Source organism: Microbacterium meiriae, assembly GCF_040702565.1.
Taxonomy (GTDB): domain Bacteria; phylum Actinomycetota; class Actinomycetes; order Actinomycetales; family Microbacteriaceae; genus Microbacterium; species Microbacterium meiriae.
Window position 1 is genome coordinate 332,388 of record NZ_JBFBLJ010000003.1, and the last position, 53,628, is coordinate 386,015.

Annotated in this window: 64 protein-coding genes, 3 tRNA genes and 1 pseudogene (2 of these 68 running past the window's edge); 35 read left to right on the forward strand and 33 right to left on the reverse strand. The window is 70.0% G+C overall.

Annotated elements, in window-relative coordinates; all coding sequences use genetic code 11:
* On the reverse strand, window positions 1–680 hold the 5' portion of the coding sequence (locus tag AB0310_RS15305; RefSeq protein WP_366237568.1) for a hypothetical protein. Its footprint begins 226 nt before the window's first position; only the first 680 of its 906 coding nucleotides appear in the window; the start codon lies at window positions 678–680; the stop codon falls past the left edge of the window.
* A gap of 332 nt (window positions 681–1,012) precedes the next feature.
* Between AB0310_RS15305 and AB0310_RS15310 the strand changes: the two genes are divergently transcribed.
* Both AB0310_RS15310 and AB0310_RS15315 read left to right on the forward strand, forming a co-directional pair.
* Window positions 1,013–1,408: a hypothetical protein gene (locus tag AB0310_RS15310; RefSeq protein WP_366237569.1), complete on the forward strand. Its 396-nt coding sequence runs from the start codon at window positions 1,013–1,015 to the stop codon at window positions 1,406–1,408.
* Window positions 1,409–1,595: 187 nt separating this feature from the next.
* Window positions 1,596–2,192, forward strand: a complete 597-nt coding sequence (locus tag AB0310_RS15315) for a hypothetical protein (protein ID WP_366237570.1) — start codon at window positions 1,596–1,598, stop codon at window positions 2,190–2,192.
* A gap of 49 nt (window positions 2,193–2,241) precedes the next feature.
* On the opposite strand, the gene relB is transcribed toward AB0310_RS15315, so the two are convergent.
* Entirely contained in the window at window positions 2,242–2,457 is a 216-nt protein-coding gene (gene relB, locus AB0310_RS15320; RefSeq protein WP_366237571.1) for a type II toxin-antitoxin system RelB family anti-toxin, read from the reverse strand.
* Window positions 2,458–2,535: 78 nt separating this feature from the next.
* On the opposite strand from relB, the gene AB0310_RS15325 reads away from it, so the two are divergent.
* Window positions 2,536–2,700: a hypothetical protein gene (locus AB0310_RS15325; protein WP_366237572.1), complete on the forward strand. Its 165-nt coding sequence runs from the start codon at window positions 2,536–2,538 to the stop codon at window positions 2,698–2,700.
* Window positions 2,701–2,706: 6 nt separating this feature from the next.
* Here AB0310_RS15325 and AB0310_RS15330 read toward each other — a convergent pair whose 3' ends face one another.
* From AB0310_RS15330 to AB0310_RS15390, 13 genes are all read right to left on the reverse strand, one after another.
* The gene (locus AB0310_RS15330; protein ID WP_366237573.1) at window positions 2,707–2,934 is read right to left on the reverse strand and encodes a hypothetical protein; all 228 of its coding nucleotides are present in this window, start codon (window positions 2,932–2,934) and stop codon (window positions 2,707–2,709) included.
* A gap of 39 nt (window positions 2,935–2,973) precedes the next feature.
* Complete coding sequence (locus AB0310_RS15335) at window positions 2,974–3,225, reverse strand: hypothetical protein (protein WP_366237574.1); 252 nt, start codon at window positions 3,223–3,225, stop codon at window positions 2,974–2,976.
* Between the two features lie 25 nt (window positions 3,226–3,250).
* Window positions 3,251–3,454, reverse strand: a complete 204-nt coding sequence (locus AB0310_RS15340; RefSeq protein WP_366237575.1) for an HGGxSTG domain-containing protein — start codon at window positions 3,452–3,454, stop codon at window positions 3,251–3,253.
* Window positions 3,451–3,927 carry a hypothetical protein gene (locus AB0310_RS15345; protein ID WP_366237576.1) on the reverse strand — a complete coding sequence of 159 codons (477 nt, stop codon included), beginning with the start codon at window positions 3,925–3,927 and terminating at the stop codon, window positions 3,451–3,453. Before AB0310_RS15345 ends, AB0310_RS15340 begins: the two co-directional genes overlap by 4 nt.
* Before the next feature lie 26 nt (window positions 3,928–3,953).
* A complete protein-coding gene (locus tag AB0310_RS15350) occupies window positions 3,954–4,916 on the reverse strand; it encodes a hypothetical protein (protein WP_366237577.1) in 963 nt (320 codons plus the stop codon).
* A gap of 15 nt (window positions 4,917–4,931) precedes the next feature.
* Window positions 4,932–5,249 carry a hypothetical protein gene (locus AB0310_RS15355; protein WP_366237578.1) on the reverse strand — a complete coding sequence of 106 codons (318 nt, stop codon included), beginning with the start codon at window positions 5,247–5,249 and terminating at the stop codon, window positions 4,932–4,934.
* Window positions 5,246–5,551: a zinc finger domain-containing protein gene (locus AB0310_RS15360; RefSeq protein WP_366237579.1), complete on the reverse strand. Its 306-nt coding sequence runs from the start codon at window positions 5,549–5,551 to the stop codon at window positions 5,246–5,248. Before AB0310_RS15360 ends, AB0310_RS15355 begins: the two co-directional genes overlap by 4 nt.
* Window positions 5,548–5,823, reverse strand: coding sequence for a hypothetical protein (locus tag AB0310_RS15365; RefSeq protein ID WP_366237580.1), 276 nt, complete (start codon window positions 5,821–5,823; stop codon window positions 5,548–5,550). Before AB0310_RS15365 ends, AB0310_RS15360 begins: the two co-directional genes overlap by 4 nt.
* A complete protein-coding gene (locus AB0310_RS15370; RefSeq protein WP_366237581.1) occupies window positions 5,820–8,225 on the reverse strand; it encodes a phage/plasmid primase, P4 family in 2,406 nt (801 codons plus the stop codon). Before AB0310_RS15370 ends, AB0310_RS15365 begins: the two co-directional genes overlap by 4 nt.
* Window positions 8,222–8,452 (reverse strand): hypothetical protein, encoded by a 231-nt coding sequence (locus tag AB0310_RS15375; RefSeq protein ID WP_366237582.1) that lies wholly within the window; start codon window positions 8,450–8,452, stop codon window positions 8,222–8,224. The genes AB0310_RS15370 and AB0310_RS15375 overlap by 4 nt, the downstream gene beginning before the upstream one ends.
* Before the next feature lie 143 nt (window positions 8,453–8,595).
* A complete protein-coding gene (locus tag AB0310_RS15380; protein WP_366237583.1) occupies window positions 8,596–8,733 on the reverse strand; it encodes a hypothetical protein in 138 nt (45 codons plus the stop codon).
* Window positions 8,730–8,945, reverse strand: coding sequence for a hypothetical protein (locus AB0310_RS15385; protein WP_366237584.1), 216 nt, complete (start codon window positions 8,943–8,945; stop codon window positions 8,730–8,732). Before AB0310_RS15385 ends, AB0310_RS15380 begins: the two co-directional genes overlap by 4 nt.
* Window positions 8,946–9,308: 363 nt before the next feature.
* Window positions 9,309–9,833 (reverse strand): hypothetical protein, encoded by a 525-nt coding sequence (locus tag AB0310_RS15390; protein ID WP_366237585.1) that lies wholly within the window; start codon window positions 9,831–9,833, stop codon window positions 9,309–9,311.
* 38 nt (window positions 9,834–9,871) lie between these two features.
* Between AB0310_RS15390 and AB0310_RS15395 the strand changes: the two are divergent.
* The 10 genes and pseudogenes from AB0310_RS15395 to AB0310_RS15440 form a co-directional block, all read left to right on the forward strand.
* Window positions 9,872–9,982 (forward strand): annotated as a pseudogene (locus tag AB0310_RS15395) (DUF4244 domain-containing protein); the annotation flags it as partial.
* Between the two features lie 62 nt (window positions 9,983–10,044).
* Window positions 10,045–10,338, forward strand: a complete 294-nt coding sequence (locus AB0310_RS15400) for a TadE family type IV pilus minor pilin (protein WP_268776727.1) — start codon at window positions 10,045–10,047, stop codon at window positions 10,336–10,338.
* A complete protein-coding gene (locus AB0310_RS15405) occupies window positions 10,338–10,667 on the forward strand; it encodes a helicase (RefSeq protein ID WP_187662110.1) in 330 nt (109 codons plus the stop codon). The genes AB0310_RS15400 and AB0310_RS15405 overlap by 1 nt, the downstream gene beginning before the upstream one ends.
* A gap of 78 nt (window positions 10,668–10,745) precedes the next feature.
* Window positions 10,746–13,610 (forward strand): type I DNA topoisomerase, encoded by a 2,865-nt coding sequence (gene topA / locus AB0310_RS15410; protein ID WP_366237586.1) that lies wholly within the window; start codon window positions 10,746–10,748, stop codon window positions 13,608–13,610.
* Window positions 13,607–14,236 (forward strand): dTMP kinase, encoded by a 630-nt coding sequence (gene tmk, locus AB0310_RS15415; RefSeq protein ID WP_292794916.1) that lies wholly within the window; start codon window positions 13,607–13,609, stop codon window positions 14,234–14,236. The genes topA and tmk overlap by 4 nt, the downstream gene beginning before the upstream one ends.
* Before the next feature lie 86 nt (window positions 14,237–14,322).
* Complete coding sequence (locus AB0310_RS15420) at window positions 14,323–15,480, forward strand: DNA polymerase III subunit delta' (protein ID WP_187662107.1); 1,158 nt, start codon at window positions 14,323–14,325, stop codon at window positions 15,478–15,480.
* Window positions 15,477–17,030 carry an alpha/beta hydrolase gene (locus AB0310_RS15425; protein ID WP_366237587.1) on the forward strand — a complete coding sequence of 518 codons (1,554 nt, stop codon included), beginning with the start codon at window positions 15,477–15,479 and terminating at the stop codon, window positions 17,028–17,030. Before AB0310_RS15420 ends, AB0310_RS15425 begins: the two co-directional genes overlap by 4 nt.
* Window positions 17,031–17,099: 69 nt before the next feature.
* A tRNA-Thr gene (locus tag AB0310_RS15430) sits at window positions 17,100–17,172 on the forward strand.
* 78 nt (window positions 17,173–17,250) lie between these two features.
* A complete protein-coding gene (locus tag AB0310_RS15435) occupies window positions 17,251–17,832 on the forward strand; it encodes an isochorismatase family protein (protein ID WP_187662105.1) in 582 nt (193 codons plus the stop codon).
* Window positions 17,829–18,362: a DUF1697 domain-containing protein gene (locus AB0310_RS15440; RefSeq protein WP_259951396.1), complete on the forward strand. Its 534-nt coding sequence runs from the start codon at window positions 17,829–17,831 to the stop codon at window positions 18,360–18,362. The genes AB0310_RS15435 and AB0310_RS15440 overlap by 4 nt, the downstream gene beginning before the upstream one ends.
* Here the strand turns inward: AB0310_RS15440 and AB0310_RS15445 are convergent.
* Entirely contained in the window at window positions 18,343–18,561 is a 219-nt protein-coding gene (locus AB0310_RS15445) for a hypothetical protein (protein WP_268776733.1), read from the reverse strand. The two genes, AB0310_RS15440 and AB0310_RS15445, sit on opposite strands and share 20 nt — an antisense overlap.
* 25 nt (window positions 18,562–18,586) lie before the next feature.
* Here AB0310_RS15445 and AB0310_RS15450 point away from each other — a divergent pair, with 25 nt between their 5' ends.
* The gene (locus AB0310_RS15450; RefSeq protein ID WP_292794911.1) at window positions 18,587–19,105 is read left to right on the forward strand and encodes a CGNR zinc finger domain-containing protein; all 519 of its coding nucleotides are present in this window, start codon (window positions 18,587–18,589) and stop codon (window positions 19,103–19,105) included.
* 3 nt (window positions 19,106–19,108) lie between these two features.
* Here AB0310_RS15450 and AB0310_RS15455 read toward each other — a convergent pair whose 3' ends face one another.
* Complete coding sequence (locus tag AB0310_RS15455; protein WP_025104283.1) at window positions 19,109–19,654, reverse strand: type 1 glutamine amidotransferase domain-containing protein; 546 nt, start codon at window positions 19,652–19,654, stop codon at window positions 19,109–19,111.
* Window positions 19,655–19,811: 157 nt separating this feature from the next.
* On the opposite strand from AB0310_RS15455, the gene AB0310_RS15460 reads away from it, so the two are divergent.
* Window positions 19,812–20,276 (forward strand): hypothetical protein, encoded by a 465-nt coding sequence (locus AB0310_RS15460; RefSeq protein ID WP_268776736.1) that lies wholly within the window; start codon window positions 19,812–19,814, stop codon window positions 20,274–20,276.
* An 8-nt stretch (window positions 20,277–20,284) separates the two neighbouring features.
* On the opposite strand, the gene AB0310_RS15465 is transcribed toward AB0310_RS15460, so the two are convergent.
* Both AB0310_RS15465 and AB0310_RS15470 read right to left on the reverse strand, forming a co-directional pair.
* Window positions 20,285–20,357: transfer RNA gene (locus AB0310_RS15465), tRNA-Lys, on the reverse strand.
* A gap of 135 nt (window positions 20,358–20,492) precedes the next feature.
* Window positions 20,493–21,152, reverse strand: a complete 660-nt coding sequence (locus AB0310_RS15470) for a fasciclin domain-containing protein (RefSeq protein WP_187662100.1) — start codon at window positions 21,150–21,152, stop codon at window positions 20,493–20,495.
* 167 nt (window positions 21,153–21,319) lie between these two features.
* On the opposite strand from AB0310_RS15470, the gene AB0310_RS15475 reads away from it, so the two are divergent.
* The 5 genes from AB0310_RS15475 to AB0310_RS15495 all read left to right on the forward strand — a co-directional run bounded on the left by AB0310_RS15475 (window position 21,320) and on the right by AB0310_RS15495 (window position 26,151).
* Window positions 21,320–23,032: a cytochrome c biogenesis protein DipZ gene (locus AB0310_RS15475; RefSeq protein WP_292794909.1), complete on the forward strand. Its 1,713-nt coding sequence runs from the start codon at window positions 21,320–21,322 to the stop codon at window positions 23,030–23,032.
* Window positions 23,033–23,063: 31 nt separating this feature from the next.
* Window positions 23,064–23,666 (forward strand): ECF RNA polymerase sigma factor SigK, encoded by a 603-nt coding sequence (gene sigK, locus AB0310_RS15480; RefSeq protein ID WP_187662098.1) that lies wholly within the window; start codon window positions 23,064–23,066, stop codon window positions 23,664–23,666.
* Entirely contained in the window at window positions 23,663–24,436 is a 774-nt protein-coding gene (locus AB0310_RS15485) for an anti-sigma factor (protein WP_187662097.1), read from the forward strand. The genes sigK and AB0310_RS15485 overlap by 4 nt, the downstream gene beginning before the upstream one ends.
* 29 nt (window positions 24,437–24,465) lie before the next feature.
* The gene (locus tag AB0310_RS15490) at window positions 24,466–25,095 is read left to right on the forward strand and encodes a hypothetical protein (RefSeq protein ID WP_060923078.1); all 630 of its coding nucleotides are present in this window, start codon (window positions 24,466–24,468) and stop codon (window positions 25,093–25,095) included.
* Between the two features lie 171 nt (window positions 25,096–25,266).
* The gene (locus tag AB0310_RS15495) at window positions 25,267–26,151 is read left to right on the forward strand and encodes an aminodeoxychorismate lyase (RefSeq protein ID WP_366237588.1); all 885 of its coding nucleotides are present in this window, start codon (window positions 25,267–25,269) and stop codon (window positions 26,149–26,151) included.
* Between the two features lie 132 nt (window positions 26,152–26,283).
* Here the strand turns inward: AB0310_RS15495 and AB0310_RS15500 are convergent, their stop codons facing one another.
* From AB0310_RS15500 to AB0310_RS15535, 8 genes are all read right to left on the reverse strand, one after another.
* The gene (locus AB0310_RS15500) at window positions 26,284–27,096 is read right to left on the reverse strand and encodes a hypothetical protein (protein WP_366237589.1); all 813 of its coding nucleotides are present in this window, start codon (window positions 27,094–27,096) and stop codon (window positions 26,284–26,286) included.
* A 276-nt stretch (window positions 27,097–27,372) separates the two neighbouring features.
* Window positions 27,373–28,152: a phosphate ABC transporter ATP-binding protein PstB gene (gene pstB / locus AB0310_RS15505; RefSeq protein ID WP_025104291.1), complete on the reverse strand. Its 780-nt coding sequence runs from the start codon at window positions 28,150–28,152 to the stop codon at window positions 27,373–27,375.
* 29 nt (window positions 28,153–28,181) lie between these two features.
* Window positions 28,182–29,279: a phosphate ABC transporter permease PstA gene (gene pstA, locus AB0310_RS15510; RefSeq protein WP_268776741.1), complete on the reverse strand. Its 1,098-nt coding sequence runs from the start codon at window positions 29,277–29,279 to the stop codon at window positions 28,182–28,184.
* 1 nt (window position 29,280) lies between these two features.
* Window positions 29,281–30,264 (reverse strand): phosphate ABC transporter permease subunit PstC, encoded by a 984-nt coding sequence (pstC, locus tag AB0310_RS15515; protein ID WP_187662094.1) that lies wholly within the window; start codon window positions 30,262–30,264, stop codon window positions 29,281–29,283.
* A 106-nt stretch (window positions 30,265–30,370) separates the two neighbouring features.
* On the reverse strand, window positions 30,371–31,474 hold the full coding sequence (locus tag AB0310_RS15520; protein ID WP_187662093.1) for a phosphate ABC transporter substrate-binding protein PstS: 1,104 nt from the start codon (window positions 31,472–31,474) through the stop codon (window positions 30,371–30,373).
* A 237-nt stretch (window positions 31,475–31,711) separates the two neighbouring features.
* Window positions 31,712–32,698, reverse strand: coding sequence for an NUDIX hydrolase (locus AB0310_RS15525; protein ID WP_366237590.1), 987 nt, complete (start codon window positions 32,696–32,698; stop codon window positions 31,712–31,714).
* The gene (locus AB0310_RS15530) at window positions 32,695–34,863 is read right to left on the reverse strand and encodes an RNA degradosome polyphosphate kinase (protein ID WP_187662091.1); all 2,169 of its coding nucleotides are present in this window, start codon (window positions 34,861–34,863) and stop codon (window positions 32,695–32,697) included. The genes AB0310_RS15525 and AB0310_RS15530 overlap by 4 nt, the downstream gene beginning before the upstream one ends.
* A 45-nt stretch (window positions 34,864–34,908) precedes the next feature.
* Entirely contained in the window at window positions 34,909–35,592 is a 684-nt protein-coding gene (locus tag AB0310_RS15535) for a winged helix-turn-helix transcriptional regulator (protein WP_060923071.1), read from the reverse strand.
* A gap of 74 nt (window positions 35,593–35,666) precedes the next feature.
* Here AB0310_RS15535 and AB0310_RS15540 point away from each other — a divergent pair, with 74 nt between their 5' ends.
* The 3 genes from AB0310_RS15540 (at window position 35,667) to ygfZ (ending at window position 37,838) form a co-directional block, all read left to right on the forward strand.
* Window positions 35,667–35,957, forward strand: a complete 291-nt coding sequence (locus tag AB0310_RS15540) for a hypothetical protein (protein ID WP_366237591.1) — start codon at window positions 35,667–35,669, stop codon at window positions 35,955–35,957.
* A gap of 150 nt (window positions 35,958–36,107) precedes the next feature.
* Entirely contained in the window at window positions 36,108–36,710 is a 603-nt protein-coding gene (locus AB0310_RS15545; RefSeq protein ID WP_259951404.1) for a nitrobindin family protein, read from the forward strand.
* A 12-nt stretch (window positions 36,711–36,722) separates the two neighbouring features.
* Window positions 36,723–37,838, forward strand: coding sequence for a CAF17-like 4Fe-4S cluster assembly/insertion protein YgfZ (gene ygfZ / locus AB0310_RS15550; protein ID WP_366237592.1), 1,116 nt, complete (start codon window positions 36,723–36,725; stop codon window positions 37,836–37,838).
* Between the two features lie 15 nt (window positions 37,839–37,853).
* On the opposite strand, the gene AB0310_RS15555 is transcribed toward ygfZ, so the two are convergent.
* Window positions 37,854–38,675 carry a class I SAM-dependent methyltransferase gene (locus AB0310_RS15555; RefSeq protein ID WP_259951406.1) on the reverse strand — a complete coding sequence of 274 codons (822 nt, stop codon included), beginning with the start codon at window positions 38,673–38,675 and terminating at the stop codon, window positions 37,854–37,856.
* Window positions 38,676–38,735: 60 nt separating this feature from the next.
* Here AB0310_RS15555 and AB0310_RS15560 point away from each other — a divergent pair, with 60 nt between their 5' ends.
* Window positions 38,736–39,485 carry a phosphoglyceromutase gene (locus AB0310_RS15560; RefSeq protein WP_101848551.1) on the forward strand — a complete coding sequence of 250 codons (750 nt, stop codon included), beginning with the start codon at window positions 38,736–38,738 and terminating at the stop codon, window positions 39,483–39,485.
* An 81-nt stretch (window positions 39,486–39,566) separates the two neighbouring features.
* Here the strand turns inward: AB0310_RS15560 and phoU are convergent, their stop codons facing one another.
* Window positions 39,567–40,265: a phosphate signaling complex protein PhoU gene (gene phoU, locus AB0310_RS15565; protein WP_187662086.1), complete on the reverse strand. Its 699-nt coding sequence runs from the start codon at window positions 40,263–40,265 to the stop codon at window positions 39,567–39,569.
* A gap of 215 nt (window positions 40,266–40,480) precedes the next feature.
* On the opposite strand from phoU, the gene AB0310_RS15570 reads away from it, so the two are divergent.
* Both AB0310_RS15570 and AB0310_RS15575 read left to right on the forward strand, forming a co-directional pair.
* On the forward strand, window positions 40,481–41,704 hold the full coding sequence (locus tag AB0310_RS15570; protein WP_268776745.1) for a sensor histidine kinase: 1,224 nt from the start codon (window positions 40,481–40,483) through the stop codon (window positions 41,702–41,704).
* Window positions 41,701–42,384, forward strand: a complete 684-nt coding sequence (locus tag AB0310_RS15575; RefSeq protein ID WP_071328841.1) for a response regulator — start codon at window positions 41,701–41,703, stop codon at window positions 42,382–42,384. Before AB0310_RS15570 ends, AB0310_RS15575 begins: the two co-directional genes overlap by 4 nt.
* A gap of 58 nt (window positions 42,385–42,442) precedes the next feature.
* Here the strand turns inward: AB0310_RS15575 and AB0310_RS15580 are convergent, their stop codons facing one another.
* Entirely contained in the window at window positions 42,443–42,913 is a 471-nt protein-coding gene (locus AB0310_RS15580; RefSeq protein WP_187662084.1) for a DNA modification methylase, read from the reverse strand.
* Between the two features lie 134 nt (window positions 42,914–43,047).
* Between AB0310_RS15580 and AB0310_RS15585 the strand changes: the two genes are divergently transcribed.
* From AB0310_RS15585 to AB0310_RS15605, 5 genes are all read left to right on the forward strand, one after another.
* On the forward strand, window positions 43,048–43,530 hold the full coding sequence (locus AB0310_RS15585) for a CarD family transcriptional regulator (RefSeq protein WP_045255828.1): 483 nt from the start codon (window positions 43,048–43,050) through the stop codon (window positions 43,528–43,530).
* Window positions 43,531–43,598: 68 nt separating this feature from the next.
* A complete protein-coding gene (ispD, locus tag AB0310_RS15590) occupies window positions 43,599–44,846 on the forward strand; it encodes a 2-C-methyl-D-erythritol 4-phosphate cytidylyltransferase (RefSeq protein ID WP_366237593.1) in 1,248 nt (415 codons plus the stop codon).
* Window positions 44,847–44,855: 9 nt separating this feature from the next.
* Window positions 44,856–46,262, forward strand: coding sequence for a cysteine--tRNA ligase (gene cysS, locus AB0310_RS15595; RefSeq protein ID WP_366237594.1), 1,407 nt, complete (start codon window positions 44,856–44,858; stop codon window positions 46,260–46,262).
* On the forward strand, window positions 46,255–47,259 hold the full coding sequence (gene rlmB / locus AB0310_RS15600) for a 23S rRNA (guanosine(2251)-2'-O)-methyltransferase RlmB (protein ID WP_315637874.1): 1,005 nt from the start codon (window positions 46,255–46,257) through the stop codon (window positions 47,257–47,259). The genes cysS and rlmB overlap by 8 nt, the downstream gene beginning before the upstream one ends.
* Window positions 47,260–47,274: 15 nt before the next feature.
* Window positions 47,275–47,916, forward strand: a complete 642-nt coding sequence (locus AB0310_RS15605) for an NAD(P)-dependent oxidoreductase (protein WP_187662080.1) — start codon at window positions 47,275–47,277, stop codon at window positions 47,914–47,916.
* Window positions 47,917–47,942: 26 nt separating this feature from the next.
* On the opposite strand, the gene AB0310_RS15610 is transcribed toward AB0310_RS15605, so the two are convergent.
* Window positions 47,943–49,244: a DUF4032 domain-containing protein gene (locus AB0310_RS15610; protein WP_259951412.1), complete on the reverse strand. Its 1,302-nt coding sequence runs from the start codon at window positions 49,242–49,244 to the stop codon at window positions 47,943–47,945.
* A gap of 79 nt (window positions 49,245–49,323) precedes the next feature.
* Complete coding sequence (locus tag AB0310_RS15615) at window positions 49,324–50,427, reverse strand: ABC transporter ATP-binding protein (RefSeq protein ID WP_366237595.1); 1,104 nt, start codon at window positions 50,425–50,427, stop codon at window positions 49,324–49,326.
* A 228-nt stretch (window positions 50,428–50,655) separates the two neighbouring features.
* Between AB0310_RS15615 and AB0310_RS15620 the strand changes: the two genes are divergently transcribed.
* From AB0310_RS15620 to AB0310_RS15635, 4 genes are all read left to right on the forward strand, one after another.
* Complete coding sequence (locus AB0310_RS15620; RefSeq protein WP_187662077.1) at window positions 50,656–51,606, forward strand: thioredoxin domain-containing protein; 951 nt, start codon at window positions 50,656–50,658, stop codon at window positions 51,604–51,606.
* Window positions 51,607–51,648: 42 nt separating this feature from the next.
* Window positions 51,649–51,721 (forward strand) — tRNA-Thr (locus AB0310_RS15625).
* 118 nt (window positions 51,722–51,839) lie between these two features.
* A complete protein-coding gene (locus AB0310_RS15630) occupies window positions 51,840–52,127 on the forward strand; it encodes a hypothetical protein (RefSeq protein WP_366237596.1) in 288 nt (95 codons plus the stop codon).
* A 164-nt stretch (window positions 52,128–52,291) separates the two neighbouring features.
* Window positions 52,292–53,245: an aldo/keto reductase gene (locus AB0310_RS15635; RefSeq protein WP_268776752.1), complete on the forward strand. Its 954-nt coding sequence runs from the start codon at window positions 52,292–52,294 to the stop codon at window positions 53,243–53,245.
* Between the two features lie 7 nt (window positions 53,246–53,252).
* On the opposite strand, the gene AB0310_RS15640 is transcribed toward AB0310_RS15635, so the two are convergent.
* Window positions 53,253–53,628: the 3' portion of a response regulator transcription factor gene (locus tag AB0310_RS15640; RefSeq protein ID WP_268776753.1), read on the reverse strand. Its footprint extends 299 nt past the window's final position; only the last 376 of its 675 coding nucleotides appear in the window; its start codon lies beyond the right edge, outside the window — the gene reads right to left on this strand; its stop codon occupies window positions 53,253–53,255.

The following is a 53,628-nucleotide window of genomic DNA, read 5'->3' on the forward strand; positions in this document are numbered from 1 at the left end:
TTGGCGACGTGGTGCACGGGGCGCTCCTCGACCGCCAGATACGCCGACAGCCGCTCGAGGTAGGGCACGTCCTCGGGATCGCGCACCGCGGCGTTGAGCGAGCTGAGCCAGAACCCGCCGCGGTCGGGATCGTCGATCGGGTCGCGGAACTCGATGCCGGGGAACACGGCAGCCGCCTCCGCCGCGGCCTCGGCGCTGATCGCACCGGCGCGCGCCTCGCGCTGCAGGCGCTCAACCACCGCGGCCCACCGCCGACCGGTCGCCTTGCCCTTCCGGCCGCGCGTCAGGGGCGGCTCCCACCCGCGCTCCAGCTCGACCGGGAACAGCAGCGCGGGAGGCTCCGCACCGTTCAGCTCGGCGACGAGAGCAGCGGCACGCGGCACGGCGTCCTGGTGGTCGCGGTCCAGCGTCGTGAGCACCTCGACGACCTCGACCGGAGCGCCGACCGGGCGCAGCAGCAGGTCGACGCGGCCGTCGCCGTCGCGCTCGCCTTTCACATCGCGGCGCTCGGGCGTGAGGCCGGTGAGCAGCCAGAGGTTGATCGCGGCGCGGCGGTCGTCGTCGGGGCCGTCCAGGAACTCGGCCGAGTCCCACCAGGCGGACGCGGGAGGCGGCACCGCGGCGGCGGCCTCGGAGAGAGAGGGGCCGCGCTCGCACCAGCCCTCGGTCAGCAGTCTCATGGCCCGACCGTACCCGAGGCGCGCGACACCGGGGCGGACGGGATCGCCACCGCCGCCGGGGCGCGTCGCTTAAAGGGCGAGCCGACGCGACGTTAAGAGGGTGTGCAGGGTGTGCAGGCACTCAACATTGACGAGAAATGCGCGCGCGTGGGCGCGTCAATATAGAGAGGCTGCACACCCTGCACACCCCCCGGAATTACGCGGAACTCGGGCGGCGCGAGATTGGCGACTGCGGCGCTGAGAAGTTGAAATGCCCGCGAAGGGCGACCCCCTCGACCCCCGCGCGCACTAAGGCGACGATTCGGAGCGCGTAAGGGATTACGGTAGGCGGCATGACAGACCTTTCCGAAGTACGCGCGCTCGCAGCCGACCTCTCCCTGACGGAGGCCGAGGTGGACACGGCCGAGAAGGTGGCGGCCATGGCCGAACTGAAGCGCGCCACGCTCGCGGTCGCCTCGACGGACGCGAACCTCGCGCAGTGGCTCAGCGAAGAGCACTACGCCGGTGGCGTCCTGATGACCGCGGCGACGATGAACAAGCGCGCCGAGGCCTCAGGCAAGGGCGACGCGTTCAACGCGGTATCGCGCGGCGATCTGATCGCGCGATACAACCGCTGGGCGGCGCAGCTCGTCGCGCGCATCGATGCAGTCGACGGCGGAGCAGCGCCCACGCAGTTCTTGCCACAGCTGGCACGATTCCGCGCCGACCCCGTGCACGTTCTGCCGTGACCTACGCCGACGACCTCGGGAGCACCGAGCCGCGATGCCCACACTGCGGCGTCGCGATGCGCGGCGAGGAGGGCGGCTGGAGCTGCCCGGAGTGCCGACGCTTCGAACCGGTGGAGCAGGGACCGCTCCCGCCGAGCTTCGAGGGACCGAGCATCCACGGCGGGTAGCCTTCTGCGAGAATGACGACGTGTCGCTCCATTCCCACGTCAATTTTGAGGCTTTCGTCCGGGCGCTCGGCGACCCTGAATTGCGCCCATTGCTCGGCCTGAACCTCACACAAGGAGCCGCGGAGGCGATCCTGGCCTCGCGGGAGCTTACTCAGGACTACTACGCTCGCTGGAAGAGTCAGCGAGACGGCACTGAGGCCGCATCGGTTTCGATTGCTCGTTTCTCGGCACGTTTGGACCCTAAGCCTGACAACGCCATTACTGTCAGCGCACCGCAACGACTCAGCATTAGGGCGGCAGTGCACAGTCTGATTTGGCCGAGCGCCAGTATCGTCGTCGCGTTACTCGCCGGGGTGCTTGCTGTCGCGATCTGGACCAGCGATCTCCCATACTACGAGCGGGATGCAGCGTTTATCTGGCTTGGAATCGGCTACTTCCTCGCGCTGATCGCATGCGTCGTGGGGATCGTTTGGGGTTCGAAGGCGATCCGCGCAGGGTTGAAAGCAGATCTGGGCGTGGCGCGTCGACGCGTATCCGTAACGCTTGGTCTGATCGGACTACTTGGGAGCGCCTTCCTTGCCCTCTCCTGGATTGTCGGCTGGGCCACCATGCGATAACCAGCCGCCCCCGGGTACGCCGCGTCATCGATCGCGCCCGCTGTTGTCGTTAAGGCTTACCCGGGAATAGCTCGCGGACCTCGACCTCGAGCGCGGCGGCGAGGCGATAGAGCACGTCGAGCGTCGGGTTTCGCCGCCCGCGTTCGATTCCGCTCACGTAGGTGCGATCCAGTTCGGCCCGGTGCGCGAAAGCCTCCTGCGACAGCCCGATCGTCTCCCGTAGTTCGCGAACGCGCGCACCGAGGGCGACGCGAGGGGAGGGCATGAACCCACAGTCTCGATATGCTGACGATGAGTCCACGGACTATAAGTCACATTGATAATTGCCTCAGAAGGGTGCGCGATGGCCAGCAAGAAGGAACCTTACGAGACGAAGCAGGTCCGCAGCGATCGGCAGGCGCAGAAGCTCGTTCGCCAGGGATGGGAACTCGTCGGCCAGTCCGGCGGAGCGCTCATGACGGCGCGCACATACACACTCCGGCGGCCCAACCCGAAGTACAAGGGCTGAGAGCGGCTACTTGAGCGTGCCCGAACGGCGAATGCCGCTGTCGGACTTGCCCAGCGCCGCCTCGGTGAAGAAGCGGACCTCGCCGCTCTCAAGGAGCACAGCGTAGGCGGTCACCGCCTTCTTGCCGCTGCCGCTCCAGTCGTAGAAGTGCAACGCGTCGTGCACCTTCTCCTGCAGCACCGTACCGACCTTGCCATCGGGGGTAGTCACCGTCGCGCCGTAATCAATCTCCATGAGGCCGACCATACATCGGCAGGCGCGCCGTCGTTTCGGTCAACGCTCCTCGCCTTCCTCCTCACAAATGACCTCGGCATCGACCACCTCGAGCCGGACTGGTGCACCGTGGGGCGGAGGCGCAGCGGCCAGCTCGGCGCGCTTCTCGAGCAGGCGCTCGAGAAGTAGCTCGCGCGAGTCTTCCACGCTGATGCTGGCGTCGACGCGGGTCGCGGCGGGGTGGCCAGCACGATCAAGAATCATGCCAGCAGCGCGCAGCTTGTCTTGATCGCGCTTTGCCGTGACGAGCACGCGGCCGAGTGTGGCGATCGCTGGATCAACTAGTGAGGCTAGGCGCAGCTTCGCCGCGCCGAGCCTGCGGCGAAGCACCGCCATGCATGCGGCAGCGCAGCCCGCCCCGCATGGCTGGTTGCCTGCATGAGCCGCCATCCCGAGTATGCGCGCCGCAAAGCGGACGGTTCTGCGCATCACGTTGCGCTTCATCCCTAGGGTCAGGCGGTGGCATGGGGTTACTCATCATCTCGTCCTCTCGGGAGCAGCAGGCGCGGGCATCGTGCGAACGCTCAAGTCAGTCCCGCGCAAGCCTTCTGCGATCTCGCACGCCTCGCAGAGCGGGATCGCCAGCAGCACCCCGGCCACGCTCAGTTCGGCGCGATGCAGCGCCGCAGCACGCCCCTCGTCGCACCGCTGGCACGTCCGGTGGTGACCAGCCTCGACCTCATCGCGGATATCGCGAGCGCACGGAGGACAGGCGGCGAGCATCATCGCCGTGAAGATCACCACGCCCTCGAACTCGCCGAGCGCGGCGGCCCGAGGCATGTGCGAGCAGTAGCTCATCTGAGGCCAGCCGGAGCCGGGGACCAGTCCGAGGATCGCGTCGTCGAGCACCCGCTCCAGGAACTCCGACACGACCAGCTCGGCGAGGTCGACCCCGGCAGCTTCGGCCGCATCGATCAGCGCAGACCACGCGATCGCCGGGCGCACGACGGCCACAGCACCGTCCTGCTCCTCCGCGGCGCTCATCGCACACCCGCGATCTCGCGAAGGTCACGGCGGATCGCCGCGAGGTCCAGGTGCGCCCACGGGGAGCGGTTGGCCGGAGTGCCGCCGGGGAGGGCACCGAACCCGCGGATGGTCATCTCGACGGCATCCGTCGCGAAGGTGTGCGCGACGCCGAGGTGGCCGAGCAGGGAGCGCTTCATCGCCGTCTGACCTACCGAACCGACCTCAGCGAGCACATCTCCGCAGCGCCCGCACACGTCGCCCTCGATCGGCTCCATCCAGCCGGGCGACACCGTGCCACCGACCGAGCGCCGTGTGGTCGTCAGCGCTTCCCAGATGGTCGAGGTCGCGACCCCGCAGAGCAGGCAGCCGCGGCGGGCGGAGTCGGCGGGAGGCTCGAGCGGGACCGCCACCGGCCCGGTGCGCAGCAGGCGCGACCGCAGCAGCGCAGCGAGTCCGTCACGCGCCGCCTGGCGCACCTCGGCGTCGACGTGGGCGAAGGGCGCGGCGTTCGCGACGCCCAGTCGAGCGCCCGACGCCTGCACCGGCGAGAAGCGCGTCGACCACAGCGCCGCGGCACCGGCCACGTTCAGGTGCTCGAGCGCGGTCGAGAGGTCGCGGGGCGACTCGAGCCGCACGGCGGAGCTGGTGACGCCCTCCACGGCGAGCACCGCCTCCAGGCGCTCGACGATCAGTGAGCGGGAGCCGAGGCGGGCGGCGAACGCACCGAAGGCGTCGACGGCGGCGCGGGCACGGTCCAGGCGGCCGCGGCACGCCGCGCACCGTGTGACAGCGAGCGAGCGAGGCGGATGCAGCTCGCGCACGCCGAGACGGGGATCGTCGACGGCCGAGATGGTCAGCTCGGCGACGTCGCGCTGCAGGTGCGGACCCTCGACGGCGACGCCGCAGATGCCGCAGGGCAGCAGAGAACCGGAGAGCTGGACGGCGACCGGGACGGCCGCGGGAGAGGTGCTGGACATGATCGTTCTCCTTGGTCAGATGTGCTTGAGGTAGGCGTCGGCCGCGCGCAGCAGGAGCTTGTACTCCGCTTCGGGGACGACGCGGGTCGGGACGGCGGGCGGCTGTGCGGCCGCAGGAGCCGCCGGAGCGGGCGCTGGGGCCGGTGGTACGCGCCGGGCCACCTTCACGGCCGCAGCGGAGCGCTGAGCGGCAGCGCGGGCACGTTCAGCGGCAGCGTGCGCCTCCTCGTAACGCGCCTCGAGCCGCTCCTGACGGGCAGTCGAGGCCTGCTCGGCGGCGAGACCATCGGCCGCGGCGGGGATGAAGCCGACGAACCCGGAGCGGCGCGTCATGATGCACCCCCAGCCGAGGCGACCGCCGCGATGATGCGGTTGGCCCGGTCGAGGCGGGCGCGAGCCGCCGCAGCGATCACCCCAGGGTCGCGGCTCGTCTCGGCGGTCCAGAACAGCCGCTCGTCGACCTCGGAGCCGCGGACCAGAGCCTCCACGACGCGTTCTGGGTGCACGCCCAGCCAGCCGAGCACGCCCTCCGACGTCCGGCACTCATGGCCGGGTCCGACGCCGCAGGTCGTGCACGACAGCACGCGCACACGCACCTCTGCCACCGAGAGCTCGCGCACAGCAGTGGCGCTCACGACGCCACCCCCGTCGAGCGCCTCGCGACGCGAGCGCCGCAGACGCCAGCATCGAAGCACCGCTCGCCGATCTCCGCGCCGTGCTTCTCGCAGGCGATCGCCAGCGCGGACGGGATGACCGCCATCGTCGCGATCTGACGATGGATGACCTCGGCGGGCGGCGGCGGCCCTTCGTACGGCCGCAGCGGCGGCCGCTGCTCGGCGGGCGGAGTTGAGCGCAGCGCTTCCTCGATGCGCCGGACGCCCGGCGACTGCAGGGTTGTGCGGGTCATGATTCGTCCTCCGATTTCGTATCCCAGGAGGTGAGCGCCTCCTGATTCGGGCGGAGCGACAGCCCCGTCCAGCCCGTGGTCTGCTTTCCGCCGATGCGGGGCCGACCCTTGATCGCGCTGCGCATCAGCTCGTGACGCGCGAGGCGCTCGGCGAAGAGCGTCTCCGACCACTTCGCATGACCTCGATCGCCGAGCCAGGCGGAGAACCGCCGGTACAGGTCTTGCGACGAGGCGAACCCGGCCTCGTCGAAGATCACGTTCTCGACGAGGAACCCGTGCACCGAGTCGGCGCTCGATCGCCAGTCGGTGGTGGCGGCCTCGACCTCCAGCGGCAGCGGTGGGAACTCCTCGCCCGCGGCGTAGAAGCGCATCGCGCCCTCGACCAGCCAGGCCAGGACGGCCTCAGCGCGACCCGCCCTCCCGGCCTTCAAGCGACCCCGCAGACCTGGATCGCCGACCAGCTCGCCGCGAGAAGGATCGGGTGCCTGGCGACCGGTGACGAAGGTGAACGGGAACTCGACCAGCGCGAGGCGACGCCAGGTGCCGTGGTCGGTTTCCGAGATCGAGGGCCGATAGTTCGTCGTGACGTAGAGCGAGTGCGTCGTCGGGAAGGTCGAGTTGTCCTGGCGCATCCGGCGAGCGGTGATCCACTCGGTGCCGAGCACGGACTTGAGGCGCACGACGTCCAGGCGGTTGCCTTCGGGCAGCTCCTCGAGCCACGCGAGGCGCGCGCCCTGCAGCGTCGTCAGCTCGGTCGTGTGATCGCTCGGAGAGCCGAGCAGCACCTTGTGAGGGACCACCCGCGAGTAGCCGTCGCCTACCGCCGAGTTGATCGCGGTGAGCATCACGGACTTGCCGTTCTTGCCACCGCCGTGGAACACCAGCAGGCGATCGTCGGGCGTCGGATGCCCGGTGAGTCCCTGCCCCAGCCGCACCTGCAGCCACTCGCCTACGTCGCCGGGCAGCGCCGTGAGCGCGGCCTCCCAGTCGGCATGACGCGCGCCGGGAAGATACCGCGCCGCGGTGACGTGCGTCAGGCGCAGCTCGGGATGGTGCGGAGCGAGGTCGCCGGTGCGGAGGTCGAGCACGCCGTTACGGACGTTGAGCAGGTGTGGGTGAGCGTCGAGCTGGTCGGCGCGCACCGCGAGCTGACCCCGGATGAGCACCTCGGACGCCCGGATTCGCGACGCCGACATGAAGCTCGACAACTCGCCCGCGCGCACATCGGGGACATGATCCAGATGCCAACCCCGGATCAGCTCGAGCACGTAGGCGGCATCCCGAATCTGCCAGCGGGTACCGTCCCAGACGTACGGCGTATGACCGTCGACGTAGAGCACCTGGCCTCGCAGGTCGGCGGCAATCGCCTCCGCCCGGCGAGCATCCAGCAGCAGCTCCTCGTCGTCGAGCTGGACCTCGCCCGAGGAGGCACGCGCCGGTGCGGGCACAGGCGCAGCAGGAGCTGCGGCAGCCCGCTTGCGCTCCTCCTTCGAGAGCGGGAACGTGGCCGTCAGATCGTCGGGCATTTCGGCCACCTTCCGCGCCCAGGCGCGCTCGAAGTGGGCGGCGGAGTCGCGTCCGTAGCCGCCCGAGTAGCGCTCCAGCGCCTTGTCATGCGCCCAGCGACGCCCGGCGCGGTCCTCCCACGCAGCAGCGACCACGGGACCGACGATGGACATCAGAGCGTTGTTGTCGACGCCTGAGGTCGGAACGGACTTCACCGCGGCGCGCACGCGTTTGGTCGGCTTGGTGCGGCCGCGATCGTGCCACTCGTCCAGGTCAACGGAGCGGGCCGAGGAGCGATCCTCGCGCGGCTCCAGCAGCGCCTCGAACCACTCGACCGGCAGAAGCGGGAGGTCGGAGACGGCGGGCGCATCGCAGCGCTCACCGGTCGGCGAGTACCAGCGGTACGGTTTCCCGGTGACCGGATGCACGCTCGGGGAGACGACCGAATAGCGGTGACCGCGCCACGGGATCTCCATCCCGCCGAGAGGCCGGGACCGGATCCGCATGCCCTCCGGGACCGCACTCGGCAGCCGGTAGAAGCGCTGACGCCGAGGCGAGTCCTTCCCCCGCGCGGTCGACGACCACGTGGGCGCGAGGTCGGGCAGAAGTTCGCCGAGCTCGGCCTCCAGCAGCGCGCGGAGGTCGTCGACCGTGGCCGAGTCCTCGTCGAACGCAAGAGTCAGCTCATGCCGGATCGCGATGTTGGCTGCGCGCCAGGAGGAAGAGGCAGCCCAGGCTTCGCGGTCGGCGCGCGAGACGGTGCCGTCGTACCCGGTGCAGCCGGTCGGGAGCTTGCCCTTGCCGCCCTTGCCGATGACGGGGATCACCGAAGGCCAGGCCCGCGAGACGTAGCCCGCGACCGCATCGGCGTAGGGGCGCTTGCGCTTGCCGCTCACGATGCGACCTCCTCGGGCCGAACGTCGTCGGACCAGCCGACGACCACCCGCTCGATCTGAACCCACGGGATCAGGGAGACGACCTCGGAGCCGTCCAGCTCGAGGTTGCCCGGCACGACCAGCAGGAGGCCGGTGCTGTCCGAGGCCTTCACGCGACCTGAGACATCGCAGAGGCCATGCGCGAGCGCAGACCCGGCGAAGCGGACGCACACGAGCTGATCGAGCAACGCCCCGCGAGCGTCGGCGAACTCGGTGAGATAGCGCGCCAGGAGCGAATGTCCGGACCTCGTGAGAGGATGGGAACCGGTCGCGTCGCAACGATCTTTCTGAACCGCCCTGGTCGCCACAACCGGGGCGGTTTCGCTTGTAGTCACCGCTTCGCCCCCTTGCTCGGCGCGAGCAACGCCGCGAGACGGGCGCGAGCATCCACCGAGAGAGGCGGAGCCGCAGCGACGAGCCGAGCCACGGTGCCGTCGTCGACGGGAGCGGGAGCAGGCGCGGCGCTCATGATCGGGCACCGCCCTGCAGGCGTGCCGCGAGCTGCGCGGCGTGCTCGGACTTCAGTGGCGCACCAGAGGCAGCCAGCGCGGAGTCTATCGCGGCGCTGATCTTGGCAGCGGCGAGGTCGCGGCGCGCATCCACCGCCTCGGGCGACTCGGGACCGTACCGGCGAACAGCCGCACCATAGCGGCCACCGGCGACGCGGGGTCGGGCATCCATTTCGACTTCTTCCAAACGGTTCCTACGGAACCCGCTGGAGTCGGACGATTGGCGACCTTCTCAGTGGCGATGCGGGGCGGTGCTGCTGACAAGGTCCAAGCTAACAGCAACCCACGACCCGCTCAAGTCAAGAAATAGCCTCTGATCTGGGATTCCACATATTGGGTGACGTCGATCTGGCCGCTGATCAGGGCATCCGCGACGAGCACCCCGCACGCCGGCGGAGCAACTTTGTGGACTCCCACATATCAGCCGACGGCGACCCACATATGAGGTGACGACCCGACTACTGGTCGGCCGTCGAGGGCCTACCGCCTTCCCCGGCGAGCCACCCGCGCAGCGAGGCCTCTCATCTATCCGGGTCTAGTCCTTCACCTTGAGCGCCTTGCGCATCGCGAGTTCCAGGTCGAGCATCGCGCGCTTATAGCCCTCGCGATCTTTGTCTGTCAGCGGGCCGAACGCTGCATCGAACCGTGCATCAACGTCGCGCGTCCCGAGGAGCGCTATCGACGCTTGAATCTCGATCTTGCGCGCCAGAATCTCGCGCGACCACGCGTAGCTTGCTTCGGGGGTGAACCGCTTGCCGTTGAATGCCCGGAGCCCCTTCTCGACCATCTTTGCGCGATCTTCCTTCGAGAGACCTCGCTCGTCAGCAAGCGCGTTGAGCTCCTTGCCGAAGCTCTCGACATCGCGCTCATCTTGCGCGTGGTAGCGCATCTCTTCGAGGAGCCCGTGCGCCCGCTCATAGGCCGAGATGCGTTGCTCTCTGAGCCATCGATTGTGCTCGCGACTCGAGTTGATCCCGGCGCCGATGAGCCCGGCCAGCGCCGTCAACGCGGCGCCACCGAAGATAGACAGGATGGCGAGCACGGTCGGGTCAATGGTCATGGCCCGAGCATATCGATTCATATATACGCCAAATTCGTTCAACAGTGGCCGCTGTCGCGTTCGCGGGACTGCTGGTGGCCATCATGCGCTCGGATGAGGTGCGGGGCATCCTCACGGGGCTTGTCCGCCGCGCCCTGACCGTGTCGTGACGGCCCCTCGCGAGCGACCGCGGGGCGGGAGCGAACGAGGCGCCGTCGCGGCGGAGCTCGCCATGGCGCTGCCCGCCGTCGTGCTGGTGCTGCTGCTCGGGGCCGGGGCTCTCGCGGCCGCGTCCCGGCAGGTGGCGCTCCAGGATGCGGCAGCGGACGCAGCCCGCCTGCTCGGACGGGGCGAGGACACGGCGACGGCTGCGCGCATCGTGCACGCGGCGGTCCCCGGCGCCGGGGCCTCGTTCGCCTCCACCGGGGACCTGGTGTGCGCCACGGCGACGCTCCGGGTCTCGGTCGGCGCCGTCATCAGCTTCCCCTTGCGCGCCTCGAGCTGCGCTCTCGATGGGGGCCGGTGATGGCGGGCTCGGCGCTCGCGGCCGCCCTCCTCGTCGTGAGCGCGACCTTGTCCGTCGGGCTCGCGGCGGTGGGCGGTGCGGCGGTCACGGCACAGCGCGCGGCGGGTGCGGCCGACGCCGCCGCACTCGCCGCGGCCGATGCCGCCAGCGGTGCCGTGGCGACGGCGGATGAGCCGTGCGCGCTCGCGGCGAGGGTCGCCGCGGCAGGCGGGGCGGCGTTGACGAGCTGTTCGCTGGAAGGGTATGTGGCGACCGTGTCTGTGGAGGCGGCGTACGCTGGACTCGCCGCCGTCTCCCGAGCCCGCGCCGGGCCACCCGAGGAATCATGACGGCGGCCTTACCCCTCGCCCGCTGTGAACGACCCCGAATAGCGGTGTGTATGGTGTGCTTCGAAGAAAGGACGCCCCTTGGCTGAAGGCAAGAAGCTCGTCATCGTCGAGTCCCCGACGAAGATGCGGTCTATTCAGGGATACCTCGGCGACGGTTACGAGGTGCTCAGCTCCGTCGGCCACATCCGCGATCTCGCCGACAAGAAGGACATCCCGGCCGAGGACAAGAAGGCGTACGGCAAGTACTCCATCGACATCGACAACGGCTTCGACCCCTACTACGTGGTGTCGGACCGCAAGACCAAGACGGTCGCCGAACTCAAGCGCGCGCTCAAGCACGCCGACGAGGTCCTGCTCGCCACTGATGAGGACCGCGAGGGCGAGGCGATCGCCTGGCACCTGCTGGAGACGCTGAAGCCGAAGGTGCCGGTCAAGCGCATGGTGTTCCACGAGATCACCAAGGACGCGATCCAGGCCGCGGTCGGCAACACCCGCGAGCTCGACCATGCCCTCGTCGACGCGCAGGAGACCCGGCGCATCCTCGACCGCCTCTACGGGTGGGACGTCTCGCCCGTGCTCTGGTACAAGGTCAAGACGGGGATCTCCGCCGGCCGGGTGCAGTCCGCCGCGACGCGCCTCATCGTCGACCGTGAGCGCGAGCGCATGGCCTTCGTGTCCGCGGAGTACTGGGACGTGGATGCCGACGCCGCGGCGACCGGCACCTCCTTCCGCATCCGCCTCGTGCGCGTGGACGGCGGACAGCTCGCCCGGGGGTCCGACTTCGACGACACCGGGAAGCTCAAGAAGGCGGTCGTCGTCCTCGACGAGGCCAAGGCGGCTGCCCTGGCGCGAGCCGTCGACGCCGCGGGGGCGGGAACCGTCACCAAGGTCGAGGCCAAGCCCGGCACGCGCAGCCCCTACGCGCCGTTCACGACCTCCACCATGCAGCAGGAGGCGGGCCGCAAGCTCTCGATGAGTGCGAAGCAGGCGATGAGCGTCGCCCAGCGCCTCTACGAGAAGGGGTACATCACCTATATGCGTACCGACTCCACGGCGCTGAGCACCCAGGCGGTGCAGGCGGCGCGGAGCCAGGCCGTCGCTCTCTACGGCGACAGTGCGGTGCCCCTCAAGCCGCGCGTGTACAAGTCGAAGAGCAAGAACGCGCAGGAGGCGCACGAGGCGATCCGTCCCTCGGGGGAGAACTTCCGCACGCCGTCCTCGCTGTCGGGCGAGCTCGACCGCGAGGAGCAGCGGCTCTACGACCTCATCTGGAAGCGCACCGTCGCCAGCCAGATGTCGGACGCGAAGTACGAGACGACGACCGTCACCATCGCGGTCGAGGCCGACGGCCAGACCGCCGAGTTCACTGCCTCGGGCACCGTCTACACCTTCAAGGGCTTCCTGGAGGCGTACGAAGAGGGGCGTGACGAGAAGCGCAGCGACGCGGACGCCGCCGAGAACCAGTCCCTGCCCGCGGTCTCCGTCGGGGATGAGCTGGCCGTGTCCGCCGCGGAGGCGAAGGGGCACCGCACCACGCCGAAGCCGCGCTACACCGAGGCCTCGCTGGTGAAGGTGCTCGAGGAGAAGGGCATCGGCCGTCCGTCGACCTTCGCCACGATCCCGGAGACCATCCTCGATCGCGGGTATGCGGTCAAGCGCGGTCAGGCCCTCGTGCCGACATGGCTCGCGTTCAGCGTGGTGCGTCTGCTCGAGGAGCACTTCGCCGAGCTCGTCGACTACGACTTCACCGCCGCGCTGGAGGACGATCTCGACACCATCGCACGCGGCGAGCAGAACCGCGTGGAGTGGCTCAAGTCGTTCTACTTCGGCTCCGACTCGCACGTGGGGCTCCGACAGGTCGTCGACAACCTCGGGGAGATCGACGCCCGGGCGCTGAACTCGACGCGGATCACCGACACCGCGACTCTCCGCTTCGGCAAGTACGGTCCCTATCTCGAGGTGGCGGACCCGAAGGATCCGGAGGCCAAGCCGCGGATCGTCAACGTCCCCGAAGACCTCGCGCCCGACGAGCTCACGGCGGAGAAGGCCCAGGAGCTCATCGATGCGCCGGTCGCCGGTGACCGCGTCCTCGGCGTGAACCCGGAGAACGGCAAGGTCGTCGTCGTCAAGGACGGCCGCTTCGGTCCCTACGTGCAGGAGAACGATCCGGTCTCCGACGATGCCGCCGTCGACGAGGCCACCGGTGAGGTCGTCGACCTTCGACAGGCTCAGGCACCCAGCGCGAAGGGGAAGCGCGGCGCGAAGAAGGAAGCGGCACCCAAGCCCCGCACCGCCTCGCTGTTCCGCTCGATGTCGGTGGACACGATCGACCTCGACACCGCGCTGCAGCTGCTGAGCCTGCCCCGCGTCGTCGGCGTCGACCCGGAGACGGGTGACGAGATCACCGCGCAGAACGGGCGCTTCGGTCCGTATCTGAAGAAGGGCACCGATTCCCGGTCACTGGAGAGCGAGTCGCAGATCTTCGACGTGACTCTGGAGCAGGCACTGGAGATCTACCAGCAGCCCAAGTACGGCGCCCGCCGGGCGTCGAGCGCGCTGGCCGAGTTCGACGCCGACCCGGTGAGCGGCAAGCCCATCCGTGTGCGCGACGGCCGGTTCGGGCCGTACGTCACCGATGGTGAGACGAACGTCACGATCCCGCGCGGACAGACCCCGGACGACATCACGTTCGAGATCGCCGTGCAGATGCTCGCGGACAAGCGCGCCAAGGGTCCGGCGCCCAAGCGTGGAGCGGCCAAGAAGGCTCCCGCGAAGAAGGCTCCGGCCAAGAAGGCTCCGGCGAAGACGGCCGCCTCCACCGCGAAGAAGTCCACGGCGAAGACGTCGACCACCTCCGCGGCCCGCTCGGCGGCGGCGAAGAAGGCGGCGGCGACCCGGGCGGCGAACGCGGCGGCGAAGGCGGCAGAGAAGGCGGACTCGTGACCGCAGGCTCCGGCCTCTGGATCACGCTGGAGGGCGGGGACGGCTCCGGGAAGACGACCCAGTCGAACCTCCTGGCCACCTGGCTGGAGCAGAGCGGTCAGACGGTCGTGCGCACCCGGGAGCCGGGAGGTTCCGAGGTCGGGCAGCTCATCCGCGACATCGTGCTCCACCACCGCGGCGACATCGCCCCGCGTGCGGAGGCGCTGCTCTACGCCGCCGACCGCGCACACCACGTCGCCACGGTCGTCCGACCCGCGCTCGCTCGCGGTGAGATCGTGCTGCAGGACCGCTACCTCGACTCCTCGGTGGCCTACCAGGGCGCCGGACGTGTTCTGAACGCCACGGAGATCCGCGACCTGTCGCTCTGGGCCGCCGAAGGGGCTCTTCCGGATCTCACCGTCCTGCTGGACCTCGATCCGGCCACCGCGCGCATGCGCCTCGATTCGGCCGACAAGCCGTTCGACCGGCTGGAGGCCGAGAAGGAGGCCTTCCACTCCCGCGTGCGCGAGGCCTATCTCGACCTGGCCCGCGCGGAGCCTGGGCGGTTCCTCGTGATCGATGCCGCGGACGCACCCGAGCGCATCGCCGACCGCATCCGCGCCCGGGTCTCCGCACTCTTCGACTGATCCTCCCCGGAGACATCCTCATCCGGACGCACGCAGAGTCGCCGCCGGGTGGTGGGAGCGTCGGCGGTGCCGATTAGGCTGAGTGCATGCCCTCGACCCTCGCCCCGCCTTTTCCGTGGGCAGACGTCTGGGGGCAGGAAGCCGCCGTCGAGACGCTGCGCTCCGCCTCATCCGATCCGGCCGCACTCTCGCACGCCTGGCTGATCACCGGCCCTCCGGGGTCCGGACGGTCGACCCTCGCCTATGCCTTCGCGGCCGCGCTCATCGCCGAGGGGCCCGACGACGAGGCCACGATGCGGCAGGTCCTCGCCGGGACGCACCCCGATGTGACCGCATTGCGCACCGACAAGGTGATCATCACCATCGCCGAGGCGCGCGCCCTCGTCGAACGCTCCTACTTCGCCCCGTCCGCCGGTCGCTACCGGGTCATCGTGGTGGAAGACGCCGATCGGATGGTGGAGCGCACCTCCAACGTGCTGCTCAAGGCGCTGGAGGAGCCGCCGGAGCAGACCGTCTGGATCCTGTGCGCGCCGAGTGAGGCCGATCTCCTCCCCACGATCCGGTCGCGCGTGCGGTCGCTCCGTCTCCGCGAACCAGACGTGGCGGACGTGTCCCGCCTCATCAGCCTCCGCACGGGTGTGGACGAGGCGGTCGCCGAGCAGGCGGCCCGACACGCGCAGCGGCACATCGGCATGGCTCAGCGTCTGGCCACCGACGATGCCGCGCGGCGACGCCGCGACGAGACGCTCCGTGCCGTGATGGGGGTGCGCGGGGTCAACGACGCCGTCGAGGTCGCCGGACGCATCATCCAAGCGGCGACGGAAGACGCCAAGGCCCTCACCGCCGAGCGGGACGCGGCCGAACGCGCCGCCCTGCTGCGCACCGTCGGGGTCGCCGAGGGACAGGCGGTGCCTCCGGCGCTGCGCGCCCAGGTGTCGGCGCTGGAGGACGATCAGAAGAAGCGGGCCACGCGGAGTCTGCGGGACGGTATCGATCGCGTCCTCACCGACCTCCAGTCGCTCTTCCGCGACGTCGTGATGCTGCAGTACGGTCGCGGCGACGACCTCATCAACCGCGAGCTCCATGCCGAATTGGCCGGGCTCGCGTCCGCATGGAGCGTGGAGCGCACGCTCGTCGTGCTCGACCACCTGGCCGAGACCCGTGAGGCGCTGGAGCGCAACGTCGCCCCGCTGCTCGCGCTCGAGAGTTTGCTCGTGACCGTCACGAGCGGGAGGAAACCGTGAAGACTCGATCCCTGCCTCGACTCCGTCGCACCGCGGCGCTCATCGCCGGTCTGGCCGCGGCCTCGGTCGCGCTCTCCGGGTGCCTCTACGCCATGATCCCGGAGCAGTCCTCGAAGCCGGCCGTGGAGAAGACGCCGGACACCGAGGGCGTCGCCGAAGAACTCCTGCCCTACTACTCCCAGGAGCTGGACTGGACCGAGTGCGGCCAGGGCTTCGACTGCACCACCGTCACCGCCCCGCTCGACTGGGAGGACCCGAGCGTGGGAGAGATCGAGCTCGCCGTGGTGCGGCACCGCGCCGAGGGCGAGGCTGTCGGCTCGCTGCTCACGAACCCCGGAGGACCCGGTTCCAGCGGCGTCGACCTCATCCAGGGCAGCTTGGACTACGCGGTCGGCCCGGCGCTCATCGAGAACTACGACGTGATCGGCTTCGACCCCCGCGGTGTCGGGGCCTCCACCGCCGTCACCTGCTACGACGCGAAGGAGATGGACGACTACCTCTACGGTATCCCCGCCGCGCCGCGGGGCACCCCGGAGTGGGAGTCCGAGCTGCTCGACTCCGCTCGCGCCTTCGGAGAGGCGTGCGACGCGAACAGCCAGGGGATCCTGCCGTACATCACCACGGTCAACGCCGCCCGCGACATGGACCTCCTCCGCGCCGTCCTCGGCGACAAGGAGCTCAACTACCTCGGGTACTCGTACGGCACGTTCCTCGGCGCGACCTACGCCAAGCTCTACCCGGAGGAGGCCGGACGGCTCGTGCTCGACGGGGCGATCGACCCCTCCGTCCCCGGTCTCGACGTCGGCGCCACGCAGGCACTCGGCTTCGAGTCGGCACTGCGGGCCTACATGCAGAACTGCCTCGACTCCGGCTCCTGCCCCTTCAGCGGGACGGTCGACGAGGCGATGGCCGATCTCGGCGCCCTGCTCGCGAGCGCGGACCGCACGCCGTTGAAGAACGGCGACGGCCGGCTCATGGGCGCCGACGCCCTGATGACGGCGATCATCGCGGCGCTGTACTCGGAGGACAGCTGGGAGATCCTGACCCAGGCCCTGGACGAGGCGCTGCAGGGCGACCCGTCGACGGCCTTCCGCCTCGCCGACTTCTACAACGGTCGGGAGAACGGCACCTACATCGACAACTCGACCGAGGCCTTCCGTGCGTACAACTGCATGGACTACCCGGTCGAGGACGACCCTGCGGCCGAGGCGGCCACCGAGAAGAAGATCGCGGAGGGGGCGCCGACCATCGCTCCGTACTGGTCGGGACCCGACCCGTGCGAGGTGTGGCCGTATCCGCCCACCGGCACCCGCGAGAAGATCACCGCGGAAGGCGCGGGTCCCATCGTCGTCGTCGGCACCACCAACGATCCCGCGACCCCGTACGAGTGGTCGGAGTCGCTCGCCGACCAGCTCTCCGAGGGCGTCCTCATCACCCGTGTGGGCGAGGGGCACACCGGCTACAACAAGGGCAACGTCTGCGTGGATGACGCGGTGGAGGCCTTCCTGCTCGAAGACGTGGTGCCGGAGGACGGCCTGCGCTGCGAGTGAGCGCGCCTCGATTCGCGAGCGAGCGCGAGACAGGGTAATATCGGTGATCGCGCCGCTCACGCGTCGCACGCCGCTTTAGCTCAGTCGGCAGAGCATTTCACTCGTAATGAAAAGGTCGTCAGTTCGATTCTGACAAGCGGCTCAGGAAAACCCCCGGAACCCTCGTGGTCCCGGGGGTTTCCTCGTCTCCGGGCCCGGCCGTGGGGCGTACGCTCGGAGCATGAGCAGAGCGCTTCTCATCGTCGACGTGCAGAACGACTTCACCGAGGGCGGCGCCCTGGCCGTCCAGGGTGGTGACGCGGTGGCCGCCGCGATATCCGCCCACCTCGCGTCGCACGCCGCCGACTATGAGGTCATCGTGGCCTCCCGGGACTGGCACGACGCGGACGGCGACAACGGCGGGCACTTCTCCTCCACCCCCGACTACACCGACTCCTGGCCCGTGCACTGCGTCGCCGGCACCGCGGGGGCGGACTACGATCCGCTGCTGGTGACGGACGGCGTCACCCACCACGTGCGCAAGGGTCAGGGGCGCCCGGCGTACTCGATGTTCGAGGGCGTGTCCGACGACGGCGCGACGGTCGCCGCGGTCCTCAGCGCCGCGGGGGTCGTCACGGCGGACGTCGTCGGCATCGCCACAGACCACTGTGTCCGCGCCTCGGGACTCGACGCGATCGCCCACGGCGTCCACGTCCGCATCCTCACGGACCTGATCGCCGGAGTCGCCCCCGAATCGAGCGCCGCGGCCCTCGCCGAACTCGCGCATGCCGGTGCCGAACTCCTCGAGAGCGCGGAGGCGTGAGTCGCAGCGTCCTCCTCCTCCGCGCGGTCAACGTCAGCGGACGCAGCAGCGTACCCATGGCCCGGCTGCGGGAAGTCCTCGACGCCGAGACCGACCTGCAGGACGTCTCCACCTACATCGCCAGCGGCAACATCGTCTGCGCGACCCCGCGAGACCCGGCGGCGTCCTGCGCGACGGTGCGCGCGCTGATCGCAGCCGAGTTCGGTGTCGACACCCCGGTCATCCACCGCACGCACGCCGAGCTCGCCGACTCCGAGGCGGCCCAACCCTTCCCGGAGGGGGATCTGAAGCTGGTGCACGCGATGTTCCTCGAGGGTGCTCCGGCGGCCGGCGCCCTCGACGCCCTGCAGGGACGTCTCGTGCCGGGAGAGCGTCTCGCCCTAGTCGGGCACGATCTGTGGATCGACTACGCCGCCGGGGGAGTGCACACGACCAGACTCACGAAGGCGGTGCTCGACCGTGCGCTCGGGACTGCCGGGACGGCCCGTAACCTGCGCACCGTGCGGAAGCTCATCGCCCTGACGGCATGACCACCGCGCGGCTCAGCGCGGCCGGTGGCACCTGAGCGTGCGCGGCCAGGTCGACCCGGCGGGAATCGCAGCCGACGCAACGGACGTACATCACGACGCCCTCGCTCGTGGGATGGCGCGACTCCACGAGCCAGGCGTGCTCGTGGGCGTCGGCGGGGGAGGCGAGCCGGGGGATCGGGAGGGTGTCGGAGGAGGTCATGGGACCAGCGTGATGTAATGGTCTTATGCATCTCAACCCTTACGGCGAGTATGCAGTGCTCCTCGCCGCCTCCCTCGCGAACGACTGGCCGGAGGACCGCGCGGGGATCGAGGAGCGCACGCTCGCGTTGGGGATGACGCAGACGTTTCCGCCGGCCTCGGACGACCACGCTGAGGTGCGCGCCGTGATCGACGACTGGCTGGCCATCGTCGACGAACCGGACGCCGATGCGCGGGCCGCTCTGCTCAACGATCAGCTCGCCTCCGCTGGGGCCTATCCGCGGCTCACCAACCACGATGACGAGGGGTGGCATCTGCACTATCGCGACGACGTGCGCTCGCTGCCCTTCGTGCTGCGCGCGATCATCAACCTCGGCACCGCGCTGCACCTCGTGACGAGAGGGATGAACCGTCTCGGACGCTGCGATGCTCCGCCGTGCACGAACGTCGTCGCGGATGTGACGCGCAACGGCCGCCAGCGGTTCTGCTCCGTGAGGTGCGCGAACCGGGCGGCCGTGCGGCGCCATCGGGCGCGCGTCAGCTGAGCGTCAGGCGGTCTGCCCCGCGTGCTTGCCCTCGCCGATCTCCTCGACGAGCTTGGCGTTGAACGCCGGGAGGTCATCGGGCGTGCGACTCGACACGAGACCCTCGTCGACCACGACCTCCTCGTCCACCCAGCTCGCGCCGGCGTTGCGGAGGTCGGTCTTCAGGCTGGGGTAGCTCGTGATCGTCCGACCGTCGACGACACCGGCCTCGATGAGGATCCAGGCGCCGTGGCAGATCACGCCGACGGGCTTGTGCTGCTCAAAGAACGCACGGGCCAGGTCGATGGAGGCCTGATCCATGCGGAGGTGGTCGGCGTTCACCACGCCGCCCGGCAGCACGAGCGCGTCGAACTGGTCGGCGGAGGCGTCGGCGGCCTTCAGGTCGACAGCCTGTTCGTGTCCGTTCTTGCCGGTGATCGCGGCACCGTCCGGCGCGATGAGAGTGGCGCTCGCGCCCTCCGTCGTCACCGCCTCCCAGGGGCTCGTGAGCTCGCTGTCCTCGAAGCCGTCCGTCGCCAGGAATGCCACGCGGTTTCCGGTGAGAGTCATGGTCCGTCCTTTCGGTGGGAAGTCGCCCTGTTCCGGGGACTCTTCGACCCTCTCGCAGGGCTCCGGGCGTCGCCAGGGGGTGGCCAGCCGGAGACGACGGTGATACAGAGCGGCCGCGCTGGAGGGAAGGGCATCGGCGACTCGATACGATCCAGACATGCGCCTCCGTCCCGCTCTCCTCCTCCTGCCGGTGCTGGTCGTCCTCGCCGGCTGCACGCCGGCCCCGGAACCGACGCCGACCGCGACCTCCAGCGACACGGCGACGCCGTCGTCCTCGCCCGCCCCCACGCCGACCCCGACGCCCGCGGAGACGTCGTCGCCGCCGGCCGCCGGTGCCTTCACGAAGGTGCAGCTCGTCTCCCTCTGCACCGACAAGATCCGCACGATCTCGCCGAACGCCACGTTCTTCGCCGACATGGCGACCACCGAGTGGCTGGAACAGTCGGCGGTGTGGTTCGTGGCCGTCCCGGAGACGATCGGCGGTCAGGACAACGTCGCCGTCTGCGGCATCGGGGGGAGCCCCGACGCTCCCGACTTCGTGATGCACGGCGAGACGCTGCCGGACGGCGTCGCCGGGATCCGCGACGACCTGCTCGCCGGGAACGCCGGCGGCGACGACTGAGGATGCGGTGGGCCCCGTGGGGCTCGAACCCACGACCCGCGGATTAAAAGTCCGATGCTCTGCCAACTGAGCTAGAGGCCCGTGTTCCCAGTCTAGGGGGCGCACGACGAGGGGCCGTCGGCGCCACAGCCGCCGACGGCCCCTTCACCTGCCCCGTGTCCCTCCTGACAACCGGGGAGGCCGTGTGCCGGTCGGGTCACCGGCACCGTCCCTGGCTTACTCAGCCGGGGGCATCAGGACCGAGTCGATGAGGTACACGGTCGCGTTCGCGGTCTGCACGCCGCCGCAGATGACGTTGGCGTCGTTGACCATCCACTCGTCACCGCTGCCGGTCACCTCGAGGTCGGCGCCCTGGACGGTGGTGTGCATGCCCTCGATGTCGGACGGCTCGATCTGGCCGGGGACCACGTGGTACGTGAGGATCGAGGTCAGCAGGTCGCTGTCGGTCTTCAGGGTCTCGATCGTCGCGGCGTCGATCTTCGCGAAGGCGTCGTCGACCGGTGCGAACACGGTGAACTCGTCGCCGTTGAGCGTGTCGACGAGGTTCACGTCGGGGTTCAGCTCACCGCTGACGGCCGAGACGAGCGTCGTCAGCATCGGGTTGTTCGAGGCGGCGACCGCCACCGGGTCCTGGGACATGCCCTGGATCGAACCGGCGCCGTCCGGGACCTCTTCGGCGTACGCCGCGCAGCCGGGACCGACGAGGTTCGCGGCGGGGTCCATCTCCATCGGCGTCGACTCCGACGACTCCGGCGTCGTCGGCTCCGACGACTCCTCCGTGCTCGTCCCGCTGCCCATGGAACATGCCGAGAGCAGGAATGCGCTCGCCAGACCCAGGGTGACTGCTGCGGTGACCTTCTTCTTGGTGCTGAACATGTCGAGCTCCTTCGAAACTCCGGCCACGGCCTCTCCGTGGCGTCGAGGGCTGTTCGGAAGCCTCCGCGGATCGGATGGGAGGAATTTCGAGATTCTCCGAAATCGGATCCGATCCAATCCGTTGCGGGGGGTCGGCGCGAACAGCACCCGACAGAGACGAGGACCTCATGGACCTGATCATCATCGGCCTGCTCGGCGGGCTCATCACCGGCATCTCGCCGTGCATCCTGCCCGTGCTCCCGGTGATCTTCCTCACCGGCGGCGCCCAGTCGGCGTCGTACGAGGGGGAGGCGGTGCCGGCGAAACGCAGCCGCCCCTACTTGGTCATCGCGGGGCTCGTGCTCAGCTTCACGCTCGTGACGCTCGCCGGATCGCTTCTCCTCGGCCTGCTGAACCTGCCGCAGGACATCATCCGCTGGGTCGGCATCGCGGTGCTGGTCATCATCGGGGTGGGACTCATCGTGCCGCGGTTCCAGCACATCCTCGAGCGGCCGTTCCAGCGCTTCGGGCAGCGAGAGGTGAAGAACCGCGGTAACGGGTTCGGCGTCGGTCTCGCCCTCGGGGCGGTCTTCGTCCCGTGCGCGGGCCCTGTCCTCGCGGCCATCATCGTCGCGGGCTCCACCGGGCAGATCGGCGTCGGCACCGTGCTGCTCACCGTCTCCTTCGCGATCGGCGTCGCCGTGCCCCTGTTGGTCTTCGCGCTCGCCGGTCGCAGCGTCATCGAGCGCATCCGGGCCTTCCGCACGAAGGAACGGGTGCTCCGGATCGCCGCCGGGGTGGCGATGATCGCCCTCGCCGTGGGTCTCGTCTTCAACGTGCCGCAGGCGCTGCAGCGGCTGCTCCCGGACTACACCGCACCGCTGCAGGAGCAGATCGCCGACTCCGAGCAGGTGCAGGACGCCCTCGACCTCGGCGGCCTCGTCAACGAGGAGAACAAGGACCTCGACCAGTGCACGAACGGCGCGACGGAGCTGGAGTCCTGCGGCACGGCGCCGTCCATCAAGGGGATCCAGCAGTGGCTCAACACCCCGGACGGAGAGGCCATCGATCTGAAGGATCTGCGCGGGCAGGTCGTCCTCATCGACTTCTGGGCGTACTCCTGCATCAACTGCCAGCGCTCCATCCCGCACGTCGTGGCCTGGGATGAGACCTACCGGGACGCCGGGCTGCAGGTGATCGGCGTCCACTCGCCCGAGTACGCGTTCGAGAAGGATCCGGGGAACGTCGCCGCCGGCGCACGCGACTTCGGCATCGAGTACCCCGTCGCGCTCGACAACACGCTCTCCACCTGGACCAACTACCGCAATCGGTACTGGCCCGCGCACTACCTCATCGACGCGGAGGGCACCGTGCGCCACATCTCCTTCGGTGAGGGCAACTACGCCGCGACCGAGAAGATGATCAGGGAGCTGCTGCAGGACGCCGACCCCGACGTCGAGCTTCCCGCCGCCACGGACGTGAAGGACGAGACCCCCGAGGTGGGGGCCACGACCCGGGAGACCTTCCTCGGCTCCTCGAAGGACGTCAACTACGGCGGTGGCGACGAGTACCGCCGCGGCGACGGCAGCTTCACCTTCCCCGATGACCAGCCCGACGACAGCTTCGCGCTGGACGGGGACTGGACCGTGGACACCCAGTACGTGACGCCGACCGGAGACGACGGCCGGATCCGGCTGCAGTACCGCGCGGCCGAGGTGCGCATGGTCGTCGCGGGGTCGGGTGAGGTCGTGGTCACGGACTCCGACGGGAACGAGCAGGCGATCCGGATCGACGGAACGCCGCGTTCGTACGGCCTGCTCGAGGAGGGCGACATCGAGAAGGGCACGTTCACGCTCGAGGTCCCCACCGGCGTCGAGGTGTATTCGTTCACATTCGGGTGACGTCTGCACGGGAAGAGGGAGGAGATACGGCATGCTTATGGAGATGGTCATCGATGGGATGGACGTCCCCGAGGACGGGGCGGCGCCGCAGGATGCTGTCGCCGACCTCCTCGTCCGCGTCGCCTCCGGTGATCAGGCTGCCTTCGCCGCGCTGTACGACTCCCTCTCCTCCCGTGTGTTCGGCCTCATCCTCCGCGTGCTCGTGAACCGCGCGCAGAGCGAGGAGGTGCTGCAGGAGGTGTTCCTCGAGATCTGGCAATCCGCTTCCCGGTTCGCTCCGAACAAGGGACAGGGACGAACCTGGGTGATGACGATCGCGCATCGCCGGGCCGTGGATCGGGTGCGGGCTTCGCAGTCGAGTGCGGACCGGGACGTGCGTGCGGGCTATCGAGACCTCGGCGTCGCGCACGACAGCGTGGCGGAACGGGTCGAACTGGGGATCGAGGGAGAGCGGGTCGTCGCAGCGCTGACGGGGCTTCCCGAGGCGCAGCGGGAGGCGCTCGTCCTCGCCTACTACGGCGGTTACAGTCAGAACGAGATCGCGGCGCTCGTGGGAGCACCGCTCGGCACGATCAAGACACGGATGAGAGACGGGCTGACCCGGCTCCGCACGGCGATGGGGGTGACGGCATGAACGAGAAGGACTTCGCAGAACTCGCGGCAGGTGCCGCGCTCCACGCGCTGTCGGCGGACGACGAGCGTCGGTACCGACGCGCCCTCGCCGAGCATCCGGAGTGGGCGGCGCAGCACGACGCCGACGCCGAGGCTGCTGCTCTCCTCGCTGACGGCATGGCTCCGGTCGCTCCGCCCGCCGGCATCCGCGCGGCCCTGCTCGCCCAGATCGCCCAGACTCCGCAGGATGATGCCACGGACCCCGAGGCCGACCCGGAGGTCCCGGCGGCGGCGAGTTCGATTCCCGCCGATGAGACGGCGCCCCGCACGCCCCGACGCTGGACCCGGCTCGCGTTCGCGCTCGCCGCATGTCTCGCGCTCCTGGTGGGTGTCGGTATCGGTGCCGTCGCCCTCAACGATCAGCTGAACCGGCCGGAGAGCGTCGTCGCGCTGCAGGAGATCGAATCCGCGGGCGATGCGCAGAAGGCCACGGTGGAGCTCGACGACGGTGCGACGGCCACCGCGCACTGGTCGGGCTCGGTCGGCAAGGCCGTGCTGGTCACGGATGGGCTGCCCGAGGTCGCGGACGGGAAGACGTACGAGCTGTGGTTCGTGCGCGGAGAGGACCCGATCGCCGCCGGCGTGTTCGATGTCGACGGTGGGGAGGCCACCGCGCTCCTCGAGGGCGAGATGCAGGCCGGCGATGCCATCGCGGTGACGGTCGAGCAGGAGGGCGGATCGCCGTCCGGACTGCCCACGACCGACCCGGTGATCGTCATCCCGACGGCCTGAGAGGCCCCGGTCCGGCGTACCCTGGAGGGATGCCCGAGCAGCACCACCGTCCCGTGCGTCGACCGACGAGCGCCTTCGACAACATCGTCGGCGCCCATGACCCCGCCGAGGAGACGCGCGTCGCGCACGCCACCGCCTCCGCGCTGCTGACCCGCGTCCGCGAGGACGAGAGCGGGGCGAGCGTCGAACGGCTGATCGCCTTCACGAGCGAGCACGGCATCGACGAGATCGCGGAACTGTGGTCGAAGGCACCGTCGCGCACCCTCCCGGGGTCGCTGTGGCGGCTGTACGTCCTCCAGCTCGCCATCCACGGCGATCCGCGCACGGCGGCCCTCCTCTACGACCGCGGGCGGGTCGAACTGCCGTCGGCCGATGCCGTGGTCGCCGGGGCGCCGGTGCCGGCGAGCCCGGACGAGCTCGTGGCGCTCATCGACACGATCCTGCGCGGCGCCTTCCGCGGCGACTTCGCCGTGGCGCTGGAGCGCGCGGCGGCGTTCTGCCGCGTCCAGGCCTCCGGCGCGACGCACACCGCCGACGACTACGAGCCGACGGAGCCCGCCCGCGCCAGCGAGCTCACCACGCGGGCGCTGCGGCTGAGCAGCTATGCCCAGGACCTCGCGGCGTCGGCGGCTCTGTGGCGCACCGGAGCGCTGGCCTGAGTTCGGCTCTGTCGGGACGGCATCCGAACAGAGAAAGACCGGGCCGCAAGAACGCCTCTCGGCGGAAGGCCGCTCGCAGCGGCGAAAATTGGAGCCCGGGGTTATGCGGCCCGGCCACTCCAGTGTAACGCGAGGACGCGGTGGGTATTCCCGGCGGCCTAGGCTCGTCACATGACCCGTCGCTTCGCCCTCATGATCGATCCCGTCGCCGCCGACGAGCAGCGTGACGACTACGCCGACACGTTCACGCAGGTGGACGCCGCGGCCCCCGCCCTCAGCGTCGGCGAGCTGAGCACGCAACGGGGCGATGGCGTGTTCGAGTCCATCGGCGTGATCGACGAACATGCGCAGGAGGTCGTCCCGCATCTGGAACGCCTTGCGCACTCGGCGCGACTCTGCGACCTCCCGGTGCCGAACCAGGAGCAGTGGCGTCAGGCGATCCAGCAGGCCGCAGCACAGCTCGGCACGGGGGAGTCGGTCATCAAGCTGATCCTCAGCCGGGGCGTCGAGCACGGGCCGACGCCGACCGCCTGGGTGACGGCGGCTCCGGCGGCGGACTTCGCGGCGGTGCGGCGGAACGGCGTCAAGGTCGTCACCCTGGACCGCGGATACGACCTCGGCGCCGCGGAACGCGCCCCCTGGCTGCTGCTCGGCGCCAAGACGCTGTCCTATGCCGTGAACATGGCGGCCCTGCGCGAGGCCAAGCGCCGCGGAGCCGACGACGCGATCTTCCTGTCGAGCGACGGCTTCGTGCTGGAGGCTCCGACGGCCTCCCTCATCCTGCGCTTCGGCGACCGGTTCACGACCCCGGCCCCGAACGGCGGCATCCTGCACGGGACCACGCAGCTCAGCGTCTATGACCACCTCCTCGCGCGGGGCTTCGAAGTCGGGTACGACCGCATCCCCGCCGCCGATCTGACGCAGGCCGATGCCGCGTGGCTCGTGTCGAGTGTGCGTCTCGCGACCGCCATCACCGCGATCGACGGCACGCCGGTTCCCGTGGACACCGCCCTCACGGACGACCTCAACACCTACCTCCTCTCCCCGCGCGACTGAGGTCCTCCCGCTCCCCGGACACGACTTCGGAGACGCCGGACGACACGCCGACACTCACCGCCCGAGACCGGCGTGTCCTCGATGATCTCCGAAGCTGTGCACGGCACAGGGCGGCAAGATGCTGAGCCGGGGTCAGGGGCGGCGACGCATGGTCTCGAGGATGGCGCGCTCGACGAGGGGCCAGTCATGGAGGACCAGCGCGTAGTCGAAGCGGAGCGTGGGGTGACCCCAGCCGGCAGCGGTCGCATCGCGGACCAGATCGCGGTGCCGGAGCGAGCTCTCCTCGTGGTTGGCGCGTCCGTCGGTCTCGATGATGAGCCAGCCGTCGATGAGGAGGTCCACCCGGCCCGTTCCGACCACGCCGACCTGCGTCCGCACGCGCCATCCATACCGCCGGATCCGCAGCCGCACCAGAGACTCCAGCCCGCTGTCGGCGTCGGCACACGAGAACGCGATGAGGTCGCGTCCCTCGGCTCCGAGCCGGTCACCGAGCCGGCGCAGCCCGGCCTTGTCGATGAGTCCGAGCCGGCGGGCGGACTCCACGGCGACGAAGAACGCCTCCGGCCCTCGGCAACCGTAGATCTGCCGGAGCACGAGGGGCACCCCCGGCTGCTCGAAGGCACTGCTCGACGTCGCAGCATCCCAGTGCGTCACGCACCGGCAGTCCTCGTGCGGATGCTGGTGGCGGTCGTGGTGCATCCAGACGTGCAGGGCCGGCTCGTCGAGCACCCAGAGCCCGAGATGCCGCGCTGCGGACTCGCAGCCGAGGACCCCGCCGTGGGCGGCGGCGGTCACGACCTCCACGCAGGCGCGGTCCGTTGCGTAGACCCCGCGCCGCACCCGGAGGAGGGTGCCGCCGCGCACCCGACGCTCGATTCCCCGTCGTCCGTGTCGTGAGCGGAGCGCGGCATACGTCCACACCTGCGTCCCTCGCCCCGTGCACATCCCGCCATCATTCGCGCCGTCTCGGCCTCCCCGGCCGCGACTCGCCTCGGTAGCCCACCGCCTGTGGACGGTCCTCCCGACTCGCGATCTGTGCAGGAGTCACGACCCGGGCAGAGCTTCGGAGATCGAAGGAGACACGCCGTGGCCGGAGCCCGGGCGACGGCGTGTCGCGCGGCATCTCCGAAGTTGCGCCCGGGGACAGGCCCGGGGTCGGGCGGGGGGCAGGTTCGGGCCCGGACGCGAGGCGTCCGGGCCCGAAGGTCGAAAGAGTGCGGGTCAGCCGAAGCGGCCGGAGACGTAGTCCTCGGTGGCCTGCACGGACGGAGTGGTGAAGATGCTCGTGGTGTCGTCGTACTCGATGAGCTTGCCGGGCTTCCCGGTGCCGGCGATGTTGAAGAATGCCGTCTTGTCGGAGACTCGGGACGCCTGCTGCATGTTGTGCGTGACGATCACGATCGTGAACTCGTTCTTCAGCTCGCCGATCAGCTCCTCGATCGCGTAGGTCGAGATGGGGTCGAGCGCCGAGCACGGCTCATCCATCAGCAGCACCTCGGGGGAGACGGCGATCGCGCGGGCGATGCACAGACGCTGCTGCTGGCCGCCCGAGAGTCCGGAGCCGGGACGGTCGAGGCGGTCCTTTACCTCGTTCCACAGGTTCGCGCCGGTGAGGGACTTCTCGACGAGGTCGTCCTGCTCGCTCTTCGACATGCGCTTGTTGTTGAGCTTCACACCCGCGAGCACGTTCTCCTTGATCGACATCGTCGGGAACGGGTTCGGGCGCTGGAACACCATGCCGACCTGGCGACGCACGAGCACGGGGTCGACACCGGCACCGTAGAGGTCCTTGCCGTCCAGGAGCACTTCGCCCTCCACACGGGCGCCGGGGATGACCTCGTGCATGCGGTTGAGGGTGCGGAGGAAGGTGGACTTGCCGCAGCCGGACGGGCCGATGAAAGCCGTGACGCTGCGCGGCTGGATGTCGAGGGAGACGCCTTCGACCGCGAGGAAGTTGCCGTAGTAGACGTTGAGGTCGTTGACTTCGATGCTCTTGGACACGTGGATTCCTATTCTGAGTGGTCGGGCGCTCAGCGGCCGTTGACCTTCGGGGCGAACAGCTTCGCGATCAGGCGCGCGAGCAGGTTCAGCACCATGACGATGAGGATGAGGGTGAGGGCGGCGGCCCAGGCGCGCGCGACGGCGGCGTCCGGGCTCGTGCCCTGGTTCATGTACTGGTTGTAGGCGAACACCGGGAGGGTCATCATCTGGCCGTCGAAGATGTTCGTGTTCAGGCTCTGCGTGAAGCCGGCGGTGAGCAGCAGCGGGGCGGTCTCGCCGATCACGCGGGAGATGGCGAGCATCACGGAGGTCATGATGCCGGCGATCGAGGTGGGCAGCACGACCTTGAGGATCGTGAGCCACTTCGGCACGCCCAGGGCATAGGAGGCCTCGCGCAGCTCGTTCGGAACGATCCGCAGCAGCTCCTCGCTGCCTCGCACCACCACCGGGGTCATCAGCACCGCGAGCGCGAGCGCGCCCATGAAGCCCATCGAGATGCCGGGGCGGATCAGGAGCGCGAACACCGCGTAGATGAACAGACCGGCGACGATCGAGGGGATGCCCGTCATCACGTCGACGAAGAACGTGATGGCCTTGGCGATCTTGCCGCGGCCGTACTCGACGAGGTAGATCGAGGTCATCAGGCCGACCGGCACCGAGATGATCGTGGCCGTGAGCGTGATGAGGACGGTGCCCCAGATCGCGTGCACGATGCCGCCGCCGTCGCCGACGACGTTGCGCATCGAGTAGGAGAAGAACTCGGCGTCGAAGCGCTCGATGCCGTTCGCCACCACGGTCCACAGCAGCGAGATCAGCGGCAGCAGGGCGATGAGGAAGGCGGTGGCGACGAGGGCCGTCATCAGGCGGTCCACGGCCTTCCGGCGGCTCTCCGCGATGGAGGAGATCACGGTGATGATCACCATGTAGAGCAGGATGCCGACGATGACGGTGCCCGCGATGTTGAAGTCGGCGAGCGGGGTGTCGGACCCGGCGGCGGCGACGCCGAAGACCGCGGCGGACACGACGAAGGAGACGCCGAGAAGGGCCCACGGCGCCCACTTCGGAAGACGGCCGGAGGTGAGGGCGGTGGTGCTCGCGGAGGGCGGAGCGCTGGTGAGGGCGGTCATGTCAGTTCGCTCCCGAGAACTCGGCGCGGCGGGCGACGATCCAGCGCGCCACCGCATTGACTGCGAAGGTCACGACGAAGAGGATGAGGCCGGTCGCGATCAGCGTGTTCACGCCGGTGCCGTGCGCCTCCGGGAAGGCGAGCGCGATGTTGGCGGGGATCGGCGTGGGGTTGGTGGCGGTGAGCACGAGGAAGCTGACCACCGCGGAGGGGGAGAGCACCATCGTCACGGCCATGGTCTCGCCGAGTGCGCGGCCGAGGGCCAGCATCGCGGCCGACACCATGCCGCCGCGGGCGAAGGGGAGGACGGCCATGCGGACCATCTCCCAGCGGGTGGAGCCGAGGGCGAGGGCCGCCTCCTCATGGAGCTTCGGGGTCTGCAGGAAGACCTCGCGGCAGATGGCGGTCATGATCGGGATGCACATCACGGCGAGCACGAGGGCGGCGGTGAGGATGGTCTTCCCGGTCGCGGAGACCTGACCACCGAAGAACGGCACCCACGACGCGTTCTCGTTGAGCCAGACGTAGATCGGCTGCAGCATGGGCGCGAGCACGAGGCCGCCCCAGAGGCCGAAGACCACGGAGGGCACCGCGGCGAGCAGGTCGATGATGTAGCCGAGGAAGGCGGCGAGTCGGCGGTGCGCGTAGTGCGAGATGAAGAGGGCGATGCCGATCGCGATGGGCGCGGCGATCAGGAGGGCGATGAACGACGCCCAGAGCGTGCCGAAGACGAGGGGCCACACGTACACCCAGAACGACTCGCCCCGGAGGATGTGGTTGTCGGTGGTGTCGAGCTGGAAGGCCGGCAGGCTCTGGATGACGAGGAAGGCGGCGACGAGCGCCAGCACGACCAGGATGATGATGCCGGCCGCCAGCGCGGTGCCGGAGAAGACCCGGTCGCCGAGGCGCTGCTTGGCCTTGATCGGTGTGGGCGGCGCCGGGGTCGGTGCCGGTGCCGTTGTCGGCTCCTGCGCGGTCGTGCTCATGATCTCCCTGTCTCGGGCCGGGTGGAGATGGATCGGGTGCTGACCTGGCGGAGCCCCCGCGCCCGCTCGGGGACGCGGGGGCACCGTCGTCAGTGGATCGGCAGGATCAGCCGACCTGGATCAGGTCGATCGCGGCCTGGACCTGCTCGCGCAGGCCGTCCGAGATCGGGGCGCTGCCGGCGTTCTCCGCGGCGGCATCCTGGCCCTCGGCGCTCGCGACGTACGTGAAGTACTCCTTCACGAGCTCCGCGACGTTGCTGTCCTCGTACTGCTCGCAGCCGATGAGGTAGCTGACCAGGGCGATCGGGTAGGCGCCGTCCGCGGCAGCGGCCGGGTCGACGTCGAAGACGAGGTCACCCTCGCCACGGCCCTCGGCGAGCGGCGAGCCCTCGACGAGCTTCGCGGCGGCCTCGGCCGAGTAGGCGACGAAGTCCTCGCCGACGCCCACGGCGACCTGGCCGAGGCCGTCCGCCTGCGAGGCGTCGAGGAAGCCGATGGCGCCGTTGCCGGCGGTGAGAGCCTGCTTGACACCCGAGGTGCCCTGAGCAGCCTCGCCGCCCTGGATCGGCCACTCGTCCGAGACCTCGTAGGTCCAGACGTCGGGGGCCGTCGCGCTGAGGTACTTGGCGAAGGTCTCCTGCGTGCCGGAAGGGTCGGAGCGGTGCACCGGCGAGATGGCCAGGTCGGGCAGCTCGACGCCGTCGTTGAGGGCCGCGATGGCCTCGTCGTTCCAGTTGGTGATCGTGCCGGCGAAGATGCCCGCGATCGTGGCGGCGTCGAGGTTCAGCGTGTCGATGCCCTCGAGGTTGAAGGCGACCGCGACGGGGGAGATGTAGAGGGGGACCTCGACGATGTCGTCGGTGGTGCAGGCGCCGAAGCCGCCGGCGGCGATCTCCTCGTCGTTGAACGCGCGGTCGGAGCCGATGAAGTTGCTGCCGCCCTCGAGGAAGTTCTCGCGGCCGGTGCCGGAGCCGGTGGGCTCGTAGTTGACCGTCACGTCGGGGTTGGCCGTCTGGAATGCGGCGACCCAGGCCTCCTGGGCTGCGGTCTGCGAGGACGCGCCGGTCGCGTCGATCGTGCCGGAGAGCGTGGACTCCGAGGGCTCTTCGCTGGAGCCGCCGGTTCCGCCTTCGTTCGCGGCACAGCCGGCGAGGGCGAGAGCGGCGACGGCGCCGATGGCGCCGATTCGTGCGATTCGGGAGATCTTCACTGTGGATCCTTCGATCTTGGAGGGGTGGGGCCCGGTGCAGGGCACACAGTGACGCTAGGGGCGACGGTTAACGAGACTCTCCCGCGCAGGTGAACGGCAGGTGAACGGCCAGCGACTCTCTGGGGCCGATCCCCGTCGTTGTGCGGGTCCCAGGGGCGCCTCCTCCGTTCGAATCGCCCACTGTGCGCCATCCCCGGCCCGGATGCAGCCACGTGAGCGACTCGAACGAGGGAGGGGTCAGACCTTCGGCGCGTGGGTCTCGATCGAGATGATGCCGGAGCCGGGGTTCGTCGCCGAGACATGCACCACGGAGAACGCGCCGGTCTCCAGATCGGCGGCGCTGCTGACGTAGGAGCCGTGCACGGTGCCGGTCGCGAGGGCGATCTCCGAGAGGAGCGCGGGGAGCACGGGGCCGTGACTGCAGAGCACCGCGGGCTTGCCGGCACGGATGCGGCGACCGACGACGGAACGGAGGTCGGCGACGCCGTCCTCCCATGCGTCCTGGCTGATCTTCTCGGTGAGGACCGGCTTGCGGTCCAGGGCCTTGGCGAGCGGGGTGACGGTCTGCACGCAGCGCACCGCGTCGCTGGTGACGATCTTGCGCACGCCGAAAGCGCGGAGCGGTCCGACGATGGCCTTGGCCTGCCGCTTCCCGCGGTCGGTGAGCGGCCGGGCCGCGTCCGCCTTGTCCCACTCCGACCGGGGCAGGGCCTTCGCGTGCCGGAGGGCGATCACCGGGAAGGTCCGCAGCACGCCGTCGTCCACCAGCGCCGCGAACGCATCGAGGATCTCGAGGTCCACCGGGTAGCTCAGCGCGGCACGCGCCTTCTTCACGCTGACCCACTCGAGGGCGGCGATCTCGCGGTTCGGCACGAACGTCGAGGCGCGGATCGCGGCATCCGTGGCCTCGGCCGCCCAGTAGTGGACGACCTTCTGCTTGCGGGACGCGAGGTGATAGCGGCTGATCCCGACGGGGACGCCGAGTGCCACCCGGATGCCGGTCTCCTCGTGCACCTCGCGCACGGCGGTCTCCGCGAGCATCTCGCCCGGGTCGACCTTGCCCTTCGGGAGGGTGACGTCGCGGTACTTGGTGCGGTGGATGAGCAGGATGCGCAGCTTGCCGTCGACCAGACGCCACACGACGGCCCCGGCCGCGTACACGGCCTTGTCCGCCCACTTCGTGTCCGCCGCGGACGCCGGGAGCTGGACCTGCCGCGCCGTCATCGAACCGCCCGCGCCCGACGACGTCGCTGGATCATCCCCATGGTCTTATCCTGCAGGTCGACGAGCGGCTTGCCATCGGCATCCACGGCGTGGCGCTCCCACACTCCGTCGCGGCCGAGATGCCACGACGAGGTCTGGTCGTCCATCGCCAGGTCGAAGAAGGCGGTCAGCTCCTTGAGGTGCGCGGGGTCGGTGACCCGCACCAGGGCCTCGACGCGACGGTCGAGGTTGCGGTGCATCATGTCGGCACTGCCGATGTACACCTGCGGGTCGCCGTCGTTCTCGAACGTGAAGATGCGGGAGTGCTCGAGGTAGCGGCCGAGGATGCTGCGGACCGTGATGTTGTCGCTGATCCCGTCGAGATCGGTCCGCAGGCTGCAGATGCCGCGCACCCACACGTCGACCTTCACCCCGGCGGCACTGGCGCGGTACAGCGCGTCGATGATCTCCTCGTCGACCATCGAGTTGACCTTGATGCGGATGTGCGCGGGCTTTCCCGACTCGGCGATCCGGCGTTCCGCGTCGATCAGCCGGACGAGGCCCTTGCGGAGGTGGAGCGGGGCGACGAGCAGACGCTTGAACTTCTTCTCGATCGCGTAGCCGCTGAGCTCGTTGAACAGCCGCGTGAGATCCTTGCCGACCTGGGCGTCGGCGGTGAACAGCCCGAAGTCCTCGTAGATGCGGCTGGTCTTCGGGTTGTAGTTGCCGGTGCCGACGTGCGAGTAGTGCTGGAGCTTGCCGTCCTCCTCGCGGATCACGAGGGCGAGCTTGCAGTGCGTCTTGAGGCCGACCAGGCCGTACACCACGTGCACGCCGGCCTTCTCCAGCTTGCGCGCCCACACGATGTTGTTGGCCTCGTCGAAGCGGGCTTTCACCTCGACGAGCGCGAGCACCTGCTTGCCGGCCTCGGCCGCGTCGATGAGGGCCTGCACGACGGGGCTGTCTCCGGAGGTCCGGTACAGCGTCTGCTTGATGGCGAGCACGTGCGGGTCGCGGGCGGCCTGCTCGAGGAACGCCTGCACGCTCGTGGTGAAGGACTCGTACGGGTGGTGCACGAGGACGTCGGACTTGCGGATCGCCTTGAAGATGTCGGCTCGGTTGCTCGACCCCGCGGGCTGGAAGGCGACGGCGGTGGTGGGCAGGTGCGGCGGGTACCGCAGGTCCGGACGGTCGATCCGCGACAGGTCGAACAGTCCGCGCAGGTCGAGCGGTCCAGGCAGGCGATAGACCTCGAGGTCGGTGATGTCGAGTTCCCGGACCAGCAGGTCCATGGTGACATCGTCCATGTCGTCGGTGATCTCGAGCCGGATGGGCGGACCGAACCGACGACGCAGCAGCTCGGCCTCGAGCGCCTGGATCAGGTTCTCGCTCTCGTCCTCCTCGATCTCCACGTCCTCGTTGCGGGTGAGGCGGAACGCGTGGTGGTCGAGCACCTCCATGCCGGGGAAGAGGTCGCCGAGGTGGTTGGCGATGAGTTCCTCCAGCCGCAGGAAGCGCTTGATCTCGCCGCCGCCCGGCACCTCGACGAAGCGCGGCAGCATGGGCGGCACCTTGAGTCGCGCGAACTCCTGCCGGCCGGTCCGCGCGTTGCGGATGCGGATGGCGAGGTTCAGGGAGAGGCCGGAGATGTACGGGAACGGGTGCGCCGGGTCGACCGCGAGCGGCATCAGCACCGGGAAGACCTGCGCCCCGAAGTAGTCCGACAGCGCCCGGCGCTCGTCGTCGGTGAGATCGGACCACTCGGTGATCTCGATGCCGGAGTCGGCGAGAGCGGGACGGACGAGCGTCGTCCACGCGTCCGCGTGGCGGAGCTGGAGCGCGTGGGCCTCCCGCGAGATGTCGGCGAGGGCGTCGACGGGGGAGCGCCCGATGTTGGTCGGCACGGCGAGACCGGTCATGATGCGCCGCTTGAGTCCGGCGACACGCACCATGAAGAACTCGTCGAGGTTGCTGGCGAAGATCGCCAGGAAGTTCGCCCGCTCCAGCTCCGGCAGCGACGGATCCTCCGCGAGCTCCAGCACGCGCTGGTTGAACGCGAGCCAGCTCAGCTCGCGGTCCAGATAGCGGTGGTCGGGGAGCTGCGAGTCCGGCGCCTCGACGGCGTCGTCGAAGTCGTCGTCTTCGGCGTCACCGAGGCCGGCGTCGGCGAGTGCGGGATCGATCATGGGGTACATCTAAGCACCGGCAGGTGTCGGACGTGTGAACAGCGGTCAGCGCGAGCCGACCAGGCTGTCGTCCTCGTAGACGTTGAAGCGGTAACCGACGTTGCGCACCGTGCCGATGATCTGCTCCTGATCGCCGAGCTTGGCGCGCAGCCGCCGCACGTGCACGTCGACGGTCCTGGTACCGCCGAAGTAGTCATACCCCCACACCTCGCTCAGCAGCTGCTCACGGGTGAACACCCGCGAGGGATGGGTCGCGAGGAAGTGCAGGAGCTGGAACTCCTTGTAGGTGAGGTCGAGCGGTCGTCCGTGCAGCTTCGCCGAGTACGACTGCTCGTCGATCGTGACCCCGGAGGCCTGCACGCGCGCCGGCTCCGCGACCTCGTCCCGTCGGGCGAGCGCGAGGCGCACGCGGGCGTCGATCTCGGCGGGGCCGGCGGTGGACAGCAGCACATCGTCGATGCCCCACTCGCCCGACAGCGCGCTCATGCCGCCCTCGGTCACGACGAGCAGGAGCGGCGCATCCTGCCCGGTCGCCCGCAGCAGACGGCACAGCGACTTCGCCCCGACGAGGTCGTGACGGCCGTCGACGATCACGATGTCGTACTCCGGGGCGTTGATGAGCTGGGCCGGCTCGGCGGGGATCTGCCGCGTGCGATGACTCAGCAGCTCGAGGGCGGGCAGCACCTGCTCCGAGAGCGGAGCATTGGTCAGAACCAGCACCAGGGCCACGCGCACTCCTCACCGGCGGGGGGATCGACGCCGTGCCGCCATGATAGCGGCCGCCGATGCGCAAGAATGGTGACATGTCAGAACCGGCTCTCGCGCCCCGCAACGCCTTCACCGGCGTGATCGCGGTCTGGGCGACCGCGTTCGTCGGCAGCATCCTCATCGGGATCTTCGCTCCGGAGGAGTGGCGGATCCCCTGGATGCTCGTGGGCTTCGGTGCGGTCGTGCTCCTCTCCTTCGCGGTGCAGCTCTGGTACGGCCGCACACAGGGCTTCATCTTCCGCGTCGCGAGCAGCGTGACGGGCTCCCTGCTGCTGATGGGGATCATCTCCGTCGGCTTCGGCCTGGCCGCCCTCATCCCTGCCTGAGCCGGATCGCCGGGGGTAAGGTGGAGGTCATGGACATCATGGCGCTCGAAATCTTCTTCATCGGCCTGCTGGGCCTGGCGAGCCTCGCGATCGTGTTCGTCTCGGCCGTGGTGCTGCGCAACCTCTTCCGCGGCCAGCGCTGACGACATCGTGATCGAGCTCCCCACAGACCTCCCCGCCGACCTCGCCCCGCTGGCGTGGTTGATCGGCGTGTGGGAGGGCTCCGGGGTGATCGACTACCCCGTCGGGGAGGAGCGGCTGCAGGGGGAGTTCACCCATCGCGTGAGCTTCAGCCACGACGGCGGACCGTTCCTCAACTACGCGGCGACCGCGACGTTCGTCGGCGACGATGCCGCACCCGCCGTCCCGCTGACCGCCGAGTCCGGGTTCTGGCGACTGGCGCGACCGGCTGCGGCGACCGATGCGGGTCCTGCCCTGCTCCCGCCGACGGCGACGCCCGTGACCCGCACCGTCGACGACGTCGAGACGCTGCGATCGCCCAACGGCGCCTTCCCACTCGAGGTGTCGCTGGCCCGCTCGGACGGCATGCTCGAGTACTACGTCGGTGAGATCAACGGTCCTCGTGTCGACCTCTCGTCCGACGCCATCGTGCGCGGCGCCGGTGCCAAGGACTACGCCTCCGCCTCGCGGATGTACGGGCTCGTCGACGGGCACCTGCTGTGGGCGTGGGACATCGCGGCCCTCGGCACACCTCTGCGGGCGCACGCCTCGGCGCGTCTCGCCCGCGTCTGAACGGAGCACACCGTGAGCAGCAGCGTCTTCGACGGCGTCCCCGGAGCGATCACGGGTGAGCGCGGGATCGCCCACTTCGGCGACCCCTTCCGCGAGCAGCGGCGTCTCGCAACCGGAACGGCCATCGCGCCCCTCGACGACCGGACGGTCATCGAGGTGTCCGGCCCCGAACGCCTCCCGTGGCTCGACTCCATCACGTCCCAGGCGGTGAGCGGCTTGCGCGCAGGGGAGAGCACCGAGCTCCTCGTGCTCGACCCGCAGGGGCGGGTGGAGCACGCGGCCGGCGTCCTCGACGACGGCATCTCGACCTGGCTCCTCGCGGACGCCGGCGACGCCGAGGGGCTCGCGACGTGGCTGACACGGATGAAGTTCCGCACCCAGGCCACCGTCGAGCTGCGCCCCGACCTCGCGCTGCTCGGATTCGTCGATGGCGGCTCCGCTGCCGTCCGCGTGCGCGGCCTCGACGGTGTGCGGGTGTGGGTCGACCCCTGGCAGCGCATCAGCGTGGGCGGCCACCAGTACGCCGCGGTGCCCTCCCACCCGGGGGCGGACCTCGCCTGGCGGATCGGCATCGTGCCCGAGACGGCGGCGCGCGCACTCGCCGCGGACCTCGACCGCGAGGACGTCGCCGGGCTGCTCGCCGCCGAGGCCCTGCGGATCGCCGCCTGGCGTCCGCGCTGGGCGGCCGAGGTCGACGAGCGGTCGTTGCCGCACGAGTCGGACTGGCTCCGCAGTGCTGTGCACTTGAACAAGGGCTGCTACCGCGGCCAGGAGACGGTCGCGAAGGTGCACAACCTCGGGCATCCGCCGCGGCGTCTCGCCCTGCTCCAGCTCGACGGCAGCGACGCCGTGCTTCCGGAACCCGGTGCTCCGGTGTTCGCGGGTGATGACGAGGTCGGGCACATCACCTCCTCCGCGCGGCATCACGAGGACGGGCCGATCGCCCTCGCCCTCCTGTCCCGCCGTGCCCCCGTCGGCGACCTCGTCGTCCGCGCCGAGGGGATCGACATCGCCGCGTCCCAGCAGATCATCGTGCCCGCGGACGCCGGCGCCACCGCGGATGTGCCGCGACTGACGCGGCTGTCCCGCCGTCCCACAGCGCCGGATCCCCGCGACGCCGGAGTCTGAGCTGACGGGCGCCGGTCAGACCGGTGCCACCGCCTCCCACGGCAGGGTGAGCTCTCCCAGTCGCCAGCGGCTCCGTCCGCCCTGCACGGGCCAGCCCTGCGCGCGCAGGGCGGCCACCGCGGCGAGGAAACGCTGCGTGGCTCCGAAGGTCGACAGGGGAGCGGCGCGCTCCCACTCCCGGTCCAGGTCGACGAGCAGTGCGTGGATGCGCTCGCCGGGGACGTTGCGATGGATGAGGGCCTTGGGCAGCCGCTCCGCGACGATGCTCGGGACCTCGAGTCCGCGGAGGCGAAGGGAGATGGAGAAACGGAGGGGAGCGCCGACGGGATCGACATCCACCCAGCTCGCGACGCGCCCGATCTCGTCGCAGGTCCCCTCCACCAGCAGTCCTTCCGGCGAGAGGCGGTGCGCCATCGTCCGCCAGGCGCCCGCGACCTCGGCTTCGTCGTACTGCCGCAGGACGTTCATCGCCCGGATGACGGCGGGGCGCCGGCCGTCAGGGAGCGGCACCTCGAATCCGCCGCGGGCGAAGGAGACGCGGAGGTCGGCGGGGAATGGAGTCCGGCCGGCTCGGACCTCGCCGAGCTGCTGCTCTGCGGTGGACACCCGCTCCGGATCGAGTTCCAGACCGCGCACCTCCGCGTCCGGCCGCACTCGTCGCAGTCGTGCGGCCAGCTCGAACGCGGTCACCCCGCTCGCCCCGAACCCGAGGTCGACGACGAGCGGGTCCGCGGCGCGACGGAAGGCGGGGGAGGCGGCGATCCACCGGTCGTTCCGACGCAGCCGGTTCGTCCCGGTCGTGCCGCGGGTCGGCCGACCGAGGGGAGATGACGCCATGCGTCCATCCTCCCTCCTCCGCCGCTGCGCCCGCTCCGCGCCCCCGGATAAACTGGCGACATGACTGCGAAGCGCACCCTGATCCTGCTCCGCCACGGCCAGAGCGAGTGGAACGAACTGAACCTCTTCACCGGCTGGGTGGACGTCCGCCTGACCGAGCAGGGCAAGGGCGAGGCCCGTCGCGGCGGTGAGCTGCTCGCCGAGTCCGGCATCCTGCCCGACGTGCTGCACACGTCGCTGCTGAGCCGGGCCATCCAGACCGCCGACATCGCGCTGGATGCGGCGGACCGGCTGTGGATCCCGGTGAAGCGGTCGTGGCGCCTCAACGAGCGTCACTACGGCGCTCTGCAGGGCAAGGACAAGGCACAGACCCTCGAGGAGTTCGGCCCGGAGCAGTTCCAGCTGTGGCGCCGCTCGTTCGACGTCCCGCCGCCCCCGCTGGACGACGCGAGCGAGTTCAGCCAGGTGGGCGACGCCCGGTACGAGGGCATCGACGGCGAGGTGCCGCGCACGGAATCGCTCAAGCTCGTCATCGACCGCCTCCTGCCGTACTGGGACGCGGAGATCGTCCCCGACCTCGAAGCCGGCAAGACCGTGCTCGTGACGGCACACGGCAACTCGCTGCGCGGCCTCGTCAAGCACCTCGAGGGGATCAGCGACGACGACATCGCCGGCCTGAACATTCCGACCGGCATCCCGCTCGTGTACGAACTCGACGAGAACAACGCGCCGACCGGTCCCGGCCGCTACCTCGACCCGGAGGCCGCCGCCGCCGGTGCCGCGGCCGTGGCCGCCCAGGGCAAGAAGTAACCGAGACCCTGGTTTCACGTCGAGACCCCCTGCTGCAGTCGCCTGCAGCAGGGGGTCTCGACGGTAAGGCGGGGTTTCGGGTCAGGCGTGACCGAGCTGCTCCTGCTGCTCCACCGCGAGGGCGATGTCCTCCTCCTCGACGTGCCAGTCGCCCGTCGCGAGGTAGACGACCTTCTTGGCGACGGCGACCGCGTGGTCCGCGAACCGCTCGTGGTACCGGCTGGCGAGCGTCGCGTCGACCGTGGCGACGGCCTCGCCCTTCCAGTTGTCGCTGAGCACCTTCTCGAAGACGCTGGCGTGCAGCTCGTCGACGTCGTCATCCGCGTTGCGGATGGCGTCCGCGAACTTGAGGTCCTGCGTGCGAAGGAGCTCGGCGAGCGTGCGGGAGATCTCCACGTCCAGCTCGCCCATCTTCACGAAGGTGCCCTTGAGGCCCTTCGGGATCGCGCGCTCCGGGAACCGCAGCCGCGCGAGCTGGGCGATGTGCTCGGACATGTCGCCCATCCGCTCCAGGGATGCGCTGACGCGGAGCGCCGTGACGACGATGCGGAGGTCGCGCGCGACCGGCTGCTGCCGGGCGAGGATCTCGATGGCCTGCTCGTCCAGCGCGACCGCGAGCTCGTCGATCTTGGCGTCGTCGGCGATGACCTCCTCGGCCAGCGCGACGTCGCTCGTGGCGAAGGCGCGGGTGGCCTTGTCGATGGAGACCGTCACGAGCTCGGCGATCTCGACGAGGCGGGACTGCAGGTCCTCGAGGGACTGGTGGAAGACTTCGCGCATGGTGGGCGCAACCTTTCGTTCGGATCCCGGCTGACGGTCCAGCGCGGGGCGGCGGGGCGTCCGCATGGGGGAGGACTGCGCGCGCGCAGGCCTGAAGCGATTGTCTGCTCCGAAGGTTAACGAACGGTGCCCAGCGAGTGAATAGTACGTCTCCGCTCCCCGTGATGGCGCGGAAACCCGCCGGATCGACGGTGAACGCGCTCTACGCTGGAGTCATGACCCTGCCGCAGCTCGCGCTGTCCTCCCTCGCCATCGGGTTGGCGATCGGCGTGGGCCTCTCGCTCCTCGTGGTCTGGGCGTACCGCGCCCGAGCGCGGGCGGAGGAGGAGACCTCGATGGTCATCCCGACCGGGATCACCGACGTGCTGCGCAGCATGGACGATGCCGCGTGCGTCGTGGACGTCTCGGGGCTCGTGCTGGCCACCTCCAAGGCCGCGGCGCGTTTCGGGATCGAGGTCGGGTCGACGCTCGACAATCCGGAGCTCCGGCAGCTCGTGCGCGGTGTGCGCTCGACGGGGGAGACGGCGACCGCCTCGATGCGGATCACCCGCGGCGGTCTGAGTCTCGACCCCCGACTCGTGTCGGCCAGGGCGAGCGCGATCGGCACGCGCCTCGTGCTCCTCATCATCCGGGACGTGACTGAGCAGGAGCGCCTCGATCAGATGCGCCGCGACTTCGTGGCCAACACGAGCCACGAGCTGAAGACGCCCGTCGGCGCGGTGAGCCTGCTCGCCGAGGCCATCGAGTCCGCCGCCGACGATCCCGCTCAGGTCCGCGCGTTCGCCTCCCGGATCTCGGCGGAGGCCGGCCGGCTCGGCCAGCTCACCGGGCGCATCATGAGCCTGTCGCGGCTGCAGGCGGAGGACGGGCTGACCGAGGTCGCGCCCGTCTCGATCGACGAGGTCATCGCCTCCTCGATCGAGGCCCATGTCGTGCAGGCGGACTCGGCCGGCGTCGAACTCGCCCGCGGCGGCGACCGCGGCGTGTGGGTCCGCGGCGACGCGCAGATCCTCATCGAGGCCGTCGGCAACCTCATCGCCAACGCGATCGTCTACTCGCCCCGCGGCTCCCGGGTGGGCGTCGGGGTGAAGGCCGACGACGACGTCGTGGAGATCGCCGTGTCCGACCAGGGCATCGGGATCGTCGAGGCCGATCGCGAGCGCATCTTCGAGCGGTTCTACCGTGCCGACGAAGCCCGCTCGCGGCGCACCGGCGGCACCGGCCTCGGGCTGTCCATCGTCAAGCACGCCACTCAGCGGCACGGGGGAGAGGTGCGGCTGTGGTCGCGCCCCGGCCGAGGATCGACGTTCACCATCCGCCTGCCTCGCATCGACGCCCCCGCGAACAGCGGGCAGGGCAAGAAGAGCAAGAAGAAGCGCGCACGCAAGGGCGCCCCCGCGACCGGGGCGACGCGCGTCCGAAACGGAGAGACCGCATGACCCGCATCCTTCTCGTCGAAGACGAGCCCGACCTCGCCGACCCCCTCGCGTACCTGCTGCGCCGCGAGGGCTACGAGGTCGAGATCGCCGAGGACGGTCCCGGTGCGCTGACGGCGTTCCGGGAGCGCGGCGCCGACATCGTGCTGCTCGATCTCATGCTGCCGGGGATGCCGGGGACCGAGGTGTGCCGTCAGATCCGCTCGACGTCCGCCGTGCCGATCATCATGCTGACCGCCAAGGACTCCGAGGTCGACATCGTGGTCGGGCTCGAGCTCGGCGCCGACGACTACATCACCAAGCCCTACTCGTCGCGGGAGCTCCTCGCCCGGATGCGGGCGGTGCTGCGACGCGTCGTGCAGGCCGAGGGCGAGTTGGACGAACGGGTGCTGGAGGGCGGGCGCGTCTCGCTCGACATCGATCGGCACACGGTGTCGGTCGCCGGCGAGCAGATCAACATGCCGCTGAAGGAGTTCGAGCTTCTGGAGGTGCTGATGCGCAACTCCGGTCGGGTGCTCACGCGCGGCCAGCTCATCGACCGCGTCTGGGGGAGCGACTACTTCGGCGACACCAAGACGCTCGACGTCCACATCAAGCGCATCCGCTCGCGGATCGAGGAGAACCCCAGCGAGCCGGTGATGCTCGTGACCGTCCGCGGCCTGGGATATCGCTTCGAGGGCTGACGACAGACAGAAGAGGCCGGCACCCGCGGGTGCCGGCCTCTTCTGTTTGTCTGCGGACTCAGTCCTGCGGAGCGAGGTCCGAGTAGTACGGCAGCGTGCCGTCGAGGACCGGGATCTCGGTCGTCACACCGGCGGAGTCGCCGGACTGGAAGTGCATCGCGACGGTCGCGCCGGGCATCGTGTCGAGGCCGGTGATCTCCACGGGCTCCTCGTCGGCGCCGAAGCTGATCCTTCCGCCGGCAGGCACGGTGATCTGGAAGGGGTCGCCGCCCTCCAGCGAGACCGTGAGGGTGGCGCGGTCCTGCGACGGGTTGACCACAGCGCCGACGAAGTTGCCGACCGAGCCGTCCTCGTTCGCGATGATCAGGGCGTTGCGCACGGCGATGGGGCCGTCCTGATCGGAGACGTTCACGCCGTCGGAGGCGGCGTATTCGGTCTTCGTCGCCTGAGGGGTGATGAACGTGCACCCGGTCGCGCCGAGCAGAACGAGGGCGCTGATGGCGGCAGACGCGACAAGGCGCGATTTCACGGGTCCTCCTGAGGTCCGACGGGATATCCCTCCCCATTCTATGGGTAAGTCCGGAGCGCGCAGGGAACAGGGAGCGCGAACCTTAGCGCATATCCCCTGTGGTATCCTTGAGGTTGCCGAAAGGACATGTTTTTATGCTTTTTGAGGTTGGCGAGACCGTCGTCTATCCGCACCATGGCGCTGCGACCATCATCGAGGTCAAGGAGCGCATCATCAAGGGCGAGGCGAAGAAGTACCTGAAGCTCAACGTCACGCAGGGTGATCTCATCATCGAGGTCCCGGCTGAGAACGTCGACCTCGTCGGCGTTCGCGACGTGATCGGCAAGGAGGGCCTCGACCACGTGTTCGAGGTGCTGCGCGCGCCGTTCACGGAGGAGCCCACCAACTGGTCGCGCCGATACAAGGCGAACCTGGAGAAGCTCGCGTCCGGCGATGTCATCAAGGTGAGCGAGGTCGTGCGCGACCTCTGGCGCCGTGACCAGGACCGCGGCCTGTCCGCGGGTGAGAAGCGGATGCTGGCCAAGGCCCGGCAGATCCTCATCTCCGAGCTGGCGCTGGCCGAGAAGATCGATGAGGACAAGGCGGGCGCACTGCTCGACGAGGTCCTCGCGTCCTGAGACGTCCTCCACGAAAGGCGGGTGCTGCGGCACCCGCCTTTCGTCGTTCCCGCGGGTAACGTGAAGCTGTGAGCATCCTCCCCGTCCCGCACACCGCGATCATCGTCGTCGCCGCCGGCTCCGGCACCCGTCTCGAGGCGGGGGCACCCAAGGCCTTCGTCGGCATCGACGGGCGCACGATCCTGCGGCACGCCCTCGACGGTGTCTTCGCGGCGGCCCCGATGCAGGTCGTGGTGGTCGCCCCGTCGGGCTACGAAGGTGACGCGCAGACGGAGCTGCTGGCGGCCGCCGGCGATCGCGCCGACCTGGGCCGCGTGGTCACGGGAGGAGCGACGCGGCAGGAGTCGGTCGCCGCGGGGCTCGCCGCCCTGTGGGGGGACATCACGACGGTCCTCGTTCACGATGCGGCACGCGCCCTCACGCCGCCCGCCGTCATCGATGCCGTGGCGGCGGCCGTGGTCGGCGACGCCGGAGCGGTGCCGAGCCTGCCCGTGGTCGACACGCTCAAGCGGGTGGCCGACGGCCTCGTCGTCGGCGCCGTGGATCGCGCGGAGCTCGCGGCCGCGCAGACGCCGCAGGGTTTCCCGCGCCATTTGCTGGAAGCGGCGTACGCGGAGGCGACAGCCCAGGGCGCCGAGTACACGGATGACGCCGCGCTCTTCGCCGCAGCCGGGAACGCGGTGCGGCTGGTGCCCGGCTCGGAGCGTTCGTTCAAGATCACCACCCCCGCCGACCTCGAGCGCGCGCGCCTCCTCGTGGCGACGACTCCGGGGGCCCCCTCCGCGGCGGCGCGGCCGTCGGCGGTCGTGGTCGACGCTCCCCGCGTGGGGATCGGCACGGACGTGCATGCCTTCGGCGGCCACGGGGCGCTGTGGCTGGCGGGGCTGGAATGGCCGGGGGAGCCCGCGCTCTCCGGGCACTCCGACGGCGACGCCGTCGCCCACGCCATCGTCGACGCGCTGCTCGGGGCTGCAGGGCTCGGCGATATCGGGCAGCACTTCGGCACGGCCCATCCGGAGTACGCGGGGGCTCACGCGGACGTCTTCCTCTCCCGCACCGGGGAGCTCCTGGCGGAGGCGGGGTTCGCGATCGGCAACGTGTCCGTCCAGTTCCAGGGCAACCGTCCGCGATTCAGCGGGCGCCGCGGGGAGGCCGAGGCGGCGCTGTCGGCGGCGCTCGGGGGCGCCCCGGTGACGGTCACGGCCACGACGACGGACGGTCTCGGGTTCCCCGGGCGGGGCGAGGGGATCGCGGTCACGGCCGTCGCGGTCGTCATCCCGCGACCGGAGCGGGGTCTCCCAGCGCCCGCCGAGTAGGCTTGAGCGGTGACTCTCCGCCTCTACGACACCCGCGCACAGCTGCTGCGCGACTTCGTGCCTCTCGATCCCGAGAACATCACGATGTACGTCTGCGGACCCACGGTGCAGTCCGGACCGCACATCGGTCACGTCAGAGCTGCTCTGAGCTTCGATCTCCTTCGCCGCTGGCTGACTTACCGCCACGGGCGCGTGACCTTCGTGCGCAACGTCACCGACATCGACGACAAGGTCCTCGCGAACGCCTCGGACTCCGAGCCGTGGTGGGCACTCGCCTACCGGATGGAGCAGGAGTTCGCCGCCGCCTACGCCGGCATCGGTATCCTCCCGCCGACCTACGAACCTCGTGCGACGGCCTCCGTGCCGCAGATGCAGGAGCTCATCGCGCTGCTCATCGACCGAGGCCACGCGTACCCCGCCCCCGATGGCTCGGGAGACGTGTACTTCGACGTGCGTTCCTGGCCGTCCTACGGCGACCTCACCCACCAGTCCGTGGACGCGATGGAAGCCGCGCAGGACGCCGACCCGCGCGGCAAGCGCAACCCGCAGGACTTCGCCCTCTGGAAAGGCGCCAAGGCCGACGAGCCCGCCGACGCGACGTGGGCGTCGCCATGGGGTGCCGGGCGCCCCGGCTGGCACATCGAGTGCTCGGCCATGGCGAAGCGGTACCTCGGTGCGGAGTTCGACATCCACGGCGGGGGACTGGACCTGCGGTTCCCGCATCACGAGAACGAGCTCGCGCAGTCGAGTGCAGCGGGCGACGGCTTCGCCCGGTACTGGGTGCACAACGGCCTCGTGACCGTCGACGGACAGAAGATGTCGAAGTCGCTCGGCAACTTCACGCTCGCGCGGGACGTGCTCGCTGAGCGGGATCCGCTCGTCGTGCGCTATGCCCTCGCGGCGGCGCACTACCGATCGAGCCTCGACCTCTCGGAATCCTCCTGGTCGGAAGCGGAGGCGGCGCTCGGCCGCATCCGCTCCTTCCTGGAGCGGGCGCTCCGCGCGGCCGGCGACGGGATCGGCGCCGATGACGCGCAGAGCCTGCCCTCGGCGTTCATCGATGCGATGGACGACGACCTGGGTGTGCCGCAGGCGCTGGCCGTCGTGCACGAGAGCGTGCGGGCCGGGAACTCGGCTCTGGACGCGGGCGACACCGCAGCGGCCCTGGACGCGGCGCGGGCGGTGCTCGGCATGACCGGTGTGCTCGGCCTCGTCGAGGACGCGGGCTCCCGTAAGGCCGGGAATGGGCAGGCAGCGGCGCTCGACGCGCTGGTGCAGGAGATGATCGCGCAGCGCGCCACCGCGCGCGCGGAGAAGGACTGGGCGGCGGCGGATCGCATCCGAGACGCGATCGCCGCCGCAGGAATCACGCTGGAGGATACTCCGGCCGGAACTCATTGGAGTATCGATGGCTAAGCCAGGGCGCCCCGGCGCGAGCAAGGGAAACAAGAAGGGCCCCACCAAGGGCACGGGAGGTCTCGGGCGCAAGGCGCTCGAGGGGCGTGGCCCGACGCCGAAGGCGGAGGACCGCGCGTGGCACCCCGCCGGTAAGCGCAAGGCCGCGGCCGAGCGCTTCGCCGCGGCCGGGGGCAAGGGCAAGCCCGGCGGGCGTCCGGCCTCCGGGGGCAACCCGAACCGCACCGCCAGGTCGAAGGACAACACCAACGACACCGAGACGGTCACCGGCCGCAACTCGGTGCTCGAGGCGCTGCGGGCGAAGATCCCGGCGACCGCGATGTACATCGCGCAGCGCGTCGAGATGGACGACCGGGTCAAGGAGATGCTGTCGATCGCGACCCACCGCGACATCCCGGTGCTCGAGGTCACCCGCCAGGAGCTCGACCGCATGGCCGGCTTCGACGGCGTGCACCAGGGCGTGGCGCTCAAGGTGCCGCCGTACGAGTACGCCCACCCGCAGGACCTGCTGGAGGAGGTCATCGACCGCGGCGAGATGCCGCTGTTCGTCGCCCTCGACGGCATCACGGACCCCCGCAACCTCGGCGCGATCATCCGCTCGACGGCGGCGTTCGGCGGCCACGGCATCATCCTGCCGCAGCGTCGCTCCGCCGGCGTGAACTCCGCGGCGTGGAAGACGAGCGCGGGCGCGGCGGCGCGCATCCCGGTCGCCCTGGCATCGAACCTCACCACCCAGCTCAAGGAGTTCAAGAAGCAGGGCGTCTTCGTGCTCGGGCTCGACGGCGACGGCGACGTGTCGCTGCCGGCGCTGGAGCTGGCGGACCGCCCCGTCGTCATCGTCGTGGGCTCGGAGGGCAAGGGCCTGTCCCGCCTCGTGACCGAGACCTGCGACCAGATCGTCTCCATCCCCATCTCCGCGGCGACCGAGTCGCTGAACGCGGGCATCGCGGCCTCGGTCGCGCTGTACCAGGTCGCGACCGTCCGCGCCGCGGACTGACCGAGAGGAACACGCATGGCCCGCATCATCGTCCTGGGAGGAACCGGCTACGCCGGACGCCACATCGTCGCGGAGGCGGTGAGCCGTGATCACGCGGTCGTCGCCATCTCGCGCTCGACCCCCGCGGATCCGGTCGCGGGTGCGGCCTACGTGCAGGGGTCGGCGCTCGACCCCGCGACGCTGACCGAGGCGTTCGCGGGAGCGGACGCCGTGGTCTCCGCGCTCTCGCCGCGCGGTGACATGGAGGACCGCGTCCTCGAGGCGCTGACGAACGTGGTCGCGCTGATCGACGGCACCGAGACGCGGCTCGGCGTCGTGGGCGGCGCGGGCGGCAGCCTCGTCGCGCCGGGCGGTCCCCGTCTGTTCGATCAGGGCTTCCCGGAGGAGTACAAGCACGAGGCGCAGGTCGGCATCGACTCGCTGGCGCTCCTGGAGCGCACGGCCGAGAGCCTGGACTGGTTCTTCGTGCACCCGGCCGAGGTCTTCGGACCGTGGGCCGAGGGGGAGCGCACCGGTCGCTATCGGGACGGCGGTGACGTGCTCGTCCGCGATGAGGACGGCAAGTCCTACATCTCCGGGGCGGACTTCGCCGTCGCGATCGTCGACGAGATCGAGCAGGGCAACCACCACCGCGAGCGGTTCACCGTCGGCTACTGACGCCGTCCGGAACCGAAGGGGCCGCCTCAGACGAGGTCGCGCCAGTCCACCTCGTCGTCGTCGCCGAGAGCCAGCGTGCCGGTCACGACGGGGAGGCCCATCGTCTCCGTCGGCGGCCCCATGATGGTGGCTTCGTCGCGCCGGTGGCGGAGCACATCGTTGATGTAGCTCGTCAGCACCTCCGCGAGGGACACCGAGCGTCCCTGCGCCTGCGACAGATACCAGCGGTGCTCCAGCACCTGGTGGAACACCTCGGCCGGCTCCAGCTTGGCGCGCAGGTCGTACGGGATGGCGCGCACGACGGGCTCGAAGACGCGCGTGAGCCACTCGTGCGCGTACATCTCCTCGTCCGCCCACTGCTTGGTCGAGCGGGCGCGGAACTCGTCGAGGTCGTTGAGGAGCCGTCGGGCCTGGTTCTCCTCGACGTCGAGACCCGTGAGGCGGATGAGTCGGCGCTGGTGGTGTCCCGCGTCGACGACCTTGGGTTGGATCTCCACCACGGTGCCGTCGGCGGTCGTCGACATCGACATCTCGTCGATGTCGAAGCCGAGGGCGTTGAGCCGTTCGACGCGTTCCGTGATGCGCCAGGTCTCGGCGGCGGAGAAGGACTCCTGCGCGGTGAGCTCGGCCCACAGCGAGCGGTAGGAGGACACGATGCCGTCCGCGATGGCGACCGCGTCGACGCCGTGCTCCAGGCGGCCGCCCGCGGCGAGGTCCATGATCTCACCGGCGATGTTCGTGCGGGCGAGATCCAGATCGTAGGCGCGCTGTCCGTCCGTCAGGCCCTCCTCGTGCAGCTCCCCGGTCTCCGCGTCCACGAGGTACGCCGCGAACGCTCCGGCGTCCCGGCGGAACAGGGTGTTGGAGAGCGAGACGTCGCCCCAGTAGAAGCCGACGTTGTGCAGACGCACGAGCAGCAGGGCCAGCGCGTCGACGAGACGGGTGGCCGTGTCCGGGCGGAGCACCCGGGTGAAGAGCGCCCGGTACGGCATCGAGAAGCGCAGGTGCGAGGTGACCAGCGCCGCGGGCAACGGATCACCCGACGAGTCCGTGCGGCCGGCGATCACCGCGACCCGCTCCACGCACGGCACGTCGAGGCGCGCGAGGTTGCCGAGCATCTCGTACTCCCGCCGCGCCATCTCGGTCGTCGTCTCCTTGACGGCCACCACGCGACCCGAGAGGTCCGCGAAGCGGACGAGGTGGCGCGAGAGGCCCTTGGGGAGGGAGACGATGTGCTCGGACGGCCACTTCTCCAGGGGCGTCGACCACGGCAGGGCGAGCAGCCCGGGGTCGACCGTCTTGGCGGTGATCCGGAGGGATTCCTGCATGGGTACTCCTGAGGGGTGCCGGGGAAAAGACGCGGCGCGGGCGACCGAAGTCAGCCCGCGCCGCGGTGGAGGTGTCCGATCAGGCCGAGACGACCGGCTTGTCGTTCAGGCGGTCGCCGGACTCGAGGTCGAACGCGTGCACGTGACCCGGGTTCGCGGCGAGGGTGACGGTCTCCCCGGCGTTCGGGTGGTTGCGGCCGTCGACGCGGGCGACGAGGTCGGTGCGCTTGCCGTTGATCTCGGTGTGGCCGTAGAGGTAGCCGTCGGCGCCGAGCTCCTCGACGAGGTCGACGACGACCGAGAGGCCCTGACCGTCGGCCGGGCCGACGGTGATGTCCTCGGGGCGGACGCCCACGGTGACCTGGGAGCCGTTGGCACGGCCGACGGTGTCGCGGTCGAGCGGGACGACCTCGGTACCGAAGCGCACGCCGCCGTCGGCCAGGTCGGCCGAGAACAGGTTCATCGCGGGCGAGCCGATGAAGCCGGCGACGAAGACGTTCTCCGGCTTCTCGTACAGGTCGCGCGGCGAACCGACCTGCTGGAGCAGACCGTCCTTCAGCACGGCGATGCGGTCACCCATGGTGAGCGCCTCGGTCTGGTCGTGCGTGACGTAGACCGTGGTGACGCCGAGGCGGCGCTGCAGCGACGCGATCTGCGTACGGGTCTGGACGCGGAGCTTGGCGTCGAGGTTCGACAGCGGCTCGTCCATGAGGAAGACCTGGGGCTGACGGACGATCGCGCGACCCATGGCGACACGCTGACGCTGACCACCGGAGAGCGCCTTCGGCTTGCGGGTGAGGTACTGCTCCAGGTCGAGGAGCTTCGCGGCCTCGAGGACGCGTGAGGCACGCTCCTCCTTGCCGACGCCGGCGATCTTGAGCGCGAAGCCCATGTTCTCGGCGACGGTCATGTGCGGGTACAGCGCGTAGTTCTGGAACACCATCGCGATGTCGCGGTCCTTCGGCGGCACATCGGTGACGTCGCGGTCGCCGATGAGGATGCGGCCGGAGTTGACCTCTTCGAGGCCGGCGAGCATGCGGAGGGAGGTGGACTTACCGCAACCGGAGGGACCGACCAGGACGAGGAACTCGCCGTCTCCCACCTCGAGGTTGAGCTTGTCGACAGCCGGACGGGTGCCGCCGGGGTACAGGCGGGTGGCCTCGTCGAAAGTCACAGATGCCATCGTGTTTCTCCTTCACCGGCAGGTACGTGCCGGACGATCCGTAGTGAATGAAGCGGCGGAGCGACCCGCCGTGACCCTCCATCGGGTCGGGATCAGTATGGCACGAACGGCCGCACCTGGGTATTTCTCAGCCTCACTGGTTAGCATCGAACCCGGCCGTGCGCAGCGGCGATCACCGCCCGACGGTGGTCGGGGCCAACCCGGACCCCCTGAGACTCAAGAGGAACGATGTCGAGCGACGAAACGCCGAACGTCCCCGCCCCTCGCAATTCGCGCGAGGCCGTGCGGGAGAAGGCACAGAAGGTGCACGCCCAGCAGTCGCGGGCGCGTCTGATGCGACGGATCATCATCGGCGCGGTCGCGATCATCGCGGTCGGCGCGATCGGGACCGCGGTGACGCTCGCCGTGACCTCGCAGACGTCCAAGCCGCAGCTCAGCCCGAGCGGCATGGAGGCCGACGGCGTCGTGGTGACGGACATCGCCTCCGCCGCCATCGCCGGCACCGCCTCCGCCACGCCGGAGCCCGAGCCCACGGAGGCCGGTGCGACCGAGACCCCGGCACCGGAGCCCACCGCGGCCGGTGCGGTGGACGTGCACGTGTACGTCGACTACCTCTCGCCCGACGCCGGCAAGTTCGAGCGCGCCAACGCCCGTCTGCTCGCGCAGTGGATCGAGGACGGCGCCGCGACCGTGAGCTACCACCCGGTCGCCCTGCTCACCGCCAGCTCCAACGGCACCAAGTACTCGCTGCGCTCCGCTGCCGCCGCCGCCTGCGTCGCCACGCACTCGCCGGACCAGTTCTACGCGTTCAACCACGACCTCCTCGACGACCAGCCCGACGTGGGCAGCGACGGGATGTCCGACGAGGAGCTCGCCAACCTCGCGGGCGCCGTGGGCGTGGACGACGCGAAGACCGTGCGCTCGTGCATCGAGGACGGCGACTACGTCAACTGGGCGAAGGAGGCGACGACGCGTGCGCTCAAGGGGCCGCTTCCCGGCTCCGACGACCTCGTGCTCACCGCCGCCCCGATGATCGTCGTCAACGGCGAGGCCTATGTCGGCGCGCTGGACGACCCGCAGGAGCTGTCGACGTTCGTCATGTCCGTCGCCAGCGAGGCGTACTACGAGTCGACGTCCCCGACGCCGACCCCGACCGCCACCTCGGCGCCGGCGGAGTAGACCGTCACGCGTCCCCGCCATCGCTAAGCTGTGATGGCATCCGCCGACTTGGCGCAATTGGTAGCGCACCGTACTTGTAATACGGGGGTTACGGGTTCGAGTCCCGTAGTCGGCTCCGCACGCGAAGGCCCGCATCCCCTGGGAAACACTGGGAATGCGGGCCCTCTGCTCATCCGAGTGAGGAGGGCTGCCCACTTCACCGGCGCCCACGGCCCCAGCGCTAGGCTCTGCGCATGAGCGCACCCGCGGACGAGTCCGACCCGTCGCTGATTCCGCAGCGGCTCGCACTGCAGCGACGGAGGACGTGGGCGATCGTGCTCGCCGTCTTCTGGACGGTGAGCGCCGTCTGGTGGCTGAGCTCTGGTCTCTTGACGGACGCGCGCGCCCTCGATGCGATGCGGGTGGCCGTCGGAGCGGTGAGCGTGGGGTTGGCGATCGCGTACGCGCTCACAGTGCGGCGCGCGCTGCGGGACATCCGAGACTTCGAAGCGCGACACGGAGCGGACGCGGGCCGCCGATAGCCGGCAGGTGCGCCGCGATGTCAGGGCGCCCGCATATCGCGTAGCACGTCGGAGGGTGTTATGTTACTGGGGTGCAGGTGGTCGGCACCCCGCCCCGGCCACCTGCGCATCTTTTCCGATCCCCGGTGGGAATGTTCGTGCCGCTCGCTGCGGTTGTCTCGGACATGACCCGTATCGGCTCCAGTGACCTCGACGTCTTCCCCCTCGCCCTCGGCGGCAACGTGTTCGGCTGGACCGCCGACCGTGACGCTTCGTTCGCCGTCCTCGACGCCTTCCTCGACGGGGGCGGCGACTTCATCGACACGGCGGACTCCTACAGTGCCTGGGTGCCGGGCAACGAGGGCGGCGAGAGCGAGACGATCATCGGGGCGTGGCTCGCGTCGCGGCGGCCCCAGGGCGTCGTCGTCGCGACCAAGGTCAGCCAGCATCCCGACTTCCGCGGCCTCTCGGCCGGGAACGTCCGCCGCGCGGCGGAGGCGTCCCTCGCTCGCCTCGGCGTGGACGAGATCGACCTCTACTATGCGCACTTCGACGATGAGTCGGTGCCGCTGGAGGAGACCGTCGAGGCGTTCGGCGCCCTCGTCACGGACGGACTCGTGCGGCACGTGGCGGTGTCGAACTACACGGCCGACCGCATCCGTCAGTGGATCGACATCGCCGACCGGCTCGGCGTCGCGCGTCCCGTCGCCATCCAGCCGCATTACAACCTCGTGCACCGCAACGACGTCGAGGACACCATCATCCCCGTCGCCGAGGAGTTCGGGCTGGGCCTCGTGCCGTATTACGCGCTGGCGAGCGGCTTCCTGACCGGCAAGTACCGCTCGACGGATGCCGGGGGAGAAGGATCGCCGCGCGCCGCCGGAGCCGCGAAGTACGCCACCGCGGCTGGGCTGCGGATCATCGACGCGCTGGATGAGATCGGCGCCGCGCACGACGCATCCGTCGCCGCGACGGCTCTGGCCTGGCTGCGGGCGCAACCGACCGTGGTGGCGCCCATCGCCAGCGCTCGGACGGTGGATCAGGTTCCGGATCTGCTCGCCGGAGCGCGGCTGGAGCTGTCGTCCGAGGAGGTCCAGCGCCTGAACCGCGTGTCGGCCTGGACGCCGCCTCAGAGCTGACCCGGCCTCACCGCCCGACGAGCCCGAGCCGGTGCGCGAGGATCACGGCGTGGATCCGGTCCCGTGCCCCGAGCTTGGCCAGGATGCGGCCGACGTGCGTCTTGACCGTGGACTCGCCGACGTAGAGGGTCGCCGCGATCTCGGCGTTGGAGAGACCCCTTCCCATCGCGAGGAAGACCTCCTGCTCGCGGTCGGTCAGGGAACGGTATCCGGCGTCGTCAACCGTCTCGGCCGCCGGCGCGGCGCTTCCCAGCTGCGGACCGACATGCTCCAACAGCATGCGGGTCACCCGCGGCGCCAGGGCGGCGTCGCCGCGGTGCACGGCACGGACCGCGGAGAGCATCTCGTGGCGCTGGGCGTCCTTCAGGAGGAAGCCGCTGGCG

Coding starts and splice junctions, on each gene's coding strand:
- relB (WP_366237571.1), bottom strand. CDS start 2,457: ATGCCCTCCCCTCGCGTCGCCCTCGGTGCGCGCGTTCGCGAACTACGG.
- AB0310_RS15455 (WP_025104283.1), bottom strand. CDS start 19,654: ATGACTCTCACCGGAAACCGCGTGGCATTCCTGGCGACGGACGGCTTC.
- AB0310_RS15365 (WP_366237580.1), bottom strand. CDS start 5,823: ATGACCCGCACAACCCTGCAGTCGCCGGGCGTCCGGCGCATCGAGGAA.
- AB0310_RS15460 (WP_268776736.1), top strand. CDS start 19,812: ATGCGCCTCCGTCCCGCTCTCCTCCTCCTGCCGGTGCTGGTCGTCCTC.
- AB0310_RS15385 (WP_366237584.1), bottom strand. CDS start 8,945: ATGGATGCCCGACCCCGCGTCGCCGGTGGCCGCTATGGTGCGGCTGTT.
- AB0310_RS15500 (WP_366237589.1), bottom strand. CDS start 27,096: ATGTGCACGGGGCGAGGGACGCAGGTGTGGACGTATGCCGCGCTCCGC.
- AB0310_RS15615 (WP_366237595.1), bottom strand. CDS start 50,427: ATGGCATCTGTGACTTTCGACGAGGCCACCCGCCTGTACCCCGGCGGC.
- AB0310_RS15355 (WP_366237578.1), bottom strand. CDS start 5,249: ATGACGCGCCGCTCCGGGTTCGTCGGCTTCATCCCCGCCGCGGCCGAT.
- AB0310_RS15605 (WP_187662080.1), top strand. CDS start 47,275: ATGGCCCGCATCATCGTCCTGGGAGGAACCGGCTACGCCGGACGCCAC.
- AB0310_RS15495 (WP_366237588.1), top strand. CDS start 25,267: ATGACCCGTCGCTTCGCCCTCATGATCGATCCCGTCGCCGCCGACGAG.
- pstC (WP_187662094.1), bottom strand. CDS start 30,264: ATGAGCACGACCGCGCAGGAGCCGACAACGGCACCGGCACCGACCCCG.
- AB0310_RS15610 (WP_259951412.1), bottom strand. CDS start 49,244: ATGCAGGAATCCCTCCGGATCACCGCCAAGACGGTCGACCCCGGGCTG.
- AB0310_RS15635 (WP_268776752.1), top strand. CDS start 52,292: ATGACCCGTATCGGCTCCAGTGACCTCGACGTCTTCCCCCTCGCCCTC.
- AB0310_RS15585 (WP_045255828.1), top strand. CDS start 43,048: ATGCTTTTTGAGGTTGGCGAGACCGTCGTCTATCCGCACCATGGCGCT.
- sigK (WP_187662098.1), top strand. CDS start 23,064: ATGCTTATGGAGATGGTCATCGATGGGATGGACGTCCCCGAGGACGGG.
- AB0310_RS15380 (WP_366237583.1), bottom strand. CDS start 8,733: ATGAGCGCCGCGCCTGCTCCCGCTCCCGTCGACGACGGCACCGTGGCT.
- pstA (WP_268776741.1), bottom strand. CDS start 29,279: ATGACCGCCCTCACCAGCGCTCCGCCCTCCGCGAGCACCACCGCCCTC.
- AB0310_RS15390 (WP_366237585.1), bottom strand. CDS start 9,833: ATGACCATTGACCCGACCGTGCTCGCCATCCTGTCTATCTTCGGTGGC.
- AB0310_RS15400 (WP_268776727.1), top strand. CDS start 10,045: ATGGCGCTGCCCGCCGTCGTGCTGGTGCTGCTGCTCGGGGCCGGGGCT.
- AB0310_RS15560 (WP_101848551.1), top strand. CDS start 38,736: ATGACTGCGAAGCGCACCCTGATCCTGCTCCGCCACGGCCAGAGCGAG.
- rlmB (WP_315637874.1), top strand. CDS start 46,255: ATGGCTAAGCCAGGGCGCCCCGGCGCGAGCAAGGGAAACAAGAAGGGC.
- AB0310_RS15470 (WP_187662100.1), bottom strand. CDS start 21,152: ATGTTCAGCACCAAGAAGAAGGTCACCGCAGCAGTCACCCTGGGTCTG.
- AB0310_RS15555 (WP_259951406.1), bottom strand. CDS start 38,675: ATGGCGTCATCTCCCCTCGGTCGGCCGACCCGCGGCACGACCGGGACG.
- AB0310_RS15330 (WP_366237573.1), bottom strand. CDS start 2,934: ATGGAGATTGATTACGGCGCGACGGTGACTACCCCCGATGGCAAGGTC.
- AB0310_RS15540 (WP_366237591.1), top strand. CDS start 35,667: ATGTCAGAACCGGCTCTCGCGCCCCGCAACGCCTTCACCGGCGTGATC.
- AB0310_RS15445 (WP_268776733.1), bottom strand. CDS start 18,561: ATGACCTCCTCCGACACCCTCCCGATCCCCCGGCTCGCCTCCCCCGCC.
- AB0310_RS15570 (WP_268776745.1), top strand. CDS start 40,481: ATGACCCTGCCGCAGCTCGCGCTGTCCTCCCTCGCCATCGGGTTGGCG.
- AB0310_RS15350 (WP_366237577.1), bottom strand. CDS start 4,916: ATGTCCAGCACCTCTCCCGCGGCCGTCCCGGTCGCCGTCCAGCTCTCC.
- AB0310_RS15490 (WP_060923078.1), top strand. CDS start 24,466: ATGCCCGAGCAGCACCACCGTCCCGTGCGTCGACCGACGAGCGCCTTC.
- AB0310_RS15310 (WP_366237569.1), top strand. CDS start 1,013: ATGACAGACCTTTCCGAAGTACGCGCGCTCGCAGCCGACCTCTCCCTG.
- AB0310_RS15420 (WP_187662107.1), top strand. CDS start 14,323: ATGCCCTCGACCCTCGCCCCGCCTTTTCCGTGGGCAGACGTCTGGGGG.
- AB0310_RS15630 (WP_366237596.1), top strand. CDS start 51,840: ATGAGCGCACCCGCGGACGAGTCCGACCCGTCGCTGATTCCGCAGCGG.
- AB0310_RS15530 (WP_187662091.1), bottom strand. CDS start 34,863: ATGATCGATCCCGCACTCGCCGACGCCGGCCTCGGTGACGCCGAAGAC.
- AB0310_RS15340 (WP_366237575.1), bottom strand. CDS start 3,454: ATGATGAGTAACCCCATGCCACCGCCTGACCCTAGGGATGAAGCGCAA.
- AB0310_RS15620 (WP_187662077.1), top strand. CDS start 50,656: ATGTCGAGCGACGAAACGCCGAACGTCCCCGCCCCTCGCAATTCGCGC.
- AB0310_RS15475 (WP_292794909.1), top strand. CDS start 21,320: ATGGACCTGATCATCATCGGCCTGCTCGGCGGGCTCATCACCGGCATC.
- AB0310_RS15525 (WP_366237590.1), bottom strand. CDS start 32,698: ATGACGGCGCGGCAGGTCCAGCTCCCGGCGTCCGCGGCGGACACGAAG.
- phoU (WP_187662086.1), bottom strand. CDS start 40,265: ATGCGCGAAGTCTTCCACCAGTCCCTCGAGGACCTGCAGTCCCGCCTC.
- AB0310_RS15485 (WP_187662097.1), top strand. CDS start 23,663: ATGAACGAGAAGGACTTCGCAGAACTCGCGGCAGGTGCCGCGCTCCAC.
- AB0310_RS15325 (WP_366237572.1), top strand. CDS start 2,536: ATGGCCAGCAAGAAGGAACCTTACGAGACGAAGCAGGTCCGCAGCGAT.
- AB0310_RS15405 (WP_187662110.1), top strand. CDS start 10,338: ATGGCGGGCTCGGCGCTCGCGGCCGCCCTCCTCGTCGTGAGCGCGACC.
- AB0310_RS15435 (WP_187662105.1), top strand. CDS start 17,251: ATGAGCAGAGCGCTTCTCATCGTCGACGTGCAGAACGACTTCACCGAG.
- AB0310_RS15575 (WP_071328841.1), top strand. CDS start 41,701: ATGACCCGCATCCTTCTCGTCGAAGACGAGCCCGACCTCGCCGACCCC.
- AB0310_RS15450 (WP_292794911.1), top strand. CDS start 18,587: ATGCATCTCAACCCTTACGGCGAGTATGCAGTGCTCCTCGCCGCCTCC.